Raw genomic sequence first — 56335 nt, forward strand, 5'->3', positions numbered from 1 at the left:
GAATAGATTACTCATGTTATACCCCTGAAACTCAGGGGTTTGAATCACGCAGCCGAGATGACGGCAACCAAATTAATGGGTCCAGAACCTAATCGGCGCTGTTTTTTCTTCTTAGTTTAGTTGCCCGAATTCCGCTCGGCCTCAATCTCGCGCCATTTGGCGACATTGCGGTTATGTTCTTGCAACGTCTCAGCAAAGGCATGACCACCTGTTCCATCGGCAACAAAGAAAATGAAATCCGTGTTGTCCGGGGACACGGCAGCCTCAAGGCTCGCCTGACCGGGGTTCGCAATCGGTGTAGGTGGCAAACCATCGATCTGATAGGTGTTCCAAGGCGTTGGGCGGTTCAATTCGCTGCGACGCAGCCCACGTCCCAACGTCCCCTGCCCCTTGGTGACACCATAGATAACAGTCGGGTCCGTTTGTAGCCGCATGCCTTGGTTCAAACGGTTTACAAACACGCTCGCCACCTGCCCGCGTTCACCAGCAACGCCGGTTTCCTTCTCGATGATCGACGCAAGGATCAACATCTCTTCTGGGCTTTGCAGCGGCAGACCGTCCTGTCGGTTTTCCCAAGCTGCATTGATACGCAATTGCTGCTTATCCTGCATCGCCTTCAGGATTTCATTCCGGTCCTGCCCAGCAGCGACATCATAGCTGTCGGGTGCCAACGACCCTTCTGCGGGAATCTCAGTCACCTCACCGCTCAGCGCTTCAAAACCCTTCAACGCATCTACCACCTGCCACGAGGTCACACCCTCGGCCAGCGACACACGATAGCGAGTATCCGCTTCGCCACGTTTCTCAGTATAAGCCTCAGGCGCTTCTTCTTCGGCCGCGTCGAATGACGCAATTTCAACGAAATCCAGTGTCGCTGGATTCAACTCGCGCACTCGCGTCTGGGCACGGGTCACACCGATCCGGTATTCTATCTCAGACCCACAGGTGCTGGCGCCGCTGCTGGTGATTTCGTCGATAATCTCCTCCATCGACGCACCTTCGCGCACCAGGAAGCTACCAGCCTTCAACTGTTGCGACCGGTCGGTGTAATCCGCCGCCATACGAAAGATCGTGGCACTGCTGATGGCGCCCTGATCCTCTAGCTCACGGCTGACGCGGGTCATGTTCGATCCGCCTGCAACCTGCAGGCAGATCGCGGTTTCCAGTGGCCCCTGGGCCTTGTATTGCGTTTGGCCCCACAAGATCAGACCGCCCATCAGAAACAGGCCAACCACCAAAATGGTCAGCGCGTTTGATGCAATGGCCCGCCACATTTAACTGACCTTTCCGAAGATCACGCTGGCATTGGTGCCGCCAAACCCAAACGAGTTCGACAGGGCCACATTGATCTCACGCTCACGTTTTGCATTAGGCGCCAGATCGATGAGCGTTTCAACCGCCGGATTGTCCAGGTTGATCGTCGGCGGGGCAACCTGATCGCGGATCGCCAAGATAGAGAAGATCGCCTCAATTGCGCCTGCCGCGCCCAACAGATGGCCTGTGGCAGATTTGGTCGAGGTCATCGTCGCATTCGCAGCGTGATCACCCAACAGGCGCTCAACCGCGCCCAGTTCGATTGTGTCCGCCATGGTCGAGGTGCCATGTGCGTTGATATAGTCCAAATCCTTCGGCTCAAGACCTGCGCTGCGCAGCGCGGCCTTCATCGAACGCTCGGCACCGTCTCCATCCTCGGACGGTGCAGTGATGTGATAGGCGTCACCCGACATGCCATAGCCTAGTACCTCGGCATAAATCTTGGCACCGCGCACCTTGGCGTGTTCATAGTCTTCCAGCACCACGATGCCCGAGCCTTCGCCCATGACAAATCCGTCGCGGTCGATATCATAAGGGCGGCTGGCTTTCTTCGGATCGTCGGCATATTTGGTCGACAGCGCTTTGCACGCGTTAAAACCCGCAATTCCGATCTCACAAATACAGCCTTCGCCGCCGCCTGCGATCATCACATCCGCATCCCCTGCGCGAATGATCCGGCTGGCATCACCAATTGCATGAGCCCCGGTCGAACAGGCCGTCACAACGGAATGGTTCGGCCCCTTGAACCCAAACCGGATCGACACCTGCCCCGAAGCCAGGTTGATCAGAGCACCCGGAATAAAGAAAGGCGACACGCGACGCGGGCCCTTGTCGCGGATCAGATTGGCAGTTTCGGCAATCGAGCCCAGGCCGCCAATTCCAGATCCAATCAGAACCCCGGTCCGCAGACGATCTTCTTCGTCCTCAGGGGTCCAGCCAGCATCCTTGCAGGCCATCTCGGCCGCCGCGATGGAATACAGGATAAAGTCTTCGATCTTGCGCTGTTCTTTCGGCGGCATCCAATCGTCAGGATTGAATGTGCCGTTTGTTCCGTCGCCACGGGGCACTTCGCATGCATATGTCGTGGTGACACCGCTTGCTTCGGCATCAAACAACGTGATGGGGCCTGCGCCGGACTCACCGTCCAGCAGGCGCGACCAGGTTTCTTCGACCCCGCTCGCCAAAGGAGTGACCAATCCCAGACCGGTTACGACGACTCTGCGCATGTAGTGCCTCTTGCCTGCTTGCTGTTATGAGAAACGCTCATACCCCGGCCCGGGGTCCGGGGGCAAGAGCAAGGCGATAATCGGCGCAAGCGACTTACCGCCTTGCCGTCAATCTATGCCGTATTACTGAAACTGCGCTACGGGTTCCCGCGCCGAGGCAGCAACGTCCAGCACATCATGCAGGTCCACGGTCTTACGGAACAGTACCCTACCAACCAGAGCCCCCGCGATGTTGGGTATATAGCTAAGGCGCGAGATATCATCCGCCGTGCGTACAACCCCGCTGGCAATGACCGGTGTCCGAGAATGCTGCGCCAATCCGGAAATTAACCCAAGCTGCGCTTCGACATCTTCCACATCGCTGTCAATATCGGTGACGAGAATGGCGGCAAAAGGTGTGCCATCAAACGCGTCGATGAACGCCTCAGGCGTGAACGCACTTTGGCTGCGCCACCCTTCGGTCATGACGAACCCTTTCCAGACATCCACCGCCAGAACGATCTGATCCGGATAGAGTTTCGCCAGTTCCTTGACCAGGTTCGGGTCCCGGGCTGCCAGAGTTCCGATAACGATCCGACCGGCCCCTTTGTCGATCCAGTTTTCAACCTGCTCGCGGGTTCGCATGCCACCCGCCAGTTGCACCGGCATCTCTGCCGTGCGGATCAATTCTTCGACCAGCTCGGAATTGGTATCGCGCCCTTCGATCGCATCGAAATCCGTCAGATGCATCCACTCAGCACCCGCTGTTGACCAGCCGCGCGCCGTTTCAACCGGATTCACATGCCAGATCATTGCCTCATCCAGACGGCCCTTGTCCAGTGTCACACACCGGCCGTTCTGCAATTCCATAGTGGGGTAAATCCTCATGAGCACGCTCCTTCGCTCAATCGCTCTAAAACACAGTGTAGCATAAACGCAGGAATCGCGCCCGTTCGATCGGGATCGGCACAGTTTGGCCGTTTTGCGGCATCTGTAGATATAGGCGAGTTTACGCCCGCGCAGGGGGACCGTCGCGACGCAACAGCTGGACATCTGTGCCATTGAACTGCGCCACGCGCATCCGCGCATATCCAAGCTTTTCGGCCAGTTTCTGCGAGGCCTCATTGGCCGCATTCACCATGGCCACCAACGGGCCGGGCATAATTCGGTCAAACCAGTCATGTGCAGCCAAAGCTGCCTCATATCCCAATCCCTGCCCCTGCGCTTCGGTGGCCAGAACCCAACCTGCTTCGGGACAGGCATCGAAATCCTCACCGAGCCCGCGATTTCCATAGAAAAACCCAGCCTGCCCAATCAGCTTACGATTCGATTGCTGCAGAATACCCCACTGGCCAAAGCCAGCCATCTGCCAATGCCCAGCGTTTCGCAAAAACGAGTCCCAGGATTCTCCACGTGACCGCGGCGAGCCGCCGATATGTTCGACAACGCAAGGATCACGCCAGATTTCGGCAAAGCGCTCAAAATCTTCGGGCCGCATCGCACACAATGTCAGCCGCGCTGTATTGATCATAGGAGTGGATCTTATCATAGCCTGCCCACTTGGAATTATGCCTCAATGGAAACAGTGCTCAGCGAAAGGTGCTGGCGCAAGACAGAATTGAGGGCCGGCAATAAAAAACGGCGCCTCCGTTGCCCGGAAGCGCCGCTTTTGATCAGAAATGAAACGCTTAGGATGCTTCGCTGATGAATTTGACCGCGTCGCCGAAGGTCTGAATGGTCTCGGCTGCGTCATCAGGGATCTCGATGCCGAACTCTTCTTCGAAGGCCATGACCAGTTCAACGGTGTCCAGGCTGTCTGCGCCCAGATCGTCGATGAAGGACGCGTTTTCCGCAACTTTGTCCTCTTCAACACCCAAGTGCTCAACAACGATCTTTTTAACGCGATCTGCGACGTCGCTCATGTCTATTCCTCATTCCTATTCAGGGCGGTTTGCCCGGTTCTGCCCTTGCCCGCTCAGGCTGGCCTTAGTTTGCCCATTCCGGGCGGTTTGGGTCCCGGTGCACCGGGAAAGTAGAAGGCCGATCTGAACAACCGGCCTCTGCATAGATGCGCCGCCTATAACATAGTCGGCGCACAAGGCAAACGCTTTCGCGCCTGTCCTGTTATGCGCTCACAACATGGCCATACCGCCATTCACATGCAAGGTGCTTCCCGTGACATAGCCCGCTTCGGGGCTTGCTAGGTAAAGAACCGCCGCCGCGATTTCCTCGGGATCGCCCATCCGACCCGCCGGAACCTTGAGCAGCAGCCCCTTTTTCTGCTCCTCGGTCAGCTTCTCGGTCATGGCCGTGGTGATAAAGCCCGGGGCCACCGCGTTTACGGTAATACCGCGCGTTGCAACTTCATGCGCCAAGGCCTTGGAAAAGCCGATCATTCCGGCCTTCGACGCTGCATAGTTGGCTTGCCCCGGATTGCCGATCGCAGCCACAACGGACGAGACATTCACGATCCGGCCCCACCGCGCCTTCATCATGCCCCGGATAACGCCTTTGCACAGTTTCATGGTCGAGGTCATGTTCACGTCGATGACGCTCTGCCATTCCTCATCGGACATACGCATAAACAGATTGTCCCGGGTGATCCCAGCGTTGTTGACCAGAATATCCACCGATCCCATGGCCTCGGCTGCCTGTTTCGGCAGGGCCTCTACGGACTCGGGGTCACTCAAGTTGCAAGGCAGAACATGTGCACGCTCGCCCAGCTCATCTGCCAACGCTTTCAACGGCTCTACCCGTGTGCCGGACAGGCCAACCGTGGCCCCCGCACCATGCAGCGCGCGCGCAATGTAGCCTCCGATCCCGCCTGACGCGCCCGTGATCAGCGCATTCTTACCAGTCAAATCAAACATTCTGTTTCCTTCGTGAGGCGCCCTTGCGGGCGCATTCTATGCTTACGATTCGGCGCCAATGGCCTTTTGGACATCGTCAGGTGTGCCAACCGCCTTGCCGGCTATGTCGCGGTTGATCTTGCGCACCATGCCTGACAGCGCCTTGCCTGCGCCGATCTCCCAGGTTTCGGTCACCCCTTGCGCCGCCATATACTGCACGCTTTCACGCCAGCGCACGGAACCGGTGACCTGTTCGACCAGCAACTGCCGGATCAGATCAGGGTCCGAGACCGCCTCGGCGCGCACATTGGCGACCAGAGGCACTGCCGGAGCTTTGATCTCAACCGCCGCCAGCGCCTCTGCCATTACATCTGCAGCAGGTTGCATCAGCGCACAGTGAAATGGAGCACTTACAGGCAACAAAATCGCACGTTTTGCGCCCTTTTCTTTGGCAATCTCTGCCGCTCGTTCGACCGCCGCTTTGGCACCGGACACAACAACCTGGGTCGGATCGTTGTCATTGGCCGCCTGACAAACGTCACCTTGTGCCGCTTCTTCGGCCACGGCGCGCACGCCCTCTAGGTCAAGGCCAAGGATCGCGGCCATCGCGCCTTCGCCTACGGGAACCGCGCTTTGCATCGCCTGCCCGCGTTTGCGCAAAAGGCGGGCAGTATCGGCGACCGACAATGCACCTGCAGCCGCCAGCGCTGAATATTCCCCCAGCGAATGCCCTGCCACAAAGGCCGCATCGGTGACCGAGACACCCTCAGCCTCCAACGCGCGCATTGCGGCCAGCGAGGTGGCCATCAGCGCGGGTTGAGCGTTCTGGGTCAGCGTGAGATCAGCAATGTCACCTTCCCAGATCAGATGGCTCAGTTTTTCACCCAGTGCGTCGTCGACCTCGTCAAAAACGGCTTGGGCGGCCGGATAGGCTTCGGCCAGTGCCTTGCCCATTCCGATGGTCTGGGCACCCTGCCCCGGGAAAACGAACGCGCGTGTCATTGCAACCTCATGGATGACGTTAGGTTGCGGCGGGGTGTAAACTGACAAGGGGCGCGGCACAAGTAGGGTGCATAGCGGCACTGGGTATGTGCGCAAGCTGTTACTTGCACGCCCGGCCGGTGGCTTTAGGTTGGACACAGCCAAACAAATCCGGAGTTCCCATCCGATGCCCGCAAATAACACGTTCTCAAGCTATGGCAGTGTCACCAAAGCCTTTCACTGGCTGACCGCTTTGCTGATTTTTACGGCACTTCCTTTGGGATGGTTCGCCAACCAACTGGCCCACGCGATCTATGATCCCTCCATCCCGAGCACAGAAGAGGACATCGCCCGCGCCGCCCAGTTGTTCTCACTTCACAAAACCGTCGGGATTACAGTGTTCTTTGTCGCACTGGGGCGCATCCTCTGGGCCGTCACGCAAACCAAACCCGGGCTGCTGAATGCCGAAAACAAGCCCGAAGCCTTCGCCGCCGAGACGGTGCATTGGATGCTCTATGCCTCTCTCGTTTTTGTCCCGCTAACGGGCTGGATACATCACGCCGCTGCCGAAGGGTTTGCTCCGATCTTCTGGCCCTTTGGGCAAAATCTGCCCTTTGTCCCCAAATCGCCCTATGTGGCAGAGGTCACAGCCGGGCTGCATTGGCTGTTCATTTGGGTTCTGGCAGGGTCCTTGGCACTGCACATCATGGGCGCTTTGAAACACCATGTAGTTGATAAAGACAGCACCTTGCGTCGCATGTTGCCCGGCCACTCTGACGCCCCAGAGCCCCCTGCCCAACACCACTCCATCCTGCCCGCCTTCGCAGCGCTGTGCATCTGGGGCGCGGTTCTGATCGGCGGCGGGATGATCGGCGTCTTTGCAGATCACTCCAAGGCACATACCGACACGACAGAGCTTGCCGAGGTGCAATCGGACTGGCAGGTGCAAGATGGTACCCTGTCGATCACGATCACGCAGCTGGGCAGCCCGGTCACCGGTAGTTTTGCGGATTGGACAGCAGCCATCGCTTTCGAGGACCCATCTGAGCCCGGCCTGGCCGGATCGGTTGATGTAAATGTATCTATCGGATCGCTTACCCTTGGAACGGTCACTGACCAGGCGATGGGCGCTGATTTCTTTGACAGCAGCCAGTTTCCAACCGCGCGGTTTGCAGCCGACCTGTATAAAACTGAAACCGGGTACGAGGCCCGCGGCCCCCTAACCATTCGAGACAAGACGCTGGATGTGGTCTTGCCGTTCAACCTGGAACTTCAGGACAACACGGCTAACGTTTCAGGGCGGCTAGAGTTAAACCGTCTCGATTTCGATATCGGCGCGACGATGCCAGCCGAGGATTCGCTGGCCTTTGCCGTATCGGTTACGATTGATCTGACCGCGATCCGGGCCGAATAAGCCTACAAAAAAACCGCCGGGGCAAAGCCGCCGGCGGTTTCTATTCCAGAATTAGATCGGATATTAGTCTGCTTTTTGCGCTTCGACCGAGATCTGAACTTCGACTTCATCGCTGACGAACGGGGCGAACTGGCCCAGATCAAATTCGCTGCGGACCAGAGTTGTGGTCGCGTTGAAACCCGCCCAGGGCTTGTTTGCCATCGGGTGCTGATCCACTTTGTTCAGCTTCGCATCTAGAACAACCGATTTGGTGACGCCGTTCATGGTCAGATCACCTGTGATATTAGCTGTGCCTTCACCGGTGACTTCAATACCGGTCGAGGTAAAGGTGACCATGTCTCCCTCAGAGGCACCAAAGAAATCTTCGGTCATAAAGTGATCCGAGCGCGCTTCCCAGCCAGTAAACATCGACATCACAGGCATGGAGACCGACACAGTCGAGGCTGCAGGGTTCTCCTGGTCAAACATGATCTCGCCCTCAAAGCCCGAGAACATGCCATAGGTGGTCGAAAAACCAAGGTGGTCGTAGCTGAAGAGTACTTGGCTGTGGCTCGGGTCCAGAACGTATTTCTCGGCACTGGCGAACGCTGTGGTCGCCGACAGTGCAAGCGCGGCGGCAAGAAGTGTGGATTTCATGACAGTCTCCGGGTTTATGAACACTATGCAAACTAGCGCGTTTGCTCGGAAACAAAAATGTGCCGCCAAACGGCGGCACACAAGTCATTTTGATTCACAAACTCTGTTCCTTTTTGAACAGAATAAAAATCAGGCGAAAATTGTTACTGTTTGGCTCAATTGCGCTTTGAGCGCTCGGCTAACATCCGCCGATTGCAAGGGCAGCTTCATCAAAAGACTACCATCGACGTCATAGAGTTCCACCTCATCGTCCTCGAAACGGGCTCCACCCAACGTGTCATAGCTGCGGCGCAGTACGGTCTGTGGGCGACCGTTTTCATTCTTTTGCAGAATGCGCACTTCGCGGCGGATGGGATCAAAATAGGCGTCTGGACGCGGGTCCATCAACTCGATCGTCAGCAGGCTGACCCCGATAATCAGGAACAACATGGATGCAGCCAGTTTGATCGGCCAGACCTCAGCGCCAATCACCGACCCCGGCATCAGCCACATGGAAAAGGCAGAGACGATCAGAAACGCGCCAACAACCCGCGCTAGAATGATCCGCGCCTGCCAGTTCGCCTTGAACGCGATCTTGACCGGCACCGAATGCTCAAAGCTCGCGCTGGGGGTCTGCTTGGTAAGTGTGTTTGTGTTCATCGCGGTCATAACATATTCACCCTGAATAGGTTGCCGTTCTCGGCTAACTGTCCGGCTCATCTCCGGTTTGGTAAACAACCTTGAGCCGAAAAGCGTCAGGAATTGGGCGCAGCAAAGGAAATTGGGCGACTTCACCAAGGCATCTATGGCAGGTCTTGCCCCGCGCGCTGAAACGTGTATATCGGGCCATCCTTCGCACTACGTATGAATCGCGCAGCCTCTCGTGGCAGGGTCGCGAAGGACCAGATGGCCCCGCCTTTGAAATGCGCCTTGATATAAACAGGAGTGAACATGCCACTGTATGAGCATGTAATGATCGCGCGTCAGGATCTGTCCAACGCGCAGGCAGAAAGCCTTGTCGAACATTTCGGCACCGTCCTCGCGGACAACGGCGGTAACGTCGTCGACAGCGAGTACTGGGGCGTCAAGACGATGGCTTACAAAATCAACAAAAACCGCAAGGGTCACTATTCCTTCCTGAAGACCGATGCCCCCGCTGGCGCCGTTCAGGAAATGGAACGCCTGATGCGCCTGCATGATGACGTTATGCGCGTTCTGACCATCAAGGTCGACGAGCACAACGAGGGCCCCTCGGTCCAGATGCAGAAGCGCGATGAGCGCGAAGGCCGCCGCGAGCGCCGTTGATCAACGCCTGACGAAAGGACTTAAACCATGGCCGCAAAACCATTTTTCCGCCGCCGCAAGGTCTGCCCGTTCTCGGGTGAGAACGCGCCGAAAATCGACTACAAAGACACCCGTCTCCTGCAGCGCTACATCTCTGAGCGTGGCAAGATCGTACCTTCGCGCATCACCGCCGTTTCGGCGAAAAAGCAGCGTGAACTGGCCCGTGCTATCAAGCGCGCCCGCTTCCTCGCCCTGCTGCCCTACGCCGTGAAGTAAGGAGAGACTGACATGCAAGTTATCCTTCTGGAACGCGTTGCGAAACTGGGTCAGATGGGCGACGTCGTTGACGTCAAGCCCGGCTACGCCCGCAACTTCCTGCTGCCCCAGGGCAAAGCCCTGAGCGCGTCCGAGTCGAACATCGCCTCGTTCGAAGCCCGCAAGGCGCAGCTTGAAGCGCACAACCTGGAAACCAAGAACGAAGCTGAAGCCCTGGCTGAAAAGCTGGATGGTCAGCAGTTCATCGTGATTCGCTCGGCATCGGATTCGGGCGCGCTGTACGGCTCGGTCACTCCGCGTGACGCTGCAGACGCCGCAACCGAAGCAGGCTTTACCGTCGACAAGAAACAGATCGCCCTGATCGCTCCGATCAAGGAATTGGGTCTGCACGCGCTCGCCGTGAAGCTGCACCCCGAAGTTGAAGTCGAAATCAAGATGAACGTTGCCCGTTCGGAAGAAGAAGCCGAACTGCAAGCTTCGGGCAAATCGATTCAGGAACTGGCTGCCGAAGAAGAAGCCGCTGCTGAATTCGAAATCGCCGAACTGTTCGACGATATCGGCTCGGCCGCATCGGATGATGACGAACTGGTTGCCGACGCAGCACCCGCTGCTGAAGAAGACGAAGCAAAAGCCTGATCAGGCCTCGCTGAACACAACAAAGGGCTGCGCCTTCCGCGCGGCCTTTTTTTGTTTTCCAACCAGCAAAATTCGGCCCAAATTCAGGGATACGGTTGCGACACCCAATGCGATCCATATCATCGCAGTTCTGAGCTTGGAGTACATAAATGGCAGTCTTCTCCCGTCGTGGCCTCATCACCTTGATCGCGATCTCAGCCCTAAGCGCGTGTAGCGCCGCCGAGGTATCGCGGAACGACACCGAAGCATTCGATCCTCCGCTCTACCCCAATGAAACGCCAGAACTACGTGCATCGATCAACAATTGGGCTGATCATTACGACCTGCCCCGCGAACTCGTTCACAAGCTAGCGATCCGTGAAAGTACGCACAGACCGTGGGCTGTGAACCGACCGTATTACGGACTGTTGCAGATTCTGCCGGCCACAGCGCGCTCAATGGGTTATCAGGGCGACGCTCAGGGCCTTCTGGACGCGGACACCAATCTGGAGTTCGCTGGGAAGTACCTACGGGGTGCATGGCTGCTATCCGATGGTGACCAGCAACGAGCGATTTTCCTGTACGCCAAAGGCTTCTATCCCGAAGCAAAAGCGCGCGGAATGCTGGTTGAAACAGGCCTGAGACCGGCCCCCTGACACCGTGCCATTTCCGGGACACCGCCTGTGGATTTGGAATTTGGCAATAGTGATATAAATGTTCTAATCTACGCAAGTTATACTCAAATGTGCAGACAATTGGCACCTCGCCTTGTCATATTCTCAAAAGTATGTTGTCCTTTCTAATGTGAGGTAATTTGGGTTCCGCTCTAAGTTTACTACTGGTCCGAAGACACCATCGGGCTTGTGGGATGGGCCGCAGTTGGTAGACGCCGCATGGAAATTGTTGATCTGAGCACTCTGCCGGATGCAGAAACTCGGTACACCGAGTTTCTGAAACAAGTGTGCGAAAAGCATGATATGGATCATGCCGCCTATGCAGGCATGAACCCTGCGTCTGGCACGGTTGCGGGCTTTGTAACCTATGACGATGCTTGGACCGAACATTATCAGAACCAGGGGCTGATCATGATCGACCCCACGATCCACATGGCCCGCCGCAGTATTGCACCCGTTGATTGGAGCCGGTTGGAACGCGGCCCTGAATTTCAGCGCATGTTCAATGATGCCAGTGAATTTGGTATATCAAACCAAGGCGTTACGATACCTGTCCGCGGGCCGTTCGGGGACATCGGGTTGCTAAGCGCCTCGCGCGACTGCAGCAAGGAAGAGTGGCGCAAGCTCTACACCCATGTGATTGGTGACTTGCAATCCATGGCTGTACATATTCACGACCATGTCGTGTCTTCTGATGAGGTCACAAGTGCGCTCTACCATCCCAACCTTTCGACACGTGAAGTCGAGATTCTGCAATGGGTTGCAGCGGGGAAATCGCAACAGGATATCGGCGATATTCTATCGATTTCACATCGCACGGTTGAGGTTCATCTGCGATCCAGCCGCGAGAAACTCAGCGCATTGACAACGCCACAAGCGGTTGGTCGAGCTATTGCCATTGGCCTCATTACGCCTAGTTAACCACAAAAAACCCCGAATTCTGCCAAAATACGGGAAACCCCCAATAGAAAACCCCCGACAAAACGGTAACGTCTAGTTTACCGAACAACCACTCGAAGGGGGAAAAAATGATTGTTGTTGTTGATGGGCTGAACAGACACCTGTTCGGCGAAGTTCTCGACGAAATGTTTGAACTGCGCGCGCGCGTTTTCGGCGGGCGCCTTGGATGGGACGTAAAGATCGAAGACGGGAAAGAGATTGACGAATTCGATCATCTGGACCCGGCATACGTGATCGGACTCGACGACGGGGGGAATGTCGTCGCAGCGGTGCGTGCCCTACAGACCACCGGACCTCACATGCTGGCTGATGTTTTCTCAGCCATTCTCGACGGAGAAGCTCCGATCCGTAGCGCAAGAATGTGGGAATCCACACGCTTCTGCGTCGACACTCAAAGGCTCAGCCGCGGGAAAGAGAAAAACTCGGTCTCTTATGCGACCTGCGAATTGATGATTGGCTCGCTAGAATACGCCAAGAATGCTGGCATGGAAGACATCATCACTGTCATTGATCCGGTCATGGACCGGGTTCTGAAACGCTCGAATTGCGCGCCGTACGACTATGTGGGCAAAACCGTTCCGATGGGCAAAGTGTCGGCTCTGGCCGCACTGCTGGATTGTACTGACGAACGTATCCAAGGCATTCGCGAATTCGCCGGTATACACGAGGACGTGTTCTTGGAAGAAGAAGAGGCGCTGGCCCTGTTCAACTCGAAGAAAACCATCGAGCAGCAACCCGCGAACCGCGATCACAAACCGCTCACCGATCTTGAGAAATACTTTGTCGAGCAGATGAGCGCAGCGCGCACCGAAGAAGAACGTCAAGATGTTCTTCGGTTGATCGAAACGCTGACCGATACCTTCACGCCAGAGCAAAGACATGCTCTGCTAGATACCCCCCGTGCTTTTGCTCATGAGGCCTGACCCCCTCACCTCATAATACAAAAGCCACCCACGCGGAGCCGCCTTATTCAAAGGCGGCTCCGCTCTATTTTCAGCCCCCACAAAAGGGGGGGAAGAGGATTATTCCTCTTCCAGTGCCTCAACTGCTTTTTGCAGATCGTCTTTGCTGACTTCTTTGTCCGCAACCGTGGCCAGTTCGAACACGTAGTCGACAACCTTGTCCTCGAAGATAGGCGCGCGCAGCTGCTGCTGCATCTGGGCGTTCTGCTGCACAAACTCAAAGAACTGGCGTTCCTGACCCGGGTACTGACGCGCCTGGTTCATGATGGCCTGGGTCATCTCGGCATCGGTCACTTCAACCTCAGCCTTTTGGCCCAGTTCAGCCAACAGCAAGCCCAGACGTACGCGGCGCTCGGCCAGCTTGTTGTGCTCGTCGGTCGGCTCAACCTCGCCGTGGTCGTGGCCTTCCACATCCGGGTTTTCTTCGTGGAACAGCTGATGGGCGATCTGCTTGGCCTCGGCCTCAACCAGCGACGGGGGCAGGTCAAACGAGACTTTCTCGTCCAGCACATCCAGTAGGCCGCGCTTCATAACAGCGCGCGAGGCGCCCGCATATTCAGCTTCCAGACGTTCAGAAATCTGACCTTTCAGGGCGTCCAGATCTTCAGCACCGAATTTCTTGGCCAGCTCGTCATTCAGCTCCGCAGCAACCGGTTCTTTCACTTCTTTGATTGTGCAGCTGAAAACCGCATCTTTACCGGCCAGGTGTTCCGCGCCGTATTCTTCTGGGAACGTGACGTTCACGTCCTTTTCTTCATCGGCCTTCACGCCAACCAGCTGCTCTTCAAAGCCGGGGATGAAGCTGTTCGAGCCCAGAACCAGCGGGTAGTCCTCGGCCGAGCCACCTTCGAACTCTTCGCCATCGACCTTGCCGACAAAGTCGAACACGATCTGATCGCCATCCTTGGCTTTCGAACCCTTGCGACGTGCTTTGAAGTCCTGCGCGGTTTCCGCCAGGTTGTTCAGCGCTTCTTCAACGGCTGCGTCATCGGCTTTGACAACCAGCTTTTCCAGCTCAACCGATTTCAGATCAACTTCTGGGATTTCCGGCAGCGCCTCGTAGGACATTGCGACCTCGACATCGTCGCCTTCTTTCCAGTCCTCGTTGGTCATCTTGACCTCAGGCTGCAACGCAGGGCGCTCACCGCTGTCTTCAAAGTGCTTGTTCATCGCACCGTCGATGGTTTCCTGCATCGCTTCGCCCAGCAGGCGCTGGCCAAATTGCTTCTTCAGCAGCGCCATCGGCACCTTGCCTTTGCGGAAACCTTTCATTTCGACCTCGGGCTGCGCTTCGGTCAGTTTTTCGTTGACCTTGTCGTCCAGCTCAGCTGCGGTCACAACGATGTTGTAGCCGCGTTTCAGACCTTCGTTCAGCGTCTCGGTAACCTGCATTATGGTAGTCCCCATAGGATTCGGGGCGCGCAACACGGGCGCGCCGGGCAAATTTGACGCCTTCTATTTGCACAGCCGCCCGCGTGCAAGGGGTCAAAGGCCCGATCACCCCGGTTTTAGGGCGTCTGCAACGAAAAAACGCTCAGTATCAAAGCTGGGCGCTCGCGTTCATTCAGAACGCGGTATTAGAACCGCCAGCGCGCGCCCAAAACCCAAGCCGCGTTCTTGTCGAACGAGGTACCGTCATCAAAATCGTGATTGCGGTATTTCAGGTAGGCATCGGTATTGATGCTGTCGATCCGCTGCACCACAGCGATCCCCCAAGCCTGGGTACTAGAGCCGTCGGTCTCGAAGTCCGAGCCGTCATAGTAGTCAATACCGACACCGGTTTTTCCCCAGGCTATCCAATCGCCTTCATATGACAGCTTCCCATACCAGAAGCTGGGGTCTGAGATGCCAGCCTCATCCTCATCCCGAGTACCAGCCGCGAATGTAACGCCTAACCCGCTGGGCAACAGAACCGAGGCGGATCCGATCGTATCCTTGCGGTCCCCGGAATTGTCATCACGCGACCGCACGGCAAAGGCCAGCGCGGCTTTGAATTCAGCGCCGCCAGCAAAGGTGGATTGATATCCAAGGCTGATATCGTAGTAGTCATCATCATCACTGCTGGACAGAATGTTCTGACCATAGGCGATGGCGGCTGAAAACCCGTTGAAATCTGGCGTGTCATAGCGAATGCGGCCGCGCCGGGACCCATCGAAGTTGCTGCTACTGTCTCCGATTGTGATGTCACTCAGAACGCCATCAGTACCACGATAAAAGAAGCTGGAATTCTCATCATTGGTAAAGGAATAAAGCGCCGTACCAACATAGGTCAGGTCCACCTCAGCCGCCCCGTCCGAGGCCATGCTGCCCTGTCCGGCCGAGAATTTGCCCCATCCCCCTTTCAGCGCGAAATCCACATGTCGGATATCCTCACGCGACCACCCATCGCTGTTAGTGCCGAACTGATCAGCTGATGCCGATCCGGGCAAACCTAACCCGGTTTCAAATCGGAACGTGAATTCGTTGGTCCCGAAGGGCTGCATCAGACGCAGGCCAACCCGGCTGTTGGACAGATCATTGTCGAGCACGCGGGTTTCGGTTTCCTGCCCATCGTCGACTGAGATCAGCGCCGGGTTGAACTGACCATACAGTTCGACATAACCGCCACTGTTGTTTTCATACTTCAATTCGGCGAACGCCGAGGTCGCAGTGGCTGTGACCAAAATGGCGGTCGCAGATGTTGGTTTGAAATAAGAGTTCATATCAATCACCATCAATGGCTTAGGTTTTGGTACTGCCCAGACAATCACAAAAACATGTGTTTCCTGTGATGCAGGTTCCGGGTCGCCCGCCGTCGATTCAGCTGCCAAATCCCACGGATGTGGGCATAAACATTGTTTTGATCACTAGCTTGGAATTGCGTGGTGTCTCTTTTGATCCACCAAGGCAAGTTTGCACCTTTGGCGTGACTCTTGCAAATCCCAGGCATCGCCCAGCGATCGGCAGCGATACAAAGCCTCTATTTCTTAGCGATCTCGGCCAAAACCCGCTGATTGCCTTCACGTCTCCAGTGTCCGAAACACGGCCGGCAGTTGCTCAGGCAAGTCCTCGGCAATCAAGCCCGGCCCGAACTGTCGGGCACATTCCACATGCAGCCAGGCTGCGCTTTCTGCGGCCTGCATCGGGCCAAAACCGCGCGCAAGCAAACCAGTGATAAACCCGGCCAGTACATCGCCCGACCCGGCTGTTGCCAGCCAAGGGGCTGCACGTTCATAGACCGCAGCATTGATCGAGCATCGCCCGTTCGGGTCGGCAATCACCGTGTCTGGCCCTTTGAACAGCAAAACGCACCCTGCCCGTTTGGCAGCCTCTCGCGTCGCATCGACCTTGGAATAGGCTGGGCCTGTGGTTGGTACAGCGTTTAGTTTTTCCGAGATATCCGGAAACAAACGCGCGAATTCCCCCCCATGTGGCGTCAGCACGCAGTTCTCGTGCAGTTGCGCGAACAGTGCAGCAGGGTCATCTGTAAAAGCGGTTAAAGCATCCGCATCCAAAACCGTTGCGCGCCCAGCGTCCAAGGCAAACGGAACGAGTTCGCGCGCACGGTCCAAACCCAAACCGGGGCCAAGGCACAAGGCATTCAGCCGTTCGTCCTGCAACACCTCAGACAGCCCATCTGCACCTTCAACCCGCTGCAACATGATCGCCGTCACCTGCGCCGCAACCTCCATCTGCGCCGAGGGAGGAACGGCCAGCGTCACAAGCCCCGCCCCGATCCGCAAAGCCCCCCGTGCCGCCAGCCGGGCTGCGCCGGTTTTGCCAGAGCCGCCGGACAAGATCAGAGCATGGCCGTGGGTGTATTTATGTTCGAACGGCTCCTTGGAGAGATACGGTGACAAATTGCTTTCATCCAACTCTCTGCATAACACCCTGCCCAATCTTCTTTCGCCATGGAATGTAATGACAGCCTTGCGTGAAACTGATCCAACCTCATAAATAGATGACAAACCGATATCGGCAATTGCCGTACGCCCGCAATATTTGGGGCCGATGCCAAGAGCGTGGCCGAACTTTCTTCCATGAAAGGTGACCGTAAGATTTGCGCCGACCAAAACACCCTTGTTCCCCAATACCTTACCGCTGTCGGCACACAGACCAGACGGAACATCAATTGAGACAACACGTGCCCACCAAGGATCTGTACTCGATTCAGAGCAAATTTGAATCTCTTCAAGTGCGTTCTCAAGCCCATCAATCGGACGAGTGAGCCCCGTTCCAAAGAGTGCATCTAAAATTAGATCCGGGCCTTTGGTGTTTGACGTTCTACACGCCAACCTCTCCAAATTGACTTTTTCGTCCTCTGTCGGAACCGGCAAAGAAAGCCTTGCCACCTCACCCTTTTTCACCCACCGCTCATAGTTCACCCGCGCATCCGGTGGCAGTTTCTCGGGATCGCCATACAGAAAAACCTCAACCTCCCATCCCTGCTCTCGCAGCAACCGCGCGACAACAAACCCGTCACCGCCATTGTTCCCCGGCCCACACAACACCACCGCACGCAGGGGATCCCCTTCATCTGGCCTCAAATATCCCGGGGAGCTCGAGGGGCTGGCCCCTCGATCCGCCAACTCCGGCCATTCCTCAAAGATCGCCTCAACAACGCCCTGCCCCGCGCGCTCCATCAACTCCAGCCCGGTGACTTTACCGGACCCGATGGCCGCCTGTTCGATCGCCCGCATCTGCGCCGCCGTCAGCAATTCCACCATCTCGAACCCTCATGCGATTCAATTTCGTCTATATTTTGTGCAAAGCGCACAAAACTTAACCCGCCACTAAGATTCCATCCATCCGAAACAGGCCAAATCCGCAATCACATTGCCCACCTGATTTAGACGTGATCACTGCGGGTCTGACAACCATGCGAGGTGAGCCGGGATGAAAAAGATCGAAGCGATCATCAAGCCGTTCAAACTGGACGAAGTGAAAGAGGCATTGCAGGACGTCGGCGTCCAGGGCCTCAGCGTGATCGAGGTTAAAGGCTTTGGCCGCCAGAAAGGTCACACGGAGCTGTACCGTGGCGCTGAATATGTGGTCGACTTCCTACCCAAGGTGAAGGTCGAGGTGGTGCTGGACGACGATCAAGTCGACGCCGCCATCGAAGCCATCGTTTCGGCCGCAAAAACCGACAAGATCGGCGACGGTAAAATCTTTGTCTCGCCCGTTGAACAAGCCATTCGCATCCGTACCGGCGAAACCGGCTCGGACGCGCTGTAACACACCCATCTTCAAACCAGAGGAATAGATAGTATGAGCAAGGACGCAGTTCTTCAGCTGATCCGCGATGAAGACGCAGAATATGTCGACATCCGCTTCACCGACCCGCGCGGCAAACTTCAGCACGTGACCGTTATGGCCGATCAGGTTGACGAAGACTTCCTCGAAGAAGGCTTCATGTTCGACGGGTCGTCCATCGCGGGCTGGAAATCAATCGAAGCATCTGACATGAAACTGATGCCCGACACCGACAGCGCTTATGTCGATCCTTTCTATGCGGAAAAGACCATCTGTCTGCACTGCTCGGTTGTTGAGCCAGACACTGGTGAAGCGTATGAGCGCGACCCGCGTGGCACCGCTGAAAAAGCCGAAGCTTACCTGAAATCTTCGGGCATCGGTGATGTGGCCTATATGGGCCCCGAGGCCGAATTCTTCCTGTTTGACGATGTCCGCTTCTCGAACAGCATCAACAAGGTGTCCTACGAAGTGGATGCGACCGACGCGTCCTGGAACACTGACACCGAGTACGAAATGGGCAACATGGGCCATCGTCCGGGCGTCAAGGGCGGTTACTTCCCGGTCAACCCGATTGATGAAAGCCAGGACCTGCGTTCGGAAATGCTGTCGACCATGAAACGTTTGGGCATGAAGGTCGACAAGCACCACCACGAGGTTGCGTCCTGTCAACACGAGCTGGGCCTGATCTTCGACAGCCTTACCAAGCAAGCCGACGAGCTGCAGAAGTACAAGTATGTCATCCACAACGTGGCACATGCCTACGGCAAATCGGCAACCTTCATGCCGAAGCCCATCGCAGGTGACAACGGCACCGGCATGCATGTGAACATGTCGATCTGGAAAGACGGCAAGCCTCTGTTCGCTGGCGACAAATACGCCGATCTGTCGGACGAAGCGCTGTACTTCATCGGCGGTGTTCTGAAGCACGCCAAGACCCTGAACGCCTTCACCAACCCGTCGACCAACAGCTACAAACGTCTGATCCCGGGTTTTGAGGCCCCTGTTCTGCGCGCCTACTCGGCCCGTAACCGTTCGGGCTGTGTCCGTATTCCGTGGACCGAAAGCCCGAAGGCCAAGCGGGTCGAGGCTCGCTTCCCTGATCCGGCAGCGAACCCCTATCTGGCGTTTGCCGCTCTGTTGATGGCCGGTCTGGACGGCATAAAAAACAAGATCGATCCGGGCGAAGCCATGGACAAGAACCTGTACGATCTGCCTGCCGAAGAACTGGCCGACATCCCAACCGTTTGCGGTTCGCTGCGCGAGGCTCTGGAAGCTCTGGCATCCGATCACGACTTCCTTCTGCAAGGCGACGTGTTCACCAAAGACCAGATCGACGGCTACATCGCACTGAAGATGGAAGAGGTCGAAACCTACGAGCACACACCGCACCCGGTAGAATACGGCATGTACTACAGCTGCTGATCCTGCACTGGGTTACATCTGCAAGGGCGTCCATTCGGGCGCCCTTGTTTCGTTTGTTGTGATCTTTCAAACTGGCCGTCAAAACAAGTTGGGAGAGAGCACATGTCATCCGATGACCCGTTCGCGCAATTCACGGACTATGTGACCTCGGCTGAACAGCTGGAAGGCATCACCGGCGCGCCATTGCCTCAGATCATCGCAAAGGAGTTGTCGGCTCTGGATCAGATGTGCAGGGATTTCATCGACAGGTCCACCTTCTGCCTGATCGCATCAGCCAACCCGGACGGGTATCTTGATATCTCGCCTCGTGGTGACCCCGAAGGGTTCGTGCATGTCATCTCGGACGACTTGCTCGCAATCCCCGATCGCCCTGGCAATAAGCGCGTTGATACCTTTCACAATGTTCTGAAGGACCCACGCGTCAGTGTGATCTTCTTTGTACCCGGAAAGATCGAGACGCTGCGCCTTCGCGGCACGGCGCGTATCTGTGCGGATGAGACGCTTTTAGCCCCCATGGCCGTCAACGGCAAAGCGCCCAAACTGGGGCTGCTGGTCCATGTCGACACCGCCTTTGCCCACTGCCCCAAATGCGTCATCCGCGCCAACCTCTGGCAGCCGGAGAATTGGCCAGACTCCTCGGACCTGCCAAACATGAATGCGATGATGGTCAAACACGCCAAGATCGGCAAAACGCCTGATGAATGGTTCGAAGACCTCAAGCAAGCAGGCGAGTTGGACCTGTATTAAAGCCTTTGCCTTGGAACGGTTGGCGTTTAGCCTTGATGCAGATTGTACAAAGGAATTGACTTGATGTTGCGCATTCTAAGCCTCGTGCTCGCCTTGTCTGCACCGAAGCTTGGCCTTGCGGCTCCTTGCGGAAACACCAGTGCTGGGTTCGAGGCCTGGAAGGCTGATTTCGCCAAACAAGCGCGCAAGGCAGGAGTGAAAAAGAAGGGCCTTCAAGCGCTGGCCCAGACGCAATATGCCACAAGAACCATCGCGGCGGACCGAAATCAGAAGAGTTTCAGATACTCTCTGGACAAGTTCATGCGCGTGCGCGGCGCAGACACGATTGTCGCCCAAGGGCGCAAGCGCAAAGCCCGGAACCCAACGTTTTATGCCGCGCTCGAACAGCAATACGGCGTGCCAGCAGGTGTTCTGATTGCCATCCACGGGATGGAAACCGGCTTTGGCAACTTCATGGGCGACAGCCAGGTTGTGTCAGCAATAACCACTCTGGCCTATGATTGTCGCCGATCCGAGTTCTTTGTTCCCCATGCAATTGGGGCACTCAAACTGATCGATCAGGGCAGTATCACCATGGCGACAAAAGGGGCAAAACATGGCGAGCTGGGTCACACACAATTCCTGCCGGGCAATGCTCTGAAATACGGTGTGGATGCCACTGGGGATCGCCGCGTGGATTTTTACAACCTGACGGATGCAATGGCCTCAACCGCCAATTTCCTGCGCAAAAAAGGGTGGAAACCGGGGCGCGGCTATCAGCCGGGGCAACCCAATTTCGCCGTTATCGAACAGTGGAACGCGGCCACGGTTTATCAGCAATCCATCGCCATCATGGCCGCCCGAATCGACCAATAGCCCAGTCATGTGCGCAACACGTGATTTACGCAATTTCGCCACAATGTCGCCACAGCGGTCGCAAAAACCCCTTATTTTATTGGTTTCCAAAGCGTAATCAATCATCCGGTTTTCTGATTTTTTTGCACTTTTCGTCAAATTCTACCCAAAAACGGTTGTTAACCTTTGATTTGCAACGAAAGCGACAAAGGAAACTCCCGTGGCTCAGAACCGCAGTTATCATGGCGGCCTGCAATTCGATGGCGACGCCGATGGCGCAATCGAACGGTTTAGTTCGATCGTCGCGACAACACTTGAGGATTACGGTCACCTGATCGAGCGCAAAGCGATGCTGAATCACACAGAGGCCAGCATCGTCTCGAGCCAATACCTTGTGCGCCTGACGCTTAAACGCGAGGCCGCGAACGCCGATACCCATCATGACCGCCTGGATCGGGTGGTGGGTCTGAAAACAGCACCGCGTCGCCGCATTGCCACACGCCCGCAGAACAGGATGCAGATCACTGTCTCGCCGGTCTCTCCTGTACTGGATGATCCGGAGATTTCAGAACTGATGCTAGCGGTCATGCTATATCGCATGGTCGATATCTGCTCAACCCGTCGCGTCGAATGGCTATCGCCGCGTACTGTTTTGACCCTTGAACAATTCATGAGTGCGTTTGACACTCTGGCGCCCGGAAAATCCCGAGACAGAAAACAGATTTTCCAATCAATATCCGGCCAATTCGCGGGGGTGGATATACCCGAGCCCGACGAACAGATCGCGGTCTCGAACCCGTCTGCTCGCCCGATCCAGCTGACCGATGACCAGCTACTGAGCATCGCGTTTCGCGCGGATGAGACGCTGGAACCGCCATCAAACGAAAACAAACCTTTTGAGCAGATCCAAGACAATACCGAAGACGAAGACCGCCCAAGCGACATCCTGCGTCTTAGCAGTTGGTGTGTAACGGGCGTGATCGCCAGCGTTTCCATGCCCATCGCCTGTTCGATGGCAGCCGTCAATCTGATCCGGGGTGAAGATTTCCGGCTGAACACGCAGGTTTTGGTCTTTTCCTCTGCCATCGTTGCGCTGAACACCAGCAATGCCTTTGCCGACGTGGCCAACGTCCTGGGCATGTAACCGAATTACCGAAGACCCTCCTTGGAGGCCCCGCCGTCAGGCGGGGTTTTCCATTTTTAGCAGGCTGTTTGCGGCCAGAACATGGGTGTGGATCGAAAACACAACTGCCCCGGTGCGCGGCAAACGCAGCAAGGTTTGGCGCTCGCTACGTAGGTACGAGGTTGTCCCCTCCTCGGGCTTTTTACGCGGGGTGCTGGCGCTGCGGGGCTGGTAAAGCTCGGGGTCTTCATACCAAAGCGCATTGAAGCGCCACAGCGGTCGGTCAGGCTTTATCCCATCAAACAGACGCTGAACGCGCCGCGCAATGTTATCATCATAGCTGTCAACGGGGATATGAATATCCACCAAAGGCCGCATGAACTTTTCCGACAGGCGCCAGCTGGCCGGAAAGCACAGAACCGCACCTGTTAGCACGTGTTCGTTCCCATGCTTCTGAAGAATGCAGAAATCCTCTTGCACCAGCAGACAAAGCGTATCCATCGGTCGTGCCGTATCAATTTCAACGCGCACCCCGTCAGGCCGCACTACGTGATCAGTTGCACTGGGGTAAGCCGTTGCCAGAACCAGCTCCAACAACTCCTGCGCGGCCTCTTCTGCCTGCGGGTCCAGCGCCAGCACATCGTCACGCCGTTCGCAGAGCAGCGCCGCGCGTCTATTCATCTGCGCTGCAAAGGCATCATCCTGATACAGCCAATCCTGCATCTGTGTCGGCTGGATGCCCGGCAAGGCGCGTAAGTCCGTCGGATCGTAAGGAATTTTCTTTTGCAGGATCACACTCATAAAAACCAGCTATCATTGAATTTCCCGAATGTCGGTCAAAAAACGACAAGCGGGCGGTCGCAATCTTCTGCGACGTCTTTCGAGCGTCTTAACAAGATTGCCTCAATCTGAGGGAGGCGCGTTGTGAATCAACACTATCGGGATACCCGTAAAATCGACCCAACCCGTGGCGAAACGCTGGGCGATGGCACACCGAACGACAACGATAGAATCGAGATCGGGCCCACTCAACTGGCCTTTGACGAATGGTCAGCCGCAGGACTCGCGCTGCCCAATCTGGACCAGATGCGCGCGTTTCGCTGGAAACGCCTAACCCAGGCTATCGTAGATCGCGGTTATGGTGGTTTGCTGATTTTCGATCCCCTGAACATCCGTTACGCGACCGACAGCACAAATATGCAGCTTTGGAATACACACAACCCATTTCGTGCAGTCCTGTTGTGTGCCGATGGCTATATGGTGATCTGGGACTACAAGAACTCCCCCTTCCTCTCCACTTTCAACCCTCTGGTTCGCGAGCAGCGCTCAGGCGCGGATTTGTTTTACTTTGACCGTGGCGACAAGGTGGATGTGGCCGCCGATGTGTTCTCGAACGAGGTGCGGGTGCTGATCGAGCAACATGGCGGCGGCAACAAACGTCTAGCCGTCGACAAAATCATGCTGCACGGGCTGCGCGCGCTTGAGGCACAGGGTTTCGAGATCATGGAAGGCGAAGAGCTGACCGAGAAAACCCGCGCCATCAAAGGACCCGATGAAATCCTGGCCATGCGCTGTGCCAGCCATGCCTGTGAAACCGCCGTGGCCGAGATGGAAGCCTTTGCGCGCGCCAATGTGGGCGATGGAAAGACATCCGAAGATGACATCTGGGCCGTTCTGCATGCCGAAAACATCCGCCGCGGTGGTGAGTGGATCGAGACGCGCCTCTTGGCGTCGGGCCAACGCACAAACCCCTGGTTCCAGGAATGCGGCCCCCGGATCACGCAGCAGAATGAAATCATCGCATTTGACACCGATCTGGTCGGTTCCTACGGGATTTGCGTCGATATTTCACGCACTTGGTGGATCGGGGATCAGAAACCGCGTGCCGACATGATCTATGCGATGCAACATGCCCATGAGCATATCATGACCAATATGGAGATGCTGAAACCCGGCGTCATGATCCCCGAGTTGACAGCGAATTCGCACCGGCTGGATGATAAGTTTCAGGCCCAGAAATATGGCTGCTTGATGCACGGCGTTGGCCTGTGCGATGAATGGCCTCTGGTCGCCTACCCGGACAAGGCGGTTGCAGGCGCTTATGACTATCCGCTGGAACCCGGCATGGTTTTGTGTGTCGAGGCTGCGGTTGGCGAGGTGGGCGGCGATTTCTCGATCAAGCTGGAAGATCAGGTTCTCATAACCGAAGACGGCTATGAGAACCTGACGCGATATCCGTTTGATGCCCAGCTTATGGGGCTATAGCAACCCGGTTAGTCAGGCCAGTTCGACCGCCGCACGTTGCCATGCCAGTCTTCGACGGGCGGGCTGATTGTATCAGAGTGCTCATTCTCGCTAAGTGGCAAGGACTGGCCCAGTGCGAACCCCAAGACGACGGCCAGAATAAGTGCGACCAGCCGTTCCATGCCAACCCAGGGTGCATTTGGCTTTGCTGTAATATCTACCATGTTTCCCTCCGGCTATGGTTTCGATAGCGCGAAGATGGGTCTTTATGTGAAATAATTAAAACGAATGTTTGACTGACTATACATCACAAAACGGAATGTATGACTTATCTTCCGGTTTCGATGACGGACCACAAACCCGTCACCAACCTTACGGCAGTCCCTCACCTTACCGTGACGCCTTTGACATATAGGTTGTGGCAGGCCCTGCATGATCGCAATATTGCAAACGCCCCCAATGGAAGGAGCCGAAATGCCTACGGAACGCATCACCTTTGCCGGTCATGATAGCGGCCAACTTGCCGCTCGGCTGGATTTACCCGATGGTCCGGTTCTGGCGACGGCCCTGTTTGCCCATTGCTTCACCTGTTCCAAAGATATCCCTGCCGCGCGCCGTATCTCGGCCCGATTGGCGGCGATGGGGATCGCTGTGCTTCGGTTCGACTTTACAGGACTTGGGCATTCCGAGGGCGAGTTTGCCAACACCACTTTCACATCGAATGTCGAAGACCTGATTGCGGCGGCGACCTATCTGGCGGACCGAAATATGGCCCCGGCCCTGCTGATTGGCCATTCACTTGGGGGTGCTGCTGTGCTGCGCGCCCGCGCGGGTATCCCATCGGTCAAAGCGGTGGTCACGCTTGGGGCCCCTGCTGATCCTAGCCATGTTTCGCACCATTTCGAACAGGCTTTGACCGAGATACAGAAGGAAGGCAGCGCCGAGGTCTCGCTGGGTGGTCGACCATTCCGTATTGGCAAAGCGTTTGTAGACGACATCGCTGAGACGGCCCTGACACCCTCGGTGGCAGAATTGAAAGCCGCCTTGTTGATCCTTCATGCACCCTTGGATGAAACCGTCAGCATCGACAACGCCAGCACCATCTTTCTGGCCGCCAAGCATCCCAAAAGCTTTGTGACGCTTGATAATGCCGATCATCTGATCACCCGTGCCGCAGATGCGGAGTATGCGGCGGATGTGATCGCTGCGTGGGTATCGCGATACGTGCCCCTGCGCCCCCCGGCCCCGCCCCCCGGCGCGCCCGAAGGCGTTATTCGCGTGACCGAAGCAGACCCGGATGGGTTTTTGCAGGACATTCAGGCCGGACCGCGCCATCATGCCGTGGCGGATGAACCTGTCTCATATGGCGGCACAGATCGCGGCATGTCGCCTTATGGGTTCGTTTCGTCCGGGCTTGGGGCCTGCACCTCGATGACCATTCGCATGTATGCGCGTCGCAAACGGTGGCCCCTGACCGGGGTCAGTGTGGACGTGTGTCATGACAAAGTTCATGCACAGGATGCAGGGCTGGCAAACGAAGGTAAAGTGGACCAGTTCAACCGGAAAATCCGATTGCAGGGCCCATTGACCCAGGAACAAAAGGAACGGCTGCTGGAAATTGCCGACAAATGCCCGGTGCACAGAACGCTGGAAGGCTCGGCACTTGTCACGACCATACTGATTGACAACTGATTGGAATAGCTGCCACAAGGCCGCTTTAATGTGCAGTGAGCGGCAGGCGCATGGACAAACAGATCGTTTGCATAAACTGGGGCACGCGCTACGGTGCCCCCTATATCAACCGTCTGTACCGGATGGTCTGCGCCAACACGACGCCGCCCTTCCGTTTTGTCGCCTTTACAGACACACGCGAAGGGGTCGACCCCGGCGTTGAATGTTTTGACCTGCCTGAAATGCCGGGCTTCATGCCCGAACGCACCATCGGCCAATGGCCGAAATCCAGGCTTTGGGCTGCTGAACTGGCCGACCTAAAGGGGCCATTTCTGTTCCTGGATCTGGATGTTGCGATCACAGGTTCTTTGGACCCGTTCTTTGAGTTTGGTGATCCTCAGGATGTCGTCCTGGCGCGCAACGTGGCCAAACCGTTGAACCGGTTGGGTCAAACCTCGATCTACCGCATGCCTGTTGGTGCCCTTGCCTCGCTTCAGGATATCTTTGCAGCTGACCCTCAGGGCGTGGCCGACAAGTACCGGTTCGAGCAGCATTTCGTCACGAAAAATGCACCAAACGGTATAAAGTTCTGGCCAACCGGATGGGTGCGCCATTTCCGGATCGAGTGCATTCCGACTTTCCCACTGAACTACTTCAAGGACACGTGCCCGCCCAAAGGAACTCGCGTGGTCATCTTTGCCGGATCGTTGAACCCGCCGGACGCGATCAAAGGGCAATACAACGACGCGGTTCCGCACCTGCCTCCGAAACAGCATATCCTGAGGGCGCTCAGGTCAAAGCACAAACTCCGCGCGATGCGACAGTACTTTCGACCTGCGAACTGGGTGGCCCGAATCTGGGATCAGGCCGAACGCAACTAGTTTCGACCCGCTTTCGTAACCCAGGCAAAATCTCAAAAACAAAAAAAACCGCGCCGGATCTCTCCGGCGCGGGTCACTCAGATTGAAAATGACAATCGCGGTCAGCCGCGCGCGTTTCCGACCAGTTTCCAAACCGCAGGGATCAGCAGTGCAGCCAAAGCCAGCTTGATCGCATCCCCTGCCAGGAACGGTGTCAGACCCCATTCAAGGATTGGCTTGTCCCAACCATACAGTTGGCCCAGCCACAGCAGGCCGGGAACATAGATCAGCACGTTGGCCAAAAGCAGTGCGAATGCCAGTTTGCCAACCGACCGGTCCCAACCACGTGCGGCCAAGGCGCCCAGCATGACGGTGGCCAGCAGGTAGCCAACCAGATAGCCGCCCGTGCCGCCCATCATGTAGGTCAGGCCAAATTTCTCAGCCGACGAACCGGCAAAAACGTCAAAGCCCAAAGCACCGACCAGCAGATAGCCCATCATGGTGACCAGACCCAGACGCGCGCCATAGGCTGTGCCGATGGTCAGAACGGCAAAGGTACCCATTGTCATCGGGACCGGCCACATTGGCACTTTGATCTTTGCGGCGATGGCCAGAGCGGCGACACCCAAGACAACCAGAGCCACCTGCTTGACGCGCAGCGCCGTCCCTTCGCGTGGGCCAAATGCGTTGGCCAAAACGTTTGCGTTCATCTCATATCTCCACGTTCGGATTTATTTGCACCTGCAGCAATGCCTGTTCCGGGCGTCTGCTGCAAGATGATTACGCTATCGCAGCGTGTATTTGGTCTCCATTTCATAAGATTTTCGCGGCCCAGACACGGTCCAACGGACTGTCCAGATCGGCCATCCCGAGAAATCGTAATCTGCGTTATAGCTGTCAGGTGCACAATCGTGATGGTCGGTCACCGTGGTTTCGCCAAGTTTCAGCGTATGAAAATACCGCCCATCATCAAAATAAATGGAAATGCGATCCCCATCTGACTGCCATAGATAGCGACGTGTGCCTTTCATCGGTGGCTGACCCGGAACACGCACCGTCACCTCTTCACTATAGATCAGACCGCAGGCATCTGGCGCTAAATCAGCGCGGCCATCGGCCTGCACAATCTGCCCGGCCTTGTTGTCTCGGATTTTTCGCGTCAGAAGCCAGGTCCCGGCGAAATCCTTCAAATCGCGTGGCAGGATCATTCCGCAAACACGCCATCTGTTGCATTGCCCGCGTCATCAATAAACCGGATCCTCTGACCATTTTGCTGAACGTCGTAACAGGCCCAGAGGTCCGACGGCGGCCAGAGCGAACAATAACGATCATCCCGAACGGCCCAGCTGCCCGCGCTGGGTCCGCCCAAGAAATAGTTGGTCAGCATCGAGCCCTCGAAGGTTTGCCAGACACCGCCGCCATAATCCAGCTTTCGCTCGGTTAATGCCGCCAGTATTTCAGGGCCTGACAGCTCTCTGAACTCGCTTGCAGACAAAACACCCGGCCAGATCGCTAGAATCAGGGCAAACCGTCTCATATTTGCACTCTCGTCTTGTTCCTGTGGCTGCTCAGGTTTAAACCCCGCGGCATCACCCACTGCCCAATCACAATAAGGCGATGCTGCCAATGATTCCACGTTATTCCCGCCCCGATATGGTCGCCCTCTGGTCGCCTGAATCCAAATTCCGCATTTGGTACGAGATTGAGGCACATGCCTGCGACGCCATGGCCGATCTGGGCGTGATCCCGCGTGAGAACGCCGAGGCTGTGTGGAAAGCCAAAGACGTGGAATTCGATGTGGCTCGGATTGACGAGATCGAGGCCGTCACCAAGCATGACGTCATCGCCTTCCTGACCCACCTGGCTGAACATGTTGGCAGCGAAGAGGCACGTTTTGTGCATCAGGGCATGACATCATCGGATGTGCTGGACACCTGTCTGAACGTGCAGCTGACCCGTGCCGCCGATATCCTGATCGCCGATCTCGAAGGTCTGCTGGCGGCCCTGAAACGCCGCGCGATCGAACACAAACATACCGTCCGCATTGGTCGCAGCCACGGTATCCATGCCGAACCGACTACCATGGGCCTGACCTTCGCCCGGTTCTACGCCGAGATGGACCGCAACCTCTCGCGCATGCGCGACGCCCGTGCAGAAATCGCCACCGGCGCGATCAGTGGCGCGGTTGGCACTTTTGCCAATATCGATCCGCGTGTCGAAGAACATGTCTGCGACCAGTTGGGGCTTGTGCCAGAGCCGATCAGCACGCAGGTCATCCCGCGCGACCGTCACGCAGCCTTCTTTGCGACACTGGGCGTCATCGCCAGCAGCATCGAAAACATCGCCATCGAAATCCGCCACATGCAGCGGACCGAGGTGCTGGAAGGGGCCGAGTTCTTCTCGATGGGGCAAAAAGGCTCCTCAGCCATGCCGCACAAGAAAAACCCGGTTCTGACCGAAAACCTGACCGGTCTGGCTCGTATGGTGCGCGCGGCTGTGATCCCGGCGATGGAGAATGTGGCGCTTTGGCATGAACGCGACATCTCGCATTCCTCGGTCGAACGTATGATCGGACCCGACGCCACAATAACGCTGGACTTTGCTCTGGCCCGTCTGACCGGCGTGATCGACAAGATGCTGATCTTCCCGGAAAACATGCTGGAAAACATGAACAAATTCCCCGGACTGGTCATGAGCCAGCGCGTTCTGCTGGCCCTGACCCAGGCAGGTGTCAGCCGCGAAGATGCCTATGCCATGGTTCAGCGCAACGCGCTGAAGGTCTGGGAACATCGGACCGACTTCAAAGAAGAACTGCTGGCGGACGCCGATGTCACCGCTGCGCTGAGCGCCGAGGAAATCGAAGAGAAGTTCGACCTCGGCTATCACACCAAACATGTCGACACGATTTTCGAGCGAGTGTTTGGCGAATAAGCGCCTGCGATAACTCAGAAAAAGCCCGGCTAGCCTGATGCTGGCCGGGCTTTTTGGTGAATCCACGGGAATCGGGTAGTCTGGTGAAGATACTTCCGTGAAGAGGACAGATCATGATCAGAACCTTATTTTGCTCAATCGCACTTGTTTGCATGGCCTCAGCCAGCCTGGCATGCAGCGGCCATAGCAAACAAACCCAATCCTGTATCGAAGGGACAACCTGGGACCAGGAAACCCAAAGCTGCCTGAAAATCATCAACAGCTGAAAAATTTCTTTCCTGTTTGTGAATAAACGCGACCGATCCGGTGTTAGCTTTTTGGAAGATCACACTATGATTTCAAAAAGCAGACCTGAGAACGGAGACGAATAATGCGCCTTGTCCTAGCATCCGCAATCGCGTTTCAAGCATTCGCCTTTGCCCCCGCCGTCCACGCTGCAGGCGGCGACAGCAATCCGCCCAAGCCTACGAATACCACAAAGAAATGCCTGTTCGGCCGGGTGTATGACGAAGCGGCCGGCAGATGCGTAAAGCCGGACAAGAACAAATTCTCGGATGACCAGCTTTATGACGCGGTTCGTGAGCTGGCCTATGACGGCCAGTACAAAAACGCTCAGGGTATTCTGCGCATCATGGATCAGGCCGATGACCGTGTTCAAACCTATTGGGGCTTTACCTACCGCAAGATGGGTGAACTTGAGCTGGCGAACCTGTTCTATGAAAAGGCCATCGCCGCTAACCCCGATAACATTCTGGCCCGCAGCTATATGGGTCAGGGGTTCGTAGCCGAAGGCAAAACCGATCTGGCCATTGAGCAGTGGCGCGAGATCAAAGCCCGTGGTGGCGAAGGCACCTGGGCCGAGGCTTCGTTGCGCGAAGCCATCCAGACCGGTCTTACATACAGCTACTAAGTCCTTTGAACAGCGGCACATCGCCAGCTTCCCGGAAATGCAAAAAAGCATCAGCCGGGACTGGCGATGCGTTTGTTTTGGTGCATCGGGCTTCAGCCTTTCTTTACCCGACTCTCTTTATGCTGACTGCGGAACTGAATTTGGCTCGGCAGGCACATGCAGGATACAAACGCACTGATAAAAATGGCTCCGGGGGCGACGCCACCCGCGGGCACCGAAAGCAGCGCTGCCAAGATCGTCCCCAGATCGCTGAGCAGTTTGCAAAAAGCTGCCGTTGTTGTGCGGCTTTTGCTAAACGAAGGCGCGGATATCCCGCTAGAGGACCTGCCAGACGATCTGCAGGAACGGCTCACGCATCAGCTTGGCCAGATGGGTTTGGTGGATCGGGTCACACTGGATTCCGTGGCGCAAGAATTTGGGGATGCCCTTGATAACGTCGGATTGTCCTTTCCCCATGGGCTGGCCGGCGCGCTGGATGCCATAAACGGTAAGATTGCCCCTGCGACGGCTGCACGCTTGCGCAAGGTTGCCGGTGTTCGCCAGATTGGGGACCCATGGCAGCGTTTGCGGGAAATCCCAACTGAAGAACTGGCAGTCTTAGCGCAAGCCGAAAGCACCGAGGTGGCCGCTGTCATGCTGTCCAAGCTTGATACGGCGCAGGCCGCGCAGCTTTTGGGCCACTTGCCCGGCCCGATCGCGCGACGCATCACCTACGCGATATCAAAAACCGCCAGCGTCACACCCGAAGCGGTGGAACGTATTGGCTGGTCGCTGGCCTCGCAACTGGATCAACGTCCGGCACAAGCCTTTAGCGATGGCCCGGGCGCGCGTGTCGGGGCAATCCTGAACCAATCCGCTGCTGCAACCCGCGACGGTTTGCTGGATGCTTTGGATGCCGAAGATGCCGATTTCGCCAGCGTTGTTCGCCAATCCATCTTTACCTTTTCGCATATCCAGACCCGTATTCAGGCACGCGATATCCCGGCGGTTCTGCGCGAGGTTGAACAACCGGTTCTGATCACCGCCTTGGCAGGCGCTGCTGCAGATGATGACAAGGCATCGGTTGAGTTTCTGTTGTCGAACATCTCCGCCCGAATGGCCGATAACCTGCGCGAAGAAATGGCCGAGCGCGGGCGCGTCAAACAAGCCGAGGCCGAAGAGGCAATGACTCAAATCATTGGCGCCGTGCGCACTCTGGTTGATGCAGGCACGATCATTCTGGTCGAAACCGAAGAGGACGAAGACTAGATCCTTCGCTCGCTGCTTCTAAGGGTCAAACCAACCTGTCTGGCGTCAAGCGTGCTTGAACGCTTGAGATTGCAGGTCCTGACATATATGTCTGACCCCAAAATGCGCAAAACGCGGTGAGACGCTTTCATGCCCGTCGAAAAGTCAAGGCTCAGCCGAAGTGAGCTTGCAAAATACTATGTCGCCAATCTGTTCCTGAAGGGGTTCATCGGCACGATGCGCTTGCTGCCTTACGAGCGGCGCATCGCCACAATGGGCGCAATCGTCCGCGGCCTTGCCCCCATTGTCGGCTTTCGACGTCGGGTTCTGCGTAACCTGAACCTCACCTGCCCCGATCTTTCAGACGCTGAGGCGAAGAAGATCAGTAGCGATGTCTCTGACAATGCCGGGCGCGCAATTATGGAGCATTTTTCGCCCGAGGGGTTCATCGAACGTCAGAAACACGCAAAAATAAGCGGGCCCGGTATCGAAGCCTTTGACGCAGCGATTGCCGAAGGTCGCCCGGTCATGATGATCACCGCGCATTTCGGGCACTATCTGGCTGCACGCGTTGCACTTCAGCATCTCAGCGACAAACCGATTGGCTGCCTGTATCGCCGCATGGCGAACCCCTATTTTAACGATGCCTATGTCGAAGCCTTCTATAAATCCGGCTCGCCGATGTTCGAACAGGGCCGGCGCGGCATGGTGGAAATGGTCAGGTCCCTCAAGAACGGCGGCATCATCGCCATCGTTTCGGACCTGCATTCACAGGGTGGCGAACAGCTGCAGTTTTTCGGTAAACCGGCGATCACATCGGTCTTGAATGCTGAACTGGCGATAAAATACAAAGCCGTCTTGATCCCGTGCTACGCGGTTCGTCAACCCAACGGGCTGGATTTTGAGATCATCCTGCACGACCCCGTTCCGCACACGACCCCGCAAGAGATGACGCAGTTTACCAATAATGATCTGGAACAGATGGTTCGCCAGCATATGGGCCAGTGGTTCTGGATTCACCGCCGCTGGAAACACTGGAAGGGCCTTGGCGTCAGCCCTGAGGAAATGCCCTAATCATTTCACATTGGCGGCGGCGACAATGGGTCCGTGTCCGACTTGCTGCACCAGAACCACGGCAGGGAATTCGGCGCTCAGAGAGGTCTCGAATCTCTGCGGCGCGGTGCCATCCCATTGACCTGCGATCTGCCAGTTTTCAACAACGTTGGCATAATCCAGGTCATGCCCGGCCAACTCACCCCGACGGATCGAGGCATGCCGCATCGGAGAATACTGAACCACCCGCACATCATAGACCTGCCCATCGGGCAATGCGACTGGGGTAACATCGACCAATATTGCATCCCCATCACGTCGGGCCTGAACCGATGCCTGGGGCGCGGCGGCCGAATGCGCCTCGATCAACTGGTTCAACTCGGCTGCCTTGGCACCGACAACATCCTCTTGACCGTTGATCACCATCTGAGGCGTATAGATCATCGACCGCCCGCCCTGACGCGCATAGGCGCGCTGTCGCAACGTATGATCAGGATCTGCATATTCATCTTTCCAGCCGATATAGTCCCAATAGTCCACATGCAGCGCCAGACCGATCACATCGTCGCGTTTCGCGAGTTCGTGCATGATCCGGTCGGCTGGCGGGCAAGACGAACACCCCTGCGAGGTAAACAGCTCAATCACTACCGGGTCTTCTTCAGCCGCAGCATGGGTCGCGAGCAGAAGGGCAAGAACGGTTGTGACAACAGTGGCTTTAAACATCGGTAGGCCTTGGCTGGTTGGGCTGTTCAGAAGGTTTAGCTGCTTTGACGTTCAACCTCCAATCAAGGTTTCTTGAAACGCGGTAAGAATACACTTAGATTGCTGTGTACAGTGGTATACAAATATCAAATCAAAAGCGCTGATCACCCTTGAACCGACAGTGCTGGTGATGCAGATAAAGTGTAGCGACCCCATAATCCAAGTCATTTGAGAGGGAGGCCAACAGATGCCAATCAAAGTCGGACAGGACACCGCCAAGACCCGCCGCAGCCTGAGCGTGAATGGCACATCCATTTCCTATTATTCGATCCCTGCGGCGCAAGAGGCCGGTCTCGGCGATTTCTCGAACCTGCCCGCCGCGTTGAAAGTGGTGCTCGAAAACATGCTGCGGTTCGAGGATGAGGGTTTCTCGGTCTCGGTTGATGACATCAAAGCCTTCGCCGAATGGGGTGCGAATGGGGGCAAAAACCCGCGAGAGATCGCTTATCGCCCTGCCCGCGTTCTGATGCAGGATTTCACCGGTGTTCCGGCGGTCGTCGACCTTGCCGCGATGCGCGACGGGATTAAGGGCTTAGGTGGCGACGCACAAAAGATCAACCCGTTGAACCCGGTCGATCTGGTCATCGACCACTCGGTCATGATCGACGAGTTCGGCAACCCACGCGCCTTTCAGATGAACGTGGACCGCGAATATGAGCGCAACATGGAACGGTACCAGTTCCTGAAATGGGGTCAGACCGCGTTCAACAACTTCCGCGTTGTGCCCCCTGGCACCGGCATCTGCCATCAGGTGAACCTGGAATACCTGGCTCAGACTGTCTGGACCGATACGGATCAGAACGGGGAAGAGGTCGCCTACCCCGACACGCTGGTCGGCACCGACAGCCACACCACCATGGTCAATGGCATGGCCGTACTGGGCTGGGGCGTCGGAGGGATCGAGGCCGAAGCCGCGATGCTCGGTCAGCCTATATCAATGCTGATCCCCGAGGTTGTGGGTTTTGAACTGACAGGGTCCATGGTCGAAGGCACCACCGGCACAGACCTGGTTCTGAAAGTAGTCGAGATGCTGCGTGAAAAAGGCGTCGTCGGCAAATTCGTTGAATTCTACGGCGAAGGTCTGGACCATCTGCCGCTGGCGGATCGCGCGACCATAGCCAATATGGCGCCTGAATACGGTGCGACCTGTGGCTTCTTCCCCATCGACGGAGAGACCCTGCGCTATATGCGGAATACGGGCCGTGATGAGGACCGGATCGCGCTGGTCGAAGCCTATGCCAAGGAAAACGGGTTCTGGCGCGGTTCGGATTATGCACCGATCTACACCGATACATTGACGCTGGATATGGGCACCATCGTGCCTGCGATTTCCGGCCCAAAACGTCCGCAGGACTATGTTGCGCTTACGGATGCCAAAACCGCCTTCACAAAGGAAATGACTGAGACGTTCAAACGCCCGATGGGCAAGGAAGTCGCCGTCAAAGGTGAAGACTACACGATGGAATCGGGCAAGGTTGTGATCGCGTCGATCACCTCCTGCACCAATACGTCGAACCCTTATGTTATGATTGGTGCGGGTCTGGTGGCGCGTAAGGCAGCGGCTCTGGGTCTGGATCGCAAACCTTGGGTCAAGACCTCTCTGGCGCCGGGATCGCAGGTTGTGTCGGCCTATCTTGAGGCTGCTGGCTTGCAGGATGATCTGGACAAGATTGGCTTTAACCTGGTGGGCTATGGCTGCACCACCTGTATCGGCAACTCGGGCCCAATCCAGAAGGAAATCAGCGACGCCATTGCCGAAGGCGATCTGGTCGCCACATCGGTTCTGTCGGGCAACCGCAACTTTGAGGGCCGCATCTCGCCTGATGTACGCGCCAACTATTTGGCCTCGCCGCCGCTGGTTGTGGTCTATGCGTTGGCCGGTACGCTGGATATTGACCTGACTTCGGACCCCATCGGTCAAGACAAGGATGGCAACGATGTCTACATGAAAGACCTTTGGCCCAGCCAAGCTGAGATTGCGGAACTTGTTCAGGCGACCGTGACCCGCGAAGCGTTCCAGTCTAAATATGCGGACGTCTTCAAGGGCGACGAGAAATGGCAGAGCGTTGAGGTGCCGCAACAAGAAACCTATGACTGGCCGCCAACCTCAACCTATATCCAGAACCCGCCTTATTTCCAAGGTATGGGGGCTGAACCGGGTACCATCTCGAATATCGATGGGGCCAAGGTGCTGTTGATCCTGGGAGACATGATCACCACCGATCATATCTCACCCGCCGGATCGTTCGCGACCACCACCCCTGCTGGGAAGTATCTGATCGAACGGCAGGTGCAGCCACGCGAGTTCAACTCGTATGGATCACGCCGCGGCAATCACGAGATCATGATGCGCGGTACCTTTGCCAATATCCGCGTCAAGAACGAGATGCTGGATGGCGTTGAAGGCGGGTACACGAAAGGACCTGATGGCCAACAAACCTCGGTCTATGAAGCGTCGATGGCCTATCAGGAACAGGGCACGCCCTTGGTGGTATTCGGCGGCGAGCAATATGGCGCGGGCTCGTCCCGCGACTGGGCAGCCAAAGGGACCGCCTTGTTGGGTGTGAAGGCCGTGATCGCGGAAAGCTTTGAGCGCATCCACCGGTCAAATCTTGTTGGCATGGGTGTTATTCCGCTGGAATTCACGGGCGGGGACACACGCAAAACACTGGGCCTGAAAGGTGATGAGACAGTGTCGATTCATGGGTTGGATACGGTCGAGCCGTTGCAAGAGGTACCCTGCACGATAACCTATGGCGATGGGTCCGAGAAGACCATCACCCTGAAGTGCCGGATCGATACCGCGCCCGAGATTGAATACATCGAAAATGGCGGTGTGTTGCATTATGTGTTGCGAAATCTCGCCAAGGCTGGCTGAGGCCGCTTTGTTCGTGGCCGTAAAAGGACGCCTACGGGCGTCCTTTTTGCATTTTTTAGCGAGGCTCTGCCTCGCGCTCCGAGGTATTTACGAACAGAAGAAGTTGAATATCGCCCATAATCCGGGTCTGGTCAGCGCAAGGAGGCTGGTATGGATAAAGTGGCATTGATAACAGGCGGCGCGCGCGGAATTGGGCGCGCAATTGTCGACGAATTGCGCGGCGACCACCATGTGGCGTTCACCTGGTTGACGAGCGAACCGGATGAGAAAAGCGAGTGTCTGGCCTTGCGTTCTGACCTGACAGCAGAAGGGCAGCCCGAGGCGGTTATTCAGCAGGTCATAGAAAAGTTTGGACGTCTCGATCTGATCGTGAACAATGCCGGAGCGGTTACGATGACCCCGAAAGACGTGTTCGATAAGGATGATCACCTCTCCATATTGGACCTGAACCTGCTGGTGCCCGCCGCGTTGCTGACCGCAGCTTTGCCGCATCTGAAACCGGGCGCCGCGATTGTCAGCATCTCTTCGATGAATGCCCTTCTGCCGCCCAAGGATGCGGTGACCTATGGGGCCAGCAAAGCTGCACTGAACTTGTGGACGCGTGGTATGGCCAAAGAACTGGGGCCCAAGGGTATTCGCGTGAACGCCGTGGCCCCTGGCGCGATCAACATCCCCGAGGCGCCGCGACCGGATGACCTGAACGCCTTATTCGTCAAGGATACCGCTGTTGGACGCGTAGGCCAGCCAGAAGATATTGCAAAGGCCGTTCGGTTTTTGGCCTCGGATGACGCCAGTTTCATTACGGGTGAAGTTCTGGGCGTTACCGGCGGGTATCGGTTATGAGCCGCCTGCCGCCTGGTCCAGAGCAGGCCGGATCGTGCTTTCGATGACACGCCGCGTGATCGGCCCGGCGAAGCGTAGGATCACGGTACCCTCGCCATTAATCACATAGGTCTCGGGCACGCCGTAGAGGCCCCAATCCAGAGCCATACGCCCCTGCTCGTCTCGGCCTATGCCTGAATAGGGATCGCCTAGTTCTTGCAGAAAGCTTTCGGCATTATCCAGCTGATCTTTGTAGTTGATGCCGTAGACGGGGATGCCTTCGGCAGACAGCGCTTCGAGGTTGGGATGCTCGGCCCGGCAGGGCGCGCACCAGCTGGCCCAATAATTGACCAGCTTAACCTTGCCATCCCTTAGCGTTTCATCGTTGAACAAGGTTTTGCCGGGAAACTCGGTCAGGACGACAGGTGGTGCAGGCTGTCCTTGCCGCGCAGAAGGCAGCGCGTCGGGATCCTCACGGAACATGCCAATCCCGGCAAGAACCGCAAATGCGCCGAAGATCAGGGGTGGCGCGATCATAAGGGGCGAAATCTTAGCCATTGCGCGTCACTCTTTGTTCAACCTTTTCCATCTCGGTCCGTACTTTGCGGCCGCGCATCACGCTGATCGCAACCAGCGCCAGCAGCAAGCCGATTGAAACGGCATAGGACCACAGAACAGCATCTGCATATTTTCCAAGATCGGGGATCATCCGCCCACCCTTTCACGTGCCAGCAGGGCCTTGACGCGCCGCGCGCGGATTTCGGTGCCTGTGCGGTAGAGAACCAGCGCGATGAACAGCAAAACAAAGCCGATGATGCAGATCAGAAGCGGGTAAAAGAAGATGTTACTCACCTTCTCCTCGGTATCTGTGCCTGTGATGGCTCCTGCCCGCATAACGGATGCGCCCTGATGCAGGCCTTGGTTCCAGAAATTCACTGCATAGCGGCTGAGAATGGCGAAGACCGAGCCCACTAGACACAGGACCGATGTCAGGTCGGCCGCCGTATCAGGGTCTTCTATTGCTTCCCAAAGCGCCACATAGCCAAGGTAGAACAGAAACAGGATCAGGAATGAGGTCAAGCGCGGATCCCACGCCCACCAGGTGCCCCACATGGGCTGGCCCCAGATGGCTCCGGTTGCCAATGCAATCAGAGTCATGACAATGCCCACTGGGGCTGCGGCTCGGGCAGCCAGAGCGCTGACATGATGGCGGCGCACCAGCCAGATCAACGAGGTTACCAGCATCATCAGCCAGCAGTTGATGGCCATCAATGCCGCAGGAACATGCAGATAGATGATCTTGACGGTCGATCCCTGTTTGTAGTCGTCGGGCGTGAAGAAAAAGCCCCAGACAAGCCCGACCATCAGACACAATGCTGAGGTGATCCAGAAAAACGGCAAGATGCGTTCGCTGGTGGCAAGAAATTTGCGCGGATTGGCATATTCCCAAAGGGCGTTGGCTCTGGCTGCGATTGTCATGGCTGATATCTAGTCTGAAACTGGCAGTTTCTCAATTGACCTCCGTCAAGAATGTGGCGCTTCACCGCAGATTGATCCGTAGCACAGCCGCGCTGGCAAATGGCAGCAAGGCAATCGTGGCGGCGGTAATCCCGGCCAGCATCAGCAGCGGGGTCTGTGTGTCCATTCCGGTCGCACCGCGACGGGCGACCTCTGCCCCGAAAATCAGAGTCGGAACGTAGAGCGGCAGCACCAAGAGCGAAAGAAGTAACCCCCCACGTTTGAGCCCAACGGTCAAGGCCGCGCCGAAGGTGCCGATCACGCTCATGGCCGGGGTGCCCAGCAGCAGTGAGATCACCAGCCCAAAAAAGCCCGGTGCTGGCAGGTTCAGCAAGATGCCTAGAAAAGGCGCAGCCAAGACCAATGGCAAACCCGTGGTGATCCAATGTGCAAGCGCTTTGATCGACACAATGGCTTCGAGCGGCAACGGGGCCGTTGCGAGAAGATCCAGTGATCCATCCTCCCAATCCAACGCGAGGAGACGGTCGAGCGAAAGCAGACAGGCCAGGAGCGCACCGAGCCATAGAATGCCGGGTGCGATGGTGGACAGCAGCGCCGACTGCGGGCCAACTGCTAAGGGCACCAGAACCGTCACGATCAGGAAAAAGGCCAGCCCCAGACCAAAGCCGCCCCCGGCCCGGAAGGCCAGTTTCAGGTCGCGCAGCAGCAGAGCGATCACAGGAACCCTCCGTCCAGATCATCGGTCAGGTCAAGACGGGCTTTGTAGGGACCGACATCCAGTATTTCAGCTTCAAGACCCAGATCGATATGGGTGGCGATCAGGGCGGAGCCGCCCTGCCCCAGATGTCTTTGTACGGTTGACGCGAACATTTGCACCGCGCTTTGGTCCAGGGAAACGGTCGGCTCATCCAAGGCCCAGATTGATCGGCCCGTCACCAACATGCGCGCCAAGCCCAGCCGCCGCTTTTGACCTGCTGACAGATTGCCCGCGTGGCGATCTGCAAGCGCGTTCAGATGAAAGGCATCCAATGCGGGCTGGATGTCATGCGTTCCGAAGACCTCAGCCCAAAAGGTGAGATTCTCGGTCACGGTCAGGGTTGGTTTCAACCCGTCTGAATGAGAGGCGTAGGCGATCTGATCCTCGGCCCCGTCGATACGCCCGGACAGCGGTGGTTGCAGACTTGCCAAAGTGCGCAGCAGCGTTGTCTTGCCGATGCCGTTCGGTCCGCGAACGATCAGAGCCTGACCGGGGGCAAGCGAGAAGCTCAGCCCTTCGAGCACGGGAATGCCGCCACGCGCAATCGCCAGATTTGTCACCGTGAGTGTCATATCCATCGCTTATCTGATTGGAGAGGCGGGCAAAAGGATGGATTTGCCGCAGGGTTCATAGGCCTGTTCATATGGTGAGTGCGGGAGCGAGAGGCCAGCCTCTCGCGCTCTCCGGGATATTTTTTGGCCAGATGAAGGAGGATCCGTTTACACGGGGATCAAGGCAAGCGCGATGCGGCGACCTTCAGAGAGCAGCACGTTATAGGTGCGGCATGCGGCGGGTGAATTCATGATCTCGACACCAAGGCCCGCCTCTTCCAAAGCGTTGCGCAGGTCTGCTGGAATATGGGATAGCTCAGCGCCTGTACCAATGAACAAGACATCGACCACATCTGCAAGTGCCAGCAGATCGTCGACCTGTGCATAGCCGTCCCAGAGTGTTGTTCCTGTTGGACCGGTCAGGATGCCGCCGTGATGCAACTGTCCACCAATGCGAAAAAAACCGGGGCCATAGCCATCGACAGGCTGGGCATTTGTATAGGTAATCTCATTCAATCGCATGCGTGTCTTTTACCCCCAAAGCGGCAGGCCGGACAAGGCGGCAAAGGCAATCGCCAGATAGGCTGCGTTGCGGTAGATGCGCTCGCGCTCAGGTCGGAATAGCCAGCCGCCCAGCCAATTGCCCAGTAGGTTTGGTATCGCAAGCGCAAGCCCCAGACCTGCGGTTGCATAGGTGACTTGCCCCATTGCCGTCAAAAACCCCAGCAGCAGGAAGTCGAACGCTAGAAGGAACAACAAGATGGTTGCCCGGATCACCTCGACCGGCAGCGGGCGTGACATATAAAAAAGAATGACAGCTGGCCCCGGGAGGCCCGCAACGCCGCCCAGGAAACCCGCTGCGGCACCGATCGCGTTGACCATCATGTGGCTGACGTGACCGTGATAGCGCAGGCCCAGGATCAAGATGGCTAGCATGGCCAGCGCAAGGCCGCTGACCGCGTAGCGGAACACATCCGGGTCGACTTGGGTAAGAAGCCACAGGCCTACGGGCAAGACCAAGGCGCAGCTTATTACCAAGCGCCACAGGTCGGCCTGATTCACAGACACCCAAGCCCTTCGCAGGTTGGGCAAAGGGCCGAAGACATCCATGATGGTTAAACCGATCAGGGCACCAAACGGACCCAAATGCGGCGTTGCAAGGGGAAGGAAGATCAGCGCAGTTCCAAAACCTGAAAACCCGCGCACAACGCCGCTGAGACCTGCGGCAAAGACAATGATGGCCAGCCCCTGAGGGGACTGGCCGAAAAGCTCAGGCATCCACGTTGGCAAACTGGTTGCCCGCGTTGTTTGATGGCTTGGACCAGTCTCGCTTAACCCCCAACCACAACAGGATGGTTGAGGCCACGAAGACCGACGAATAGGTCCCCACGATCACGCCCCAGATCATCGCGAAAACAAAACCGCGGATCACGTCACCGCCCAAAACATAAAGCGAAATCAGCGCCAGAAGGGTGGTAACCGAGGTCATCACCGTCCGGCTAAGCGTTTCGTTTATCGAGATGTTGAGCACCTCTTTGAGGTCTTTCTTTTTGTATTTCCGCAGGTTCTCGCGCACCCGGTCGAACACGACCACGGTATCGTTCAGCGAGTAGCCGACGATGGTCAGCAGTGCAGCGATGATGGCCAGATCAAAGCGGATTTGGAGTTCCGAGAAGATACCGATGGTCAGGATCACATCGTGCACAAGAGCCGCGACCGCGCCCAGTGCGAATTGCCACTCAAAGCGTAGCCAGATGTAGACAAGCACCGCCCCGATGGCCAATGCCACGGCGATGATCGCCGTTTGGATCAATTCGCCAGATACCTTCGGGCCGACCGATTCGACTGAGACAAACTGGATATCCGGGATCACGGTTTTTAACGCCTCTTCGACGGCGGTGATTGTCGCCGCCTCAACCGCTTCGGCATCAGCCTGCGCCTGAATGCGGATCATCGCAACGTTTTCGTCCGGGCCAAAGGTCGGATCAAAAATCTCGGTGATCGTCACATCGCCAAGCCCCAAAGGCGCGATGGCATCGCGATAGGTGCCCACGTCAATTTCAACCGCACTTTGGGTCCGAATGGTCGTGCCACCGCGGAAGTCGATACCAAAGTTCAGCCCCTGCAAAAGGAAAGAGGTGAAGGCGATGACCATCATCAGGCCCGAGATACCCAGCCAGAGCTTCCAGCGGCTGAAGAAATCGAACGAGGTGTTCTGGGGTACGAGTTTCAGTCTCATGTCAAACCTCGATCGTTTTCGGGCGGCGGCGTTCGAACCAGATCACAACCAACAGTCGCGTGACGAAGATCGCCGTAAAGACCGAGGTCAGAATACCCAACCCCAGTGTAATCGCGAATCCGCGTACCGGCCCGCTGCCCATGGCAAACAGGATCACGGCGGTGATGAACGTGGTGACGTTGGCGTCCACAATAGCTGACAGCGCCTTTTCATAACCCAGCTCGATCGCGCGTGCCGGGCCTTTAGCGGATTTCAGTTCTTCTCGGATTCGTTCAAAGATCAGCACGTTGGCGTCAACGGCCATACCAACTGTCAGAACTATGCCCGCGATGCCTGGTAGAGTTAATGTAGCTCCGATGAGGGATAGAAGGCCGAACAGAAGGCCCACGTTGATGATGAGCGCGACATTGGCGAAGAGACCAAACAACCCGTAGCTGAGCGCCATGAAGGCCAGCACTGCCACAAATGCCACGATGGTTGCGACCTTACCTGCATCGATACTGTCTTGGCCCAGCTCTGGTCCGATTGTGCGTTCTTCCAGAAAGACCAACTCTGCCGGCAGGGCACCCGCGCGCAGCAAGATTGCAAGGTTAGTGCTTTCCTCAACGGTGAAATTTCCGGTGATGATCCCAGACCCACCCGGGATATGGCTTTGGATAACAGGGGCCGAGATGACCTCATCATCCAGCACAATCGCGAACGGCGCGCCGATATTGTCGCGAGTGTAGTCACCAAACTTCCGGGCGCCCGAAGTGTTAAAGCGGAAGCTGACAGCCGGGCGGCCATTTTGGTCAAAAGAGGGCTGCGCATCCACCAGTTCCTCACCGGTTACCACCGGGGCGGATTCGATGATGTAGAAGACACCGTTTTCATCAATCGACGGCACCACCTCTTGACCGATGCCAGCGACGGCATCTGGATCGGTGCCGCGATTGATCACGGGGTTAAAGGTCAGCTGCGCCGTGGTTCCTATAATATCCTTCAGCTCGCCAGCGCTGCCGATCCCCGGCACCTGGATCAGGATACGATCCGAACCCTGACGTTGGATGGTTGGTTCACGCGTACCAACCTCATCAATCCGGCGGCGCACGATTTCCAACGCCTGACGTACCGTTCGGTCATCCGAGGCAAGCTTCTCGGCTTCAGACAGTTGAACGATGATTGTATCCCCGTCGGCGCGGGCTTCAATATCCGTGGCACCAACCCCGGTTAGGGTTTGCACCTGACGGGCAAGCCCTCGCACAACCTCAAGCGCGCGGGGCATGCCTTCGGGCTGGCTGATGCGCACACGAATCTCACCGGGTGCTGCGTCCTGCCTGCGGATCGTGCCGACAGTGGACCGTTCATCCCGCAATGCGTCGCGGATTTCCGGCCACATCGCCTCCATCCGCGCCTCATAGACGTCTTCGACCTTTACCTCGGCCAGCAGATGCGCGCCGCCCCGAAGATCAAGGCCCAGATTGACCAGCGAAGATGGCAGCCAGTTCGGCCATAGCGCGGCCTCGGCCTGATTTTCCGGCGTATCAGCGCCCAGCTCGATGGCGGCTTTGGCGTCGTTCGAAAGCTCGACCCGCGTGTAAAACGCATTCGGCAGGGCCAAGAGCAGGCCGGTCACGCAGACCAGCCAGATCAGAACCCGCTTCCAGGTATCAATTTGCAGCATTGCCCTGCCTTTTCAAGGAATTGTCAGGCGAAGTTACTTCGCAGGTTCGGTCTTGTTCAGAACTTGAGCAATGGTTGATTTGACCACGCGAACCTTGACACCCTCGGCGATCTCGACCTCGATCTCGTTTTCGCCTTCCTTGACCTTAGACACTTTGCCGATCAGCCCGCCTTGGGTGACAACTTGATCACCGCGGCGCACCGCTTCGACCATGGCCTGATGTTCTTTCATCTTTTTTTGCTGCGGACGGATCAGCAGAAAATACATGATCGCGAAGATCAGGATCAGCGGGAGAAACTGGGCGATTGCGCCACCTTCCATGGGATATTCCTTTGCTTTGTGCTGCGGTAACGTTCCGCAAATTTGGCGGGAACCTATGCGCTGATATGCCTGTTTGCAAGCAAAGGCGGCGGTGTGACCCACCTGCACTGCCGTCCCCCCCCCAAGGACGGCACAGAGCGTTGCAGATATGCCCTAGGAACACGAGGCATCTTGGGTATAGTCGGCCCTAGGGGGGCGTGATGAGATTTCTCTACAAATACTTGCAGCGACTGAAGCTTTTGCTATCCACGCTGCTGCTGATCACCATTCTATCCACCGCAGGACAGGCTCAGGATACACCCGCTGAGCCATCCGAGGCTGACGCGGCTGGCTCTGAAGTGTTCAAAGCGCCTGTCATTATCGATGGTGATCCGCTCTTCTTCTTGCGTGGTTCGTCTGCTCTGCCCGCCAATGAACGGGCTGAGCGGGTCCAGAACAGGATCATTGAAATCGCTGAATCATCAGAAAGCCTGAATGTCGAGATCACCTATCGGGACAGCGAGCTCGGAACGGAGATTCTTGCAGATGGTGTTGTTGTATCCGTGGCAACCGAGGCGGATGCCGAACTGGACCAGATGGAGATCGATATTATCAGCGTGTTGCAGGGAGATGCGATCCGCGAAGCCATCGTCACCTACCGTGCCAACCGCAGTGATCAGGCGCGCGTTTCCGGCGCTATCGAGGCCGCTGGCTGGACCTTTGGGTTTGTGGTCTTCATCGTGCTGATCCTTTGGCTGCACCGACGGATCAAGCGGCGCACGCTGGAAATCGTTCAAGGCTATTTGAAAGACGTTGAAACCGTGACGGCCAAAAGCGTCCAGGCCGAAGCGATTGCCGCCCTGATCCGCTATGGGCTGAACTTTATCCTGCTGATCCTCTTCTTTCTGGGTTTCTATTATTACCTATCCTTCGTGCTGCTGTCGTTTGCCGAAACTCGGTATTTTGCCCAGTTGCTGCTGACCTACCTGACCGAGCCGGTCCTGCTGATCTTCAGAGGCATCATCAGCTACATTCCCAACCTTATCATGCTGGCGCTGATCACATGGATCACGCTGTATATCATCCGGGGAATGCGGGTGTTTTTCGACGCGGTCGAGGCCGGATCTTTTGAGATGCGGGATTTCGAAAGGCACTGGATCAATCCAACCTTCAACATCGCACGGGTTGTCGTCGTTCTAATCGCACTGGTCTTTGCGGTGCCTTACATTCCGGGCTCGGACTCGGCGGCCTTTCAGGGGCTGACTATCCTTGTGGGGGCTATGCTGTCGTTAGGCGCAAACTCGGTTGTGTCAAACATGCTGGCTGGCTTGTTTGTGATCTATCGCCGATCAACCTCGATTGGGGATCGCATTCAGATCGGTGATCACATCGGTGACGTGGTGCAGATCAAGCTGATGGAAACCCATCTGAAATCCATCAAGAACGAATTGATCTCAATCCCAAACTCCCAGTTGATGAATTCAGACGTTGTGAATTTCTCGAAGAAAACCGATGGCAGCGGCTTGTTGCTGCACACAACGGTTGGCATCGGTTACGAAGAGCCACCCGAAAAGATCGAGGCGATGCTGATCGAAGCCGCGCATCGCACCAAGAGCATCAAGACCAAACCAGAACCCTTCGTTTTGTGGACTGCGTTGGCTGACTACGCGATCAACTATCAGATCAATGGATATACCACGCGAGGCAGCATAATTCCCAAGATCAGATCTGATCTGCACCGTAACATCGTGGCCGTTTTCAACGAGAACAACGTCCAGATCATGACGCCGTCTTACATCGCCGATCCGCCAGAGCCCAAAATTCCGACTGAAGGTTGGGACGGCCATCTGGCGCATGAAGATGATGGGGATGAAAAGGCCTAGGCGGAAATCGCTTAACGGGTGCTACACCCTTGCTGCCATATGGTGCATAAGCGGCTTTAGTGATTCACGCATTAAGGATCTGAACTATGCACGACATCCGCGCCATACGCGAAAACCCTGCCGCCTTTGACGCCGCCCTTGCGCGCCGTGGGGACGCGCCGGTGTCGTCAGATTTGTTGCGGCTGGATGAAAGCCGCCGCGCCAAGATTCTGGCCGCAGAGACGGCGCAGGCCGAACAGAACAAGGCCAGCAAAGAGGTCGGCGCCGCCAAGGGCCGTGGGGATGAGGCTGAATTCGAACGCCTGCGCGCGCTTGTGGCGCAGAAAAAGGCCGAAATCGCCCAGATGCAGAACGAGGCCAAGGACCTTGATGCGCTGCTGACCGACCAACTGGCGCGCATCGCCAACCTGCCCGCGGACGACGTACCCCAGGGTGCGGATGAAGAGGACAATGTCGAAGTGAACCGCTGGGGAAATCCCCGCAACTTCGATTTTGACCCGAAGGAGCATTACGACATCCCCGCCGTTGCCGCAGCGATGGATTTTGAAACCGCCGCCAAGACCAGCGGCAGCCGGTTTGTGAACCTGTCCAAAGGCGTGGCACGCATACACCGAGCACTGGCCCAGTTTATGCTGGACACCCATATCGACAAGAATGGTCTGACCGAAATGCAAACCCCCGTTCTGGTTCGGGATGAGGCGATGTACGGCACCGACAAGCTGCCGAAATTCGGCGATGACAGCTATCAGACCACCAATGGCTGGTGGCTGATCCCGACCTCTGAGGTCACACTGACCTATTCGGTATCCGGGGATATTCTGGACGAGGCCGCCCTGCCCATCCGCATGACTGCGCACACCGTCTGCTTCCGGTCCGAGGCTGGCAGCGCCGGTAAGGACACTGCCGGTATGCTGCGGCAGCACCAGTTTGAAAAGGTCGAGATGGTCTCGATCACTCATCCGGATAAATCGGACGAGGAACAAAAACGAATGCTGCGCTGCGCCGAGGACCTTTTGGAGCAGCTAGGCATCCCCTACCGCACCGTTGTCCTGTGCACCGGTGACATGGGCTTCGGCGCGCGCCGCACCTTTGACATCGAGGCATGGCTGCCCGGTCAGGATACCTATCGCGAGATCAGCTCGGTCTCGACCACCGGCGATTTTCAGGCGCGTCGCATGAATGCCCGTTTCCGCCCCGAAGCGGGTGGCAAACCGGAATATGTCCACAGCCTGAACGGCTCGGGGCTGGCCGTGGGGCGCTGCCTTATCGCCGTGCTGGAGAACGGGCAGAACTCAGATGGCACTGTGACCCTGCCCGAGGTTCTGGCCCCCTATCTGGGCGGCAAACGGACCCTGCAAACAGACGGCACGCTGGCATAAGAAAACCGGCGCTTCGACTAGCGCCGGTCTTTCCCAAAGGGCGAGGAAGGCTTACTTCTTCGCCTTTTTCTTATCCTTTTTCTTATCTTTCTTTTTGCTGTCCTTCTTACCAGCGTCTTTTTTCTTGTCGTCCTTCTTGGACTTCTTGTCCTTCTTCGACTTGGCCTTCACCTTGTCCTTGGCTTTCGAGAACGCGGCCTCCATCTCGGCACGTTTCTTGGCGGCCTTTTCAGCCTTTGCTTTTGCCTTGGCCTTCTTCTTCGCCTTCGCCTCGGCGGCTTCGGCAGCGGCTTTTTCCTCGGCGGCTTTCTTCGCGGCTTCTTCCGCACGTTTTTCAGCTGCGGCGGCAGCAACGGTTTTGCGCGTAGTAGTTTTTTGGGTCGCGGGTTTGCGAGCCGCCGGTTTGCGTGTCGCAGCCCGCCGCGTTGCCGGGGCGCGCTTCGCGGTGGCGGGTTTCGAAGCGATTGCTTCTTTGGCAGCAGCGATCAGAACAGCGGCGCGCGCCAAACCAATTCTAGGGACCTTGACCAGATCTTCGGGCTTGGCCTTTGCCATGGCTTCGGCTGTCTTATAGCCATTGGCGGCCAAAGCTGTGGAGAGCACGTCTCCCACACCTTTTACGTTGGTCACTGCGGTCATTATCGGTCCTTTCTCTCATTCCCTGCATCTACGTATATACACTGGATATACAAACCTTCAAGTCACGACGGCCACTTGCTGCGATCTTAACTGCTATGGGCCAAATTGGCCGTGCGCCCCTTTTTCGGAAAAGGCACCAGACGCTTTGCATCTTCGTCCCAAAGTTTGAGGTTCAGCGCTGCCACAGCCTCGGGGAATTTGATCCGGCGCGGGGTGTATTCGGGCGGCAGGTTATAGTGGCAAGCGCGCAACCGATAAGATGGGATGCGGGCATTGAAATGGTGGATATCATGCAGGGTTATACAGGCCACCGCATTATCGAACCACCATCCAAAGTCCAAAGCCGAAGATCCCTGTAGCGCTGCGACTTTAGGATCGAGATCAGGCCGCCTGTCCCAGTAGGTGTCTTCGAAATTGTGCTGAAGATAGACAAGGAACACACCCAGCATTCCGCCGATAAACGAAAACACAAGCCAGACCAGAATGCCTGTTGTCCCCGCGATCAGCCAGAGCAGCCCCAGAAACACAATGATCGACAGGTTATGCAAAAGAACACCGGCAACGCCGAACCGGACCGTGTTCTTGGGCCAGCGATAGCGGATGAAATAGGTGAACAACGCCCCAACGGGCACAAGGATGAATGGGTTGCGATACAGACGATAAAACAGGCGTTTCTTCCAGTCTGCCTCAGACCATTCCCGTAGGGTCATGGTGTGGATTTCACCGGTTTCACGGTGTTCCAGATTGCCGATCCCCGAATGATGCAGGTTGTGGTTCTGCTTCATCACCTCGAACGGCGCGAAGGTAAACGGCGACAACCCATGCCCCGCCCATTCATTCTGTTGCCGTGTCTCAAACAGCGAATGGTGCCCACAATCGTGTTGCAACACGTAAAGACGTACGGCTGAGAAAGCAAAAACGATGCCAGCCGGAACCATGATATACCAGCGATCCACGAACGCGATCGCCATAGCCAGCGATGCAAAATACACCGCAAAAGTTCCGAAATAGCTTAGCGCTGCCAGCCTGTTATCCTGAACTGCGTATTGTCTTGTATATTCCCTAAGATCCATCCAATGCGCTCCCCACGAGGCCTGGTTAATTTGAACCAAAAATAAGCGCGGATTGCCCGCGTACAAGCCGCGCGCATGAAAACATATGCACGCAGACGAATGCTAGCGCGGGGAAAAGGCGCTGTCACGCCCCAAGGCTAAAAACGCTGAAAATTGGCGCAGTTACGCCTTACCCTTGAGATGCTTGGCCAAAGCACCGGCATTTTTCTTGCGCCGTCCCTTATACGGGTTCTTGTCGCCTTGCCCCCGCAGGGTCAGGCGGATCGGCGTGCCGGGCATGTCAAAATCTTCGCGCAAACCATTCACCAGATAGCGAGTGTAGCTGGCGGGCATCTTGTCGGGATGTGAACACATCACCACAAATCCTGGCGGGCGGGTTTTGGCCTGGGTCATATAGCGCAGTTTTATCCGACGCCCTTGGGGTGCTGGTGGCGGGTGCTGTTCCAGCATTGCAGTCAGCCAGCGGTTCAACGCAGCTGTGGGCACGCGGCGATTCCAGACGTCATGCGCACGCAGGATCGCAGCACGCAAGCGTTCAAGCCCGCGACCCGTCTTCGCCGATACGGTGATCAGCGGCGCACCGCGCAGTTGCGGCAGCAAGCGTTCAAAGGACTCCTTGAGGTCACGCAGTTTTTCCTGCTTGTCCTCTTCGATATCCCATTTGTTGACAGCGACGACTACGGCGCGCCCTTCGCGTTCAGCAAGGTCAGCGATGCGCAGGTCCTGCTGTTCGAATGGAATGGCCGCATCCAGCAAGACGACCACAACTTCGGCAAACTTCACAGCGCGCAGACCATCTGACACCGAGAGTTTTTCAAGCTTTTCCTGAACCTTGGCCTTTTTGCGCATCCCCGCCGTGTCGAAAATCCGCATAGGAGTGCTGTCGCCATCGGGATCGGCCCAGTCGATCCGCAAGCTGATCGCGTCGCGGGTAATCCCGGCTTCGGGGCCGGTTAGTAGACGATCTTCGCCAACGATTTTATTGATCAGCGTGGATTTACCAGCATTCGGGCGGCCTACGACGGCAACCTGCAAGGGCTTCGCTGCCGTAATCAGAGGAGTTTCGCCCTCGCCATCCTCATCAAGCTCGATATCGACGATGGGCGCGTCATCCTCGGCCTTTTCATCAGCCGCATCTGCCAAGGGCATAAGTTGAGCATAGAGATCCGTCATCCCCTCGCCATGCTCTCCCGACATACGCACAGGTTCGCCCAGACCCAGATTGTAGGCCTCAAGCACACCGGCATCCGCCGCCGAGCCTTCGGCCTTGTTGGCAGCCAAAATCACGTGTTTCGAGCGTTTGCGCAGGATCTCGGCAAACATCTCATCCGTTGGGGTCAGCCCTGTACGCGCGTCTATCATGAACAGGCACACATCGGCCATATCCACCGCACGTTCTGTCAGGCGGCGCATCCTGCCCTGAAGGCTGTCATCGGTAGCGTCTTCGAGACCCGCCGTGTCGATAACCGTGAACCGCAGATCGCCCAGCCGCCCTTCGCCTTCGCGCAGGTCGCGCGTCACGCCGGGCTGGTCGTCGACCAGGGCCAGACGTTTGCCGACAAGGCGGTTGAACAGAGTGGATTTGCCCACATTCGGGCGCCCCACGATGGCGAGGGTCAACGACATGTTCTCAACTTTCAAGACTCAAGATGCGCCCTTTAGCGTATCTTTGGGTCAACGGAAAGCGTGTAGATCACCCTTGGTCGAGACGACGTATAATGTCTGGTTGGCCACAACAGGCGTTGTTGTTGCGCCGCCCGGCACCTCGACCTGATTGATCAGCGATCCGTCAACCGGATTGAAGAAGCGCAGATAGCCATCATTGGACGCCACCACAAGACGCCCACCCGCCAAAATCGGGCCATAGTGGGCCACAATCGGCCCGCGCCGCCCTGGGCGGTCTTTTACAAAACCCGGTAGGTCCTGCGCCCAGATGACGGACCCGTCAGCCGCACTCAGGCGCACCAGTTGGCTACGATCACTAATCAGGAAAACGCTGTTACCTGCAGGCCAAACCGTATCGACCGCGCCTTCATCTGCGGTCCAATTCCGCTCACCCGATGCGGCGTCAAACGCAACGGTGCGACCCGAGTGATTTCCGATGTAGATCGTGTCGCCGACCACCATGGGGGAACCCGTGACATCCACGATCTGGGCGGCGGCCCGCCCCCGACGCCCACCAGCGACCGAGGCGTTCCAACGACGGATGCCACCACGACGGAAGGTGGCAGCGATGTCCCCCGATCCGAACGCAAATACCGAGAGGTCCGAGGCAATGACCGGCGCAGGCGCACCCAGAACATTGCCGACGCTCGGGGTACCTTCGATCTGCCAAGCGATACGCCCATCCTTGGTCGTGATGGCCCAGCCGGTTTCGTCGCCCGCGACCAGATATAACAGCCCATCCGACACCAAGGGCGAACCACTGCCTGTTGCGTTCAGGCGATTCTGCCAGCGAACGGCACCACTTTTGGCGTCCAACGCTGTCAGACGGCCAAAACCGGATGATACATAAAGAACCCCATCCGCGTAGGCCATGCCACCACCTGTGGCATCACCGTCTTTGTCCGTGGCAGGGATAAGATCCGCAGTCCATGCCACCTGCCCCTGAGGCGTCACCGCCGAAACGGTGCTGGCCGCGTCCAGCGTGTAGATCAGGCCACCGGCGACAACGGGCTCAGCAGTGATGCGCTGCTTGCGCGAGTCGCCTGCACCGATCGAAGCCGACCAGACCCGCTGCGGCGCAGCCCGCAACGCGGCATGGGTTGTTCTGAAGGCAGGCGTACCGGGGCTTTGTGACCAGCTGCTGTTCGCAGTTTGCGCCGGCAGGCTGATGGGCTGCGACCCTTGCGTTTCCACAGTCTCGGTATCGGATGCGGGTCGGATGTCTTCGCGTGCGCCGGGAAGTATAACCTCGGGCTCTTGGCAGGCAGCCAACGTGGTCAGGGCAATCGCCGCAGCGGGCAGCCCCATGCGGGAGAATACATTTGTTACCATATCAATCCGAACTCGCCTGTCCTTTGTCTTCCCGTCAGCTTAGCCTTGTTGTGCCACTAACGGGTCCGGCTCGCCACCCAAAGCGGTGATCAGTTGCGCGGCACGCTGCTGCATATCGATCCCGATCTCGGCATCTTGTCGCAGCGCTTGCAGACGATCCAGGGCCGCATCCACATTGCCTTCGGAAATGTCGATGAGCGCCAATTGTTCTTCCGCCAGCAGGCGCAGCGGTGCACCAGGGGCGGCCAGCGCCTCAAACTGCAAGCGCCGCTCTGCAACTGGCATCGTATCTGTCTGCAGCAAGAGCGCCTTGAAGCGTGCAATCGCGCGATAGATTTCCGGCAGATCCCCTTGCACAGCGATTGCATTCAGGCTGGCTACTGCATCCGGCTCCGAACCGGCTTCGATCTGCGACGCGGACAGCAACATGTTCAAAACCGCCTCGCCACCCGCAGATTGGGTCTCAATCCCTTGCAAACCAGCGGCCCGCGCGGCGGAATCATTCTCGGACAATGCCGCGAGAATCTCGTCACCCAGCGACTGTGCTCGTGCTGTCTCGCGCGCTTTGCGCACCTCATTGAAGGCCGCGCCACCTACGATCAGGATGACAGCAACAACACCAACCCAGCCCCAGCGGCGCAACAGCAGGTACATCCGGTCGCGCCGGACCTCTTCTGTGACCTCATCGATGAAACTGTCGGTATCGCTCATCCCTGCCCCCGGGCTGTTCTGTCTTGCATTCGTGCGCCATGTCATACCCCGCCGCCACGGCCAAGCCAAGAGCCGGATTTCGCACGATCTTGATGCCAGAGTCAGCCCTTGCGAAAAAAAGTGAACCGAACTATTCAGTTCAGCGTAGAAAATCCACATGCCGAACCCCATCTACAGGCATGAATGTCAGATATTTTCTGATACGGAACTCTGGGAGTACCACTTTATGCGGTTGATTTCATTCATCAACGCCATTCTGGTGATTGTTGCTTTGTATTTTCTGGTTTTTGAGCGCGACTCGCTGTTTGCATTTGCCGGGCGCGACGACGCGGATGCGCCTGCCGCCGCTGAGGGTGAAATCCCGGACGCCGCAGCCGAAGACGCGGTGCGCGTGGTGGCTATTCGCTCACAAGCGCGCGAGATCGACAGCGCCGTTCTGTTGCGCGGCGAAACACAAGCGAACCGTCAGGTTGAAGTGCTGGCAGAAACCACATCGACCGTTGTGTCAGAACCCAAGCGGCGCGGCGCCTTTGTCGAAAGCGGCGATCTGCTGTGCGAACTAGATCCCGGCAGCCGTCCCGCCAGCCTGGCCGAGGCAATGGCCGGGAAGCTGGAAGCGGAAAGTCGTGTACCCGAATCCGAGGCACGGCTGGAAGAGGCGCACGCCCTTGTTGCCGAAGCGCAAATCAACCTGACGGCAGCTCAGAAGTTGTCAGAAACCGGGTTCGGATCAGAGACCCGTCGTATTTCCAGCGAAGCTGCGATGAGTACCGCCGAAGCCGGTATCAAATCCGCCGAAGCGGGGTTAGAAGCCACCCGCGCGGGTATCGAGGCAGCCGCGGCAGAGGTCGAAGCCGCTCAGCGTGAGATCAACCGCCTGACCATAAACGCCCCGTTCCGAGGTCTGCTGGAAAGCGACACGGCAGAATTGGGCAGCTTGATGCAGCCTGGCTCTCTTTGTGCCACGGTAATTCAGCTGGACCCGATCAAGTTGGTTGGATTTGTACCCGAGACCGAGGTCAATCGCGTACAAGTCGGTGCTGAAGCATCTGCACAACTGGTCACGGGTCGACAGGTTGAAGGCCGCGTGACATTCCTCAGCCGTTCAGCGGATGAAACCACCCGCACCTTCGAGGTGGAAATCACCGTGCCCAACGCGGACCTGACCATCCGTGATGGACAAACCGCCACGATTCGCATTGCAGCCGAAGGGGCCAAGGCACATTTGCTGCCTCAGTCAGCATTGACGCTGAACAACGAGGGTCAATTGGGCGTTCGGACGGTCGGAGCGGGTAATATTGTCGATTTTGCACCCATCCGCGTGCTGCGCGACACGGCCGAGGGCGTTTGGGTTGGCGGATTGGCAGAAACCGTTGATATTATCGTTGTCGGACAGGAATTCGTGATCCGGGGTGTCACTGTCGCCCCAACCTATCAGGAAGTGTCGCAATGACAGGTGTTGTCGCATGGGCCGCTGATCGGGCCCGAATGGTTCTGGCCTTTATCGCCATCTCGCTGGTCATAGGCGGGTTTGCCTATGTGAATCTGCCCAAAGAAGGCGAGCCGGATATTGAAATCCCGGCCCTGTTTGTGTCGGTCCAGTTTCCAGGCATTTCCGCCGAGGATTCCGAAAACCTGCTGGTCAAGCCAATGGAGACGGAACTCGCTGATCTTGACGGTCTGAAAGAAATGACCGCCACGGCTGCCGAAGACTATGCCGGTATCGCGCTCGAATTTGATTTCGGATGGGACAAGACCGCGATCATGGCAGATGTACGCGATGCCATGAACAGTGCGCAGGCCGAGTTCCCGGAAGGGGCCGAACAATACTCGCTGTTCGAGATAAACTTTTCCGAATTCCCGATCGTGATCGTCAACCTGACCGGCGCTGTGCCGGAACGCACGATGGCGCGCGTCGCCAAAGACCTGCAGGACGAGCTGGAGGCACTGGATTCAGTGCTCGAGGCCGGGATCGCCGGCAATCGGGACGAGCTGCTGGAAGTCATCATCGATCCGCTAAGGCTCGAAGCCTATAACGTCACCGCAGCTGAGTTGATTGATGTTGTTCGCAACAACAACCAGCTGATCGCAGCCGGTGAAGTTGATACTGCACAGGGCACATTCTCGGTCAAAATCCCATCGTCATTTAAAACCCCAAGCGACGTGTATGGCCTTCCGATCAAGGTCAATGGCGACCGGGTTGTCACCTTGGGCGAGTTGGCCGAGATCAATTATACCTTTGAAGATCGCGAAGGTACGGCCCGTTTCGACAATGTACCAACCGTTGCTTTGCAGGTAGTCAAACGCAAAGGTTTCAACCTGATCGACACGGTTGAGCAGGTCAAAACCACAGTGGCCGAAGCGCAAAGTAAATGGCCGCCTGAACTGCAGGCGGCTGTCGATGTGGGCACATCAAACGACCAAAGCCGCATTGTCGGTTCGATGGTCAGCCAGTTGGAAGGCTCGGTTCTGACGGCGATTGCGCTGGTGATGATCGTTGTTCTGGCTTCGCTAGGTTCGCGCGCAGCTTTGCTGGTAGGCTTTGCGATCCCTACGTCGTTCCTGCTGTGTTTCGCATTTCTCGCGGTCATGGGAGTGAGTATCTCGAACATCGTGATGTTCGGTTTGATCCTGGCCGTGGGTATGCTGGTGGACGGCGCAATCGTGGTTGTCGAATTCGCGGACAAGCGCATCAAGGAGGGCGTTGGGCCGATGCATGCCTATGTGCAGGCTGCGCAGCGTATGTTCTGGCCTATCGTCTCGTCAACCGCCACTACACTTTGCGCATTCCTGCCAATG

The 56335-nt window shown here is 56.9% G+C and carries 58 protein-coding genes (1 of these 58 cut by a window edge); 25 read left to right on the forward strand and 33 right to left on the reverse strand.

Going from position 1 to position 56335, the window contains the following annotated elements; all coding sequences use genetic code 11:
* Positions 1-116 precede the first annotated feature (116 nt).
* The 7 genes from mltG to fabD form a co-directional block, all read right to left on the reverse strand.
* Entirely contained in the window at positions 117-1274 is a 1158-nt protein-coding gene (mltG, locus tag ACR0JE_RS16875; RefSeq protein ID WP_480865011.1) for an endolytic transglycosylase MltG, read from the reverse strand.
* A complete protein-coding gene (fabF, locus tag ACR0JE_RS16880) occupies positions 1275-2540 on the reverse strand; it encodes a beta-ketoacyl-ACP synthase II (protein ID WP_480865012.1) in 1266 nt (421 codons plus the stop codon).
* A 123-nt stretch (positions 2541-2663) separates the two neighbouring features.
* Complete coding sequence (locus tag ACR0JE_RS16885; protein ID WP_480497519.1) at positions 2664-3407, reverse strand: 1-(5-phosphoribosyl)-5-[(5-phosphoribosylamino)methylideneamino]imidazole-4-carboxamide isomerase; 744 nt, start codon at positions 3405-3407, stop codon at positions 2664-2666.
* Between the two features lie 121 nt (positions 3408-3528).
* Positions 3529-4068: a GNAT family N-acetyltransferase gene (locus ACR0JE_RS16890; protein WP_480497517.1), complete on the reverse strand. Its 540-nt coding sequence runs from the start codon at positions 4066-4068 to the stop codon at positions 3529-3531.
* 139 nt (positions 4069-4207) lie between these two features.
* On the reverse strand, positions 4208-4441 hold the full coding sequence (locus tag ACR0JE_RS16895) for an acyl carrier protein (RefSeq protein ID WP_008756330.1): 234 nt from the start codon (positions 4439-4441) through the stop codon (positions 4208-4210).
* Positions 4442-4651: 210 nt separating this feature from the next.
* On the reverse strand, positions 4652-5389 hold the full coding sequence (fabG, locus tag ACR0JE_RS16900) for a 3-oxoacyl-[acyl-carrier-protein] reductase (RefSeq protein ID WP_480542415.1): 738 nt from the start codon (positions 5387-5389) through the stop codon (positions 4652-4654).
* Between the two features lie 42 nt (positions 5390-5431).
* A complete protein-coding gene (fabD, locus tag ACR0JE_RS16905; RefSeq protein WP_480865013.1) occupies positions 5432-6370 on the reverse strand; it encodes an ACP S-malonyltransferase in 939 nt (312 codons plus the stop codon).
* Positions 6371-6536: 166 nt separating this feature from the next.
* Here fabD and ACR0JE_RS16910 point away from each other — a divergent pair, with 166 nt between their 5' ends.
* Positions 6537-7763: a cytochrome b/b6 domain-containing protein gene (locus ACR0JE_RS16910; RefSeq protein ID WP_480865014.1), complete on the forward strand. Its 1227-nt coding sequence runs from the start codon at positions 6537-6539 to the stop codon at positions 7761-7763.
* 63 nt (positions 7764-7826) lie between these two features.
* On the opposite strand, the gene ACR0JE_RS16915 is transcribed toward ACR0JE_RS16910, so the two are convergent.
* Both ACR0JE_RS16915 and ACR0JE_RS16920 read right to left on the reverse strand, forming a co-directional pair.
* Complete coding sequence (locus tag ACR0JE_RS16915; protein WP_480497511.1) at positions 7827-8399, reverse strand: YceI family protein; 573 nt, start codon at positions 8397-8399, stop codon at positions 7827-7829.
* A 129-nt stretch (positions 8400-8528) separates the two neighbouring features.
* A complete protein-coding gene (locus ACR0JE_RS16920; protein ID WP_353006459.1) occupies positions 8529-9047 on the reverse strand; it encodes a hypothetical protein in 519 nt (172 codons plus the stop codon).
* A gap of 282 nt (positions 9048-9329) precedes the next feature.
* Between ACR0JE_RS16920 and rpsF the strand changes: the two genes are divergently transcribed.
* From rpsF to ACR0JE_RS16950, 6 genes are all read left to right on the forward strand, one after another.
* Positions 9330-9683 carry a 30S ribosomal protein S6 gene (gene rpsF / locus ACR0JE_RS16925; RefSeq protein ID WP_170750863.1) on the forward strand — a complete coding sequence of 118 codons (354 nt, stop codon included), beginning with the start codon at positions 9330-9332 and terminating at the stop codon, positions 9681-9683.
* Positions 9684-9710: 27 nt separating this feature from the next.
* Positions 9711-9938, forward strand: a complete 228-nt coding sequence (rpsR, locus tag ACR0JE_RS16930) for a 30S ribosomal protein S18 (protein ID WP_005608650.1) — start codon at positions 9711-9713, stop codon at positions 9936-9938.
* Positions 9939-9950: 12 nt separating this feature from the next.
* Complete coding sequence (rplI, locus tag ACR0JE_RS16935) at positions 9951-10574, forward strand: 50S ribosomal protein L9 (protein WP_480865015.1); 624 nt, start codon at positions 9951-9953, stop codon at positions 10572-10574.
* A gap of 149 nt (positions 10575-10723) precedes the next feature.
* On the forward strand, positions 10724-11209 hold the full coding sequence (locus ACR0JE_RS16940; RefSeq protein ID WP_480542404.1) for a transglycosylase SLT domain-containing protein: 486 nt from the start codon (positions 10724-10726) through the stop codon (positions 11207-11209).
* A gap of 237 nt (positions 11210-11446) precedes the next feature.
* Positions 11447-12148, forward strand: a complete 702-nt coding sequence (locus ACR0JE_RS16945) for a LuxR family transcriptional regulator (protein ID WP_353006449.1) — start codon at positions 11447-11449, stop codon at positions 12146-12148.
* Between the two features lie 107 nt (positions 12149-12255).
* Entirely contained in the window at positions 12256-13110 is an 855-nt protein-coding gene (locus tag ACR0JE_RS16950) for an acyl-homoserine-lactone synthase (RefSeq protein WP_480546767.1), read from the forward strand.
* A gap of 99 nt (positions 13111-13209) precedes the next feature.
* Here ACR0JE_RS16950 and tig read toward each other — a convergent pair whose 3' ends face one another.
* The 3 genes from tig to ACR0JE_RS16965 all read right to left on the reverse strand — a co-directional run bounded on the left by tig (position 13210) and on the right by ACR0JE_RS16965 (position 17855).
* Positions 13210-14541: a trigger factor gene (gene tig, locus ACR0JE_RS16955; protein ID WP_480546765.1), complete on the reverse strand. Its 1332-nt coding sequence runs from the start codon at positions 14539-14541 to the stop codon at positions 13210-13212.
* Between the two features lie 185 nt (positions 14542-14726).
* Positions 14727-15851, reverse strand: coding sequence for a porin (locus ACR0JE_RS16960; RefSeq protein ID WP_480865016.1), 1125 nt, complete (start codon positions 15849-15851; stop codon positions 14727-14729).
* A gap of 297 nt (positions 15852-16148) precedes the next feature.
* Positions 16149-17855 carry an NAD(P)H-hydrate dehydratase gene (locus tag ACR0JE_RS16965; RefSeq protein WP_480865017.1) on the reverse strand — a complete coding sequence of 569 codons (1707 nt, stop codon included), beginning with the start codon at positions 17853-17855 and terminating at the stop codon, positions 16149-16151.
* A gap of 169 nt (positions 17856-18024) precedes the next feature.
* On the opposite strand from ACR0JE_RS16965, the gene ACR0JE_RS16970 reads away from it, so the two are divergent.
* The 5 genes from ACR0JE_RS16970 to ACR0JE_RS16990 all read left to right on the forward strand — a co-directional run bounded on the left by ACR0JE_RS16970 (position 18025) and on the right by ACR0JE_RS16990 (position 22528).
* The gene (locus ACR0JE_RS16970; protein WP_050602105.1) at positions 18025-18363 is read left to right on the forward strand and encodes a P-II family nitrogen regulator; all 339 of its coding nucleotides are present in this window, start codon (positions 18025-18027) and stop codon (positions 18361-18363) included.
* A 33-nt stretch (positions 18364-18396) separates the two neighbouring features.
* On the forward strand, positions 18397-19803 hold the full coding sequence (gene glnA / locus ACR0JE_RS16975) for a type I glutamate--ammonia ligase (protein ID WP_170530610.1): 1407 nt from the start codon (positions 18397-18399) through the stop codon (positions 19801-19803).
* Positions 19804-19905: 102 nt separating this feature from the next.
* Positions 19906-20550: an MSMEG_1061 family FMN-dependent PPOX-type flavoprotein gene (locus tag ACR0JE_RS16980; RefSeq protein WP_480865018.1), complete on the forward strand. Its 645-nt coding sequence runs from the start codon at positions 19906-19908 to the stop codon at positions 20548-20550.
* 63 nt (positions 20551-20613) lie between these two features.
* Positions 20614-21405 carry a lytic murein transglycosylase gene (locus tag ACR0JE_RS16985; protein WP_480865019.1) on the forward strand — a complete coding sequence of 264 codons (792 nt, stop codon included), beginning with the start codon at positions 20614-20616 and terminating at the stop codon, positions 21403-21405.
* Between the two features lie 199 nt (positions 21406-21604).
* A complete protein-coding gene (locus ACR0JE_RS16990; RefSeq protein ID WP_480542389.1) occupies positions 21605-22528 on the forward strand; it encodes a hypothetical protein in 924 nt (307 codons plus the stop codon).
* 36 nt (positions 22529-22564) lie between these two features.
* Here the strand turns inward: ACR0JE_RS16990 and ACR0JE_RS16995 are convergent, their stop codons facing one another.
* Entirely contained in the window at positions 22565-23308 is a 744-nt protein-coding gene (locus tag ACR0JE_RS16995) for a heme-dependent oxidative N-demethylase family protein (protein WP_480865020.1), read from the reverse strand.
* A 123-nt stretch (positions 23309-23431) separates the two neighbouring features.
* On the opposite strand from ACR0JE_RS16995, the gene dddP reads away from it, so the two are divergent.
* Positions 23432-24772, forward strand: coding sequence for a dimethylsulfonioproprionate lyase DddP (dddP, locus tag ACR0JE_RS17000; protein ID WP_480865021.1), 1341 nt, complete (start codon positions 23432-23434; stop codon positions 24770-24772).
* Positions 24773-24780: 8 nt separating this feature from the next.
* Here dddP and ACR0JE_RS17005 read toward each other — a convergent pair whose 3' ends face one another.
* Positions 24781-24975: a hypothetical protein gene (locus ACR0JE_RS17005; RefSeq protein WP_480542383.1), complete on the reverse strand. Its 195-nt coding sequence runs from the start codon at positions 24973-24975 to the stop codon at positions 24781-24783.
* Positions 24976-25225: 250 nt separating this feature from the next.
* On the opposite strand from ACR0JE_RS17005, the gene ACR0JE_RS17010 reads away from it, so the two are divergent.
* Together ACR0JE_RS17010 and ACR0JE_RS17015 are read left to right on the forward strand one after the other, a co-directional pair.
* Positions 25226-26443, forward strand: coding sequence for a bifunctional alpha/beta hydrolase/OsmC family protein (locus tag ACR0JE_RS17010; RefSeq protein WP_480865022.1), 1218 nt, complete (start codon positions 25226-25228; stop codon positions 26441-26443).
* 50 nt (positions 26444-26493) lie between these two features.
* Positions 26494-27303, forward strand: a complete 810-nt coding sequence (locus ACR0JE_RS17015; protein ID WP_480542379.1) for a glycosyl transferase — start codon at positions 26494-26496, stop codon at positions 27301-27303.
* Between the two features lie 101 nt (positions 27304-27404).
* Here ACR0JE_RS17015 and ACR0JE_RS17020 read toward each other — a convergent pair whose 3' ends face one another.
* The 3 genes from ACR0JE_RS17020 to ACR0JE_RS17030 form a co-directional block, all read right to left on the reverse strand.
* Positions 27405-27992, reverse strand: a complete 588-nt coding sequence (locus ACR0JE_RS17020) for a biotin transporter BioY (RefSeq protein ID WP_480497481.1) — start codon at positions 27990-27992, stop codon at positions 27405-27407.
* 75 nt (positions 27993-28067) lie between these two features.
* A complete protein-coding gene (locus ACR0JE_RS17025) occupies positions 28068-28490 on the reverse strand; it encodes a DUF6314 family protein (RefSeq protein ID WP_480865023.1) in 423 nt (140 codons plus the stop codon).
* The gene (locus tag ACR0JE_RS17030; RefSeq protein WP_480865024.1) at positions 28487-28819 is read right to left on the reverse strand and encodes a hypothetical protein; all 333 of its coding nucleotides are present in this window, start codon (positions 28817-28819) and stop codon (positions 28487-28489) included. The genes ACR0JE_RS17025 and ACR0JE_RS17030 overlap by 4 nt, the downstream gene beginning before the upstream one ends.
* Before the next feature lie 89 nt (positions 28820-28908).
* Here ACR0JE_RS17030 and purB point away from each other — a divergent pair, with 89 nt between their 5' ends.
* The 4 genes from purB to ACR0JE_RS17050 all read left to right on the forward strand — a co-directional run bounded on the left by purB (position 28909) and on the right by ACR0JE_RS17050 (position 33424).
* On the forward strand, positions 28909-30213 hold the full coding sequence (gene purB / locus ACR0JE_RS17035) for an adenylosuccinate lyase (RefSeq protein ID WP_480542371.1): 1305 nt from the start codon (positions 28909-28911) through the stop codon (positions 30211-30213).
* A gap of 370 nt (positions 30214-30583) precedes the next feature.
* Positions 30584-31123: a tetratricopeptide repeat protein gene (locus tag ACR0JE_RS17040; protein WP_353006402.1), complete on the forward strand. Its 540-nt coding sequence runs from the start codon at positions 30584-30586 to the stop codon at positions 31121-31123.
* 156 nt (positions 31124-31279) lie between these two features.
* On the forward strand, positions 31280-32371 hold the full coding sequence (locus ACR0JE_RS17045; RefSeq protein WP_480865025.1) for a flagellar motor switch protein FliG: 1092 nt from the start codon (positions 31280-31282) through the stop codon (positions 32369-32371).
* A gap of 129 nt (positions 32372-32500) precedes the next feature.
* Positions 32501-33424 (forward strand): lysophospholipid acyltransferase family protein, encoded by a 924-nt coding sequence (locus tag ACR0JE_RS17050; protein ID WP_480542367.1) that lies wholly within the window; start codon positions 32501-32503, stop codon positions 33422-33424.
* Here ACR0JE_RS17050 and ACR0JE_RS17055 read toward each other — a convergent pair whose 3' ends face one another.
* On the reverse strand, positions 33425-34126 hold the full coding sequence (locus ACR0JE_RS17055) for a DUF1223 domain-containing protein (protein WP_480865026.1): 702 nt from the start codon (positions 34124-34126) through the stop codon (positions 33425-33427).
* Positions 34127-34352: 226 nt separating this feature from the next.
* Here ACR0JE_RS17055 and acnA point away from each other — a divergent pair, with 226 nt between their 5' ends.
* Both acnA and ACR0JE_RS17065 read left to right on the forward strand, forming a co-directional pair.
* Positions 34353-37043, forward strand: coding sequence for an aconitate hydratase AcnA (acnA, locus tag ACR0JE_RS17060; protein WP_480826780.1), 2691 nt, complete (start codon positions 34353-34355; stop codon positions 37041-37043).
* Positions 37044-37193: 150 nt separating this feature from the next.
* A complete protein-coding gene (locus ACR0JE_RS17065; protein ID WP_480865027.1) occupies positions 37194-37886 on the forward strand; it encodes an SDR family NAD(P)-dependent oxidoreductase in 693 nt (230 codons plus the stop codon).
* Here ACR0JE_RS17065 and ACR0JE_RS17070 read toward each other — a convergent pair.
* The 10 genes from ACR0JE_RS17070 to yajC all read right to left on the reverse strand — a co-directional run bounded on the left by ACR0JE_RS17070 (position 37881) and on the right by yajC (position 44875).
* Entirely contained in the window at positions 37881-38423 is a 543-nt protein-coding gene (locus tag ACR0JE_RS17070) for a DsbE family thiol:disulfide interchange protein (RefSeq protein ID WP_480865028.1), read from the reverse strand. The two genes, ACR0JE_RS17065 and ACR0JE_RS17070, sit on opposite strands and share 6 nt — an antisense overlap.
* Positions 38416-38574, reverse strand: coding sequence for a heme exporter protein CcmD (ccmD, locus tag ACR0JE_RS17075; RefSeq protein WP_480497463.1), 159 nt, complete (start codon positions 38572-38574; stop codon positions 38416-38418). The genes ACR0JE_RS17070 and ccmD overlap by 8 nt, the downstream gene beginning before the upstream one ends.
* Complete coding sequence (locus ACR0JE_RS17080) at positions 38571-39344, reverse strand: heme ABC transporter permease (RefSeq protein ID WP_480542355.1); 774 nt, start codon at positions 39342-39344, stop codon at positions 38571-38573. Before ACR0JE_RS17080 ends, ccmD begins: the two co-directional genes overlap by 4 nt.
* Positions 39345-39405: 61 nt before the next feature.
* Positions 39406-40062, reverse strand: a complete 657-nt coding sequence (gene ccmB / locus ACR0JE_RS17085; RefSeq protein ID WP_480865029.1) for a heme exporter protein CcmB — start codon at positions 40060-40062, stop codon at positions 39406-39408.
* The gene (gene ccmA, locus ACR0JE_RS17090; protein WP_480547292.1) at positions 40059-40673 is read right to left on the reverse strand and encodes a heme ABC exporter ATP-binding protein CcmA; all 615 of its coding nucleotides are present in this window, start codon (positions 40671-40673) and stop codon (positions 40059-40061) included. Before ccmA ends, ccmB begins: the two co-directional genes overlap by 4 nt.
* A 147-nt stretch (positions 40674-40820) precedes the next feature.
* Positions 40821-41174, reverse strand: coding sequence for an Mth938-like domain-containing protein (locus tag ACR0JE_RS17095; RefSeq protein WP_480546731.1), 354 nt, complete (start codon positions 41172-41174; stop codon positions 40821-40823).
* A 9-nt stretch (positions 41175-41183) separates the two neighbouring features.
* Complete coding sequence (locus tag ACR0JE_RS17100) at positions 41184-41930, reverse strand: TSUP family transporter (protein WP_480542349.1); 747 nt, start codon at positions 41928-41930, stop codon at positions 41184-41186.
* Positions 41923-42891 carry a protein translocase subunit SecF gene (secF, locus tag ACR0JE_RS17105; protein ID WP_480542348.1) on the reverse strand — a complete coding sequence of 323 codons (969 nt, stop codon included), beginning with the start codon at positions 42889-42891 and terminating at the stop codon, positions 41923-41925. The genes ACR0JE_RS17100 and secF overlap by 8 nt, the downstream gene beginning before the upstream one ends.
* Before the next feature lies 1 nt (position 42892).
* Positions 42893-44554 carry a protein translocase subunit SecD gene (secD, locus tag ACR0JE_RS17110; RefSeq protein WP_480865030.1) on the reverse strand — a complete coding sequence of 554 codons (1662 nt, stop codon included), beginning with the start codon at positions 44552-44554 and terminating at the stop codon, positions 42893-42895.
* A gap of 33 nt (positions 44555-44587) precedes the next feature.
* Positions 44588-44875, reverse strand: a complete 288-nt coding sequence (gene yajC, locus ACR0JE_RS17115) for a preprotein translocase subunit YajC (protein WP_170449793.1) — start codon at positions 44873-44875, stop codon at positions 44588-44590.
* A gap of 200 nt (positions 44876-45075) precedes the next feature.
* Between yajC and ACR0JE_RS17120 the strand changes: the two genes are divergently transcribed.
* Positions 45076-46737, forward strand: a complete 1662-nt coding sequence (locus ACR0JE_RS17120) for a mechanosensitive ion channel family protein (protein ID WP_480865031.1) — start codon at positions 45076-45078, stop codon at positions 46735-46737.
* A gap of 86 nt (positions 46738-46823) precedes the next feature.
* Complete coding sequence (gene serS, locus ACR0JE_RS17125; protein WP_480542342.1) at positions 46824-48116, forward strand: serine--tRNA ligase; 1293 nt, start codon at positions 46824-46826, stop codon at positions 48114-48116.
* 51 nt (positions 48117-48167) lie between these two features.
* On the opposite strand, the gene ACR0JE_RS17130 is transcribed toward serS, so the two are convergent.
* The 5 genes from ACR0JE_RS17130 to ACR0JE_RS17150 all read right to left on the reverse strand — a co-directional run bounded on the left by ACR0JE_RS17130 (position 48168) and on the right by ACR0JE_RS17150 (position 53536).
* On the reverse strand, positions 48168-48755 hold the full coding sequence (locus ACR0JE_RS17130; protein WP_480865032.1) for a helix-hairpin-helix domain-containing protein: 588 nt from the start codon (positions 48753-48755) through the stop codon (positions 48168-48170).
* Positions 48756-48841: 86 nt separating this feature from the next.
* Positions 48842-49828 (reverse strand): fatty acid desaturase, encoded by a 987-nt coding sequence (locus ACR0JE_RS17135; RefSeq protein ID WP_480865033.1) that lies wholly within the window; start codon positions 49826-49828, stop codon positions 48842-48844.
* A gap of 162 nt (positions 49829-49990) precedes the next feature.
* A complete protein-coding gene (gene der, locus ACR0JE_RS17140; protein WP_480542336.1) occupies positions 49991-51454 on the reverse strand; it encodes a ribosome biogenesis GTPase Der in 1464 nt (487 codons plus the stop codon).
* 48 nt (positions 51455-51502) lie between these two features.
* On the reverse strand, positions 51503-52825 hold the full coding sequence (locus tag ACR0JE_RS17145; protein WP_480542334.1) for a PQQ-like beta-propeller repeat protein: 1323 nt from the start codon (positions 52823-52825) through the stop codon (positions 51503-51505).
* Between the two features lie 39 nt (positions 52826-52864).
* Positions 52865-53536: a hypothetical protein gene (locus ACR0JE_RS17150; RefSeq protein WP_480865034.1), complete on the reverse strand. Its 672-nt coding sequence runs from the start codon at positions 53534-53536 to the stop codon at positions 52865-52867.
* Between the two features lie 226 nt (positions 53537-53762).
* Here ACR0JE_RS17150 and ACR0JE_RS17155 point away from each other — a divergent pair, with 226 nt between their 5' ends.
* Positions 53763-54989 (forward strand): efflux RND transporter periplasmic adaptor subunit, encoded by a 1227-nt coding sequence (locus ACR0JE_RS17155; RefSeq protein ID WP_480865035.1) that lies wholly within the window; start codon positions 53763-53765, stop codon positions 54987-54989.
* Positions 54986-56335, forward strand: partial view of an efflux RND transporter permease subunit gene (locus ACR0JE_RS17160; RefSeq protein ID WP_480865036.1) — the beginning only. 2418 nt of this gene lie beyond the right edge of the window; only the first 1350 of its 3768 coding nucleotides appear in the window; the start codon lies at positions 54986-54988; the stop codon falls past the right edge of the window. The genes ACR0JE_RS17155 and ACR0JE_RS17160 overlap by 4 nt, the downstream gene beginning before the upstream one ends.

The organism is Ruegeria sp. H3 (genome assembly GCF_056533095.1).

Coding starts and splice junctions, on each gene's coding strand:
- mltG (WP_480865011.1), bottom strand. CDS start 1,274: ATGTGGCGGGCCATTGCATCAAACGCGCTGACCATTTTGGTGGTTGGC.
- fabF (WP_480865012.1), bottom strand. CDS start 2,540: ATGCGCAGAGTCGTCGTAACCGGTCTGGGATTGGTCACTCCTTTGGCG.
- ACR0JE_RS16885 (WP_480497519.1), bottom strand. CDS start 3,407: ATGAGGATTTACCCCACTATGGAATTGCAGAACGGCCGGTGTGTGACA.
- ACR0JE_RS16890 (WP_480497517.1), bottom strand. CDS start 4,068: ATGATAAGATCCACTCCTATGATCAATACAGCGCGGCTGACATTGTGT.
- ACR0JE_RS16895 (WP_008756330.1), bottom strand. CDS start 4,441: ATGAGCGACGTCGCAGATCGCGTTAAAAAGATCGTTGTTGAGCACTTG.
- fabG (WP_480542415.1), bottom strand. CDS start 5,389: ATGTTTGATTTGACTGGTAAGAATGCGCTGATCACGGGCGCGTCAGGC.
- fabD (WP_480865013.1), bottom strand. CDS start 6,370: ATGACACGCGCGTTCGTTTTCCCGGGGCAGGGTGCCCAGACCATCGGA.
- ACR0JE_RS16910 (WP_480865014.1), top strand. CDS start 6,537: ATGCCCGCAAATAACACGTTCTCAAGCTATGGCAGTGTCACCAAAGCC.
- ACR0JE_RS16915 (WP_480497511.1), bottom strand. CDS start 8,399: ATGAAATCCACACTTCTTGCCGCCGCGCTTGCACTGTCGGCGACCACA.
- ACR0JE_RS16920 (WP_353006459.1), bottom strand. CDS start 9,047: ATGACCGCGATGAACACAAACACACTTACCAAGCAGACCCCCAGCGCG.
- rpsF (WP_170750863.1), top strand. CDS start 9,330: ATGCCACTGTATGAGCATGTAATGATCGCGCGTCAGGATCTGTCCAAC.
- rpsR (WP_005608650.1), top strand. CDS start 9,711: ATGGCCGCAAAACCATTTTTCCGCCGCCGCAAGGTCTGCCCGTTCTCG.
- rplI (WP_480865015.1), top strand. CDS start 9,951: ATGCAAGTTATCCTTCTGGAACGCGTTGCGAAACTGGGTCAGATGGGC.
- ACR0JE_RS16940 (WP_480542404.1), top strand. CDS start 10,724: ATGGCAGTCTTCTCCCGTCGTGGCCTCATCACCTTGATCGCGATCTCA.
- ACR0JE_RS16945 (WP_353006449.1), top strand. CDS start 11,447: ATGGAAATTGTTGATCTGAGCACTCTGCCGGATGCAGAAACTCGGTAC.
- ACR0JE_RS16950 (WP_480546767.1), top strand. CDS start 12,256: ATGATTGTTGTTGTTGATGGGCTGAACAGACACCTGTTCGGCGAAGTT.
- tig (WP_480546765.1), bottom strand. CDS start 14,541: ATGCAGGTTACCGAGACGCTGAACGAAGGTCTGAAACGCGGCTACAAC.
- ACR0JE_RS16960 (WP_480865016.1), bottom strand. CDS start 15,851: ATGAACTCTTATTTCAAACCAACATCTGCGACCGCCATTTTGGTCACA.
- ACR0JE_RS16965 (WP_480865017.1), bottom strand. CDS start 17,855: ATGGTGGAATTGCTGACGGCGGCGCAGATGCGGGCGATCGAACAGGCG.
- ACR0JE_RS16970 (WP_050602105.1), top strand. CDS start 18,025: ATGAAAAAGATCGAAGCGATCATCAAGCCGTTCAAACTGGACGAAGTG.
- glnA (WP_170530610.1), top strand. CDS start 18,397: ATGAGCAAGGACGCAGTTCTTCAGCTGATCCGCGATGAAGACGCAGAA.
- ACR0JE_RS16980 (WP_480865018.1), top strand. CDS start 19,906: ATGTCATCCGATGACCCGTTCGCGCAATTCACGGACTATGTGACCTCG.
- ACR0JE_RS16985 (WP_480865019.1), top strand. CDS start 20,614: ATGTTGCGCATTCTAAGCCTCGTGCTCGCCTTGTCTGCACCGAAGCTT.
- ACR0JE_RS16995 (WP_480865020.1), bottom strand. CDS start 23,308: ATGAGTGTGATCCTGCAAAAGAAAATTCCTTACGATCCGACGGACTTA.
- ACR0JE_RS17005 (WP_480542383.1), bottom strand. CDS start 24,975: ATGGTAGATATTACAGCAAAGCCAAATGCACCCTGGGTTGGCATGGAA.
- ACR0JE_RS17010 (WP_480865022.1), top strand. CDS start 25,226: ATGCCTACGGAACGCATCACCTTTGCCGGTCATGATAGCGGCCAACTT.
- ACR0JE_RS17015 (WP_480542379.1), top strand. CDS start 26,494: ATGGACAAACAGATCGTTTGCATAAACTGGGGCACGCGCTACGGTGCC.
- ACR0JE_RS17020 (WP_480497481.1), bottom strand. CDS start 27,992: ATGAACGCAAACGTTTTGGCCAACGCATTTGGCCCACGCGAAGGGACG.
- ACR0JE_RS17025 (WP_480865023.1), bottom strand. CDS start 28,490: ATGATCCTGCCACGCGATTTGAAGGATTTCGCCGGGACCTGGCTTCTG.
- ACR0JE_RS17030 (WP_480865024.1), bottom strand. CDS start 28,819: ATGAGACGGTTTGCCCTGATTCTAGCGATCTGGCCGGGTGTTTTGTCT.
- purB (WP_480542371.1), top strand. CDS start 28,909: ATGATTCCACGTTATTCCCGCCCCGATATGGTCGCCCTCTGGTCGCCT.
- ACR0JE_RS17040 (WP_353006402.1), top strand. CDS start 30,584: ATGCGCCTTGTCCTAGCATCCGCAATCGCGTTTCAAGCATTCGCCTTT.
- ACR0JE_RS17045 (WP_480865025.1), top strand. CDS start 31,280: ATGCAGGATACAAACGCACTGATAAAAATGGCTCCGGGGGCGACGCCA.
- ACR0JE_RS17050 (WP_480542367.1), top strand. CDS start 32,501: ATGCCCGTCGAAAAGTCAAGGCTCAGCCGAAGTGAGCTTGCAAAATAC.
- ACR0JE_RS17055 (WP_480865026.1), bottom strand. CDS start 34,126: ATGTTTAAAGCCACTGTTGTCACAACCGTTCTTGCCCTTCTGCTCGCG.
- acnA (WP_480826780.1), top strand. CDS start 34,353: ATGCCAATCAAAGTCGGACAGGACACCGCCAAGACCCGCCGCAGCCTG.
- ACR0JE_RS17065 (WP_480865027.1), top strand. CDS start 37,194: ATGGATAAAGTGGCATTGATAACAGGCGGCGCGCGCGGAATTGGGCGC.
- ACR0JE_RS17070 (WP_480865028.1), bottom strand. CDS start 38,423: ATGGCTAAGATTTCGCCCCTTATGATCGCGCCACCCCTGATCTTCGGC.
- ccmD (WP_480497463.1), bottom strand. CDS start 38,574: ATGATCCCCGATCTTGGAAAATATGCAGATGCTGTTCTGTGGTCCTAT.
- ACR0JE_RS17080 (WP_480542355.1), bottom strand. CDS start 39,344: ATGACAATCGCAGCCAGAGCCAACGCCCTTTGGGAATATGCCAATCCG.
- ccmA (WP_480547292.1), bottom strand. CDS start 40,673: ATGACACTCACGGTGACAAATCTGGCGATTGCGCGTGGCGGCATTCCC.
- ACR0JE_RS17095 (WP_480546731.1), bottom strand. CDS start 41,174: ATGCGATTGAATGAGATTACCTATACAAATGCCCAGCCTGTCGATGGC.
- ACR0JE_RS17100 (WP_480542349.1), bottom strand. CDS start 41,930: ATGCCTGAGCTTTTCGGCCAGTCCCCTCAGGGGCTGGCCATCATTGTC.
- secF (WP_480542348.1), bottom strand. CDS start 42,891: ATGAGACTGAAACTCGTACCCCAGAACACCTCGTTCGATTTCTTCAGC.
- secD (WP_480865030.1), bottom strand. CDS start 44,554: ATGCTGCAAATTGATACCTGGAAGCGGGTTCTGATCTGGCTGGTCTGC.
- yajC (WP_170449793.1), bottom strand. CDS start 44,875: ATGGAAGGTGGCGCAATCGCCCAGTTTCTCCCGCTGATCCTGATCTTC.
- ACR0JE_RS17120 (WP_480865031.1), top strand. CDS start 45,076: ATGAGATTTCTCTACAAATACTTGCAGCGACTGAAGCTTTTGCTATCC.
- serS (WP_480542342.1), top strand. CDS start 46,824: ATGCACGACATCCGCGCCATACGCGAAAACCCTGCCGCCTTTGACGCC.
- ACR0JE_RS17130 (WP_480865032.1), bottom strand. CDS start 48,755: ATGACCGCAGTGACCAACGTAAAAGGTGTGGGAGACGTGCTCTCCACA.
- ACR0JE_RS17135 (WP_480865033.1), bottom strand. CDS start 49,828: ATGGATCTTAGGGAATATACAAGACAATACGCAGTTCAGGATAACAGG.
- der (WP_480542336.1), bottom strand. CDS start 51,454: ATGTCGTTGACCCTCGCCATCGTGGGGCGCCCGAATGTGGGCAAATCC.
- ACR0JE_RS17145 (WP_480542334.1), bottom strand. CDS start 52,825: ATGGTAACAAATGTATTCTCCCGCATGGGGCTGCCCGCTGCGGCGATT.
- ACR0JE_RS17150 (WP_480865034.1), bottom strand. CDS start 53,536: ATGAGCGATACCGACAGTTTCATCGATGAGGTCACAGAAGAGGTCCGG.
- ACR0JE_RS17155 (WP_480865035.1), top strand. CDS start 53,763: ATGCGGTTGATTTCATTCATCAACGCCATTCTGGTGATTGTTGCTTTG.